Genomic DNA, 57,671 nt, shown 5'->3' on the forward strand with positions numbered 1-57,671 from the left:
TAACAATAACGTCTGCGACACCTCGATTGTTGGCTTGCTGGACAGCAGAAATTATCTCCTGGGCTGCCTCATTTCCTTGTACACGCACTGGGTAAATTTCTATGGGCAGAGAGGCGAACCTGGATCCTGAAATTTTCAAAAAATCATGTACTGCTGCACTTGTGGGGGAGGTTATTAAGGCAATTGCCCGAGGCAAAAATGGAATTTTCTTTTTATGTTCCGAGCTAAAAAGACCCTCGGCATCAAGCTTCTTTTTGAGCTGTTCAAAGGCAAGCTGCAACTCACCTTCGCCGGAAAATTCGATAGAGTCGACAGTGATTTGGTACTCACCTCGGGGTTCGTAGACTGAAATGCGGCCCCGGCAGATAATTTTATCGCCATTGGCAAGCTCTTTCGATAGATAGCGTTGCTGAGTTTTGAACAGGACAGCCTGAAGCTGGGAGGATTCGTCTTTGAGGGTAAAATAAAGGTGCCCGGAATAGGGTTTACGAATGTTGGAAACCTCGCCGCGCACTGAGATAAACGAAAAGCCGTTTTCTAAAATTAGTTTTATTGAACGGTTGATTTCCGTAACTGATTGAATGCTGTTGGCAGACCGCGGGCCGGAAAATGAACCAAAGAGTGTCGTCATGTTGTAATAAGGTGACCACAAAACAAATTTTTTTGTTGTTCAAAACGCAGATGAGTGGTTAATAGTAACCGTTGTTTTTAATGATACGCTAGCTTAGCATACAAATCAATATTCACTTTTAATTTGAAAGTTTTATGGTGCTGTTATTTACAGCGCAAAGGATACTTATGGCTAAATCAGATGTTTTTAATAAGAAACACGAAGATACCCTGGCGCATGATAAACGAGCGATTCTTGAAGAGATGAATCTGCCGCCTGCTTTAATTACTTTTATTCGAAGTAACTCTAAAAACATTAAGATTGTGATTGCTGTTTTGTTTGTTGGTCTTCTGGCCTGGGAGGGTTTTGCCAAGTACAGTTCTGTGCAGCGCGAAAAATCTTCGACAATGCTTTACGATGCTATTTCGGCTGATGATACTGCGGTTCAGGCCGAGCAGCTTAAAGAGCTTGCCGACAAGTATGCAAGCTCCGGAAGCGCCGTTTGGGCACAGGTTGAATTGGGGCACTTAGCCCTTAAAGATGGAAAGTATCAAGAGGCCGCCGGCTTTTATGCATCAGCTTTAGACAACCTTTCCTCGAAAAATCCGTTGTATCCTCTTGTGCAATTCAGTTTAGCGCAAGCCTATGAGAACCTTGCCGATACTGTGAAGGCAAAACAAATCTATAAGGAACTTATTGAGATACCTGGATTCGCTTCCGAGGGCCATTTAGGTCTCGGTCGGATAGCTGAGGAGGCGGGGGACTTTAAGCAGGCCTTAACACAGTATCAGGGGTATGTTAATCTGCCGGATGTGGGCCCTGGTCCAACAAAAGATTGGGTAGAAGGTCGTATATCTCAACTCAAAGGGGTTCAGTGACCTTAATTCTTCACTGCTCGGATTAACTAATTACAAGAAAGATTTGCCATATAAAAGGCGGCTCGCCCCCGAGTTGCCGGGCCAAATTCTTTTTTAATTTTTAGTCTGTTCTCGGAAATCACCAAAATCAAAATATGGAAGTTATTACTACCCCTAAGGAGATGACTGCCTGGTCAAACAGGCAGATTTCCGCCAACAAGACTATTGCTCTTGTACCTACTATGGGTTGTTTTCATGAGGGTCACTTGGCCCTTATGCGAGAGGCAGCCAGTCGTGCCGATCGGGTCGTAACAAGTTTGTTTGTGAATCCGCTTCAGTTTGGTCCAAACGAAGATTTTGACGCATACCCGCGAACCTTTAATGAGGACAGGGAAGGGGCTCAGGCGAGTGGTGTCCATGTTCTTTTTGCCCCCGAAAGATCGACGCTTTACCCGGAAGGTTTTAGCTGTAACCTTGTGGTTGGGGACCTGACCAAGAATCTTTGTGGCGGTTCTCGCCCCGGTCATTTCGATGGGGTGACAACTGTCGTGGGTAAGCTGTTTAATATTGTTAAGCCCCAGGTGGCTGTATTTGGCCAAAAAGATTTTCAGCAGCTGGCGGTGATCAGAAAGATGGTAACGGAGATGAATTGGGATGTTACTCTTATTGGTCACCCGATTGTTCGTGAGCCAGACGGTTTGGCGATGAGTTCCCGTAATAAATATCTGAATCCTGGTGAACGGATGTCGGCCTTGTGCCTTTCTGCGGCCCTAGAGGCTGCACGGAGTTCAGTTGCACAAGGGGAAAGGGATGCTGAAGTTATTATTGAAAAGGCAGTTGAATGTATTAATGCAGTAAAGTTTACTGAAATTGATTATATATCGGTAGTTAATGATTTAACCCTTATCGAGCAGAAACAAGTCTGTTCCAGCTCGGTAATGGCTCTGGCGGTGAGAGTTGGAAAGACCCGATTGATTGACAACGGGTATCTGGTGGCTATACCTGTGAGGAGTATTTATGAAACGTGATATGCTAAAATCAAAAATTCATCGTGCCACGGTAACGCAGTCCCATCTCAGTTATGAGGGAAGTCTGTCGGTTGACCGGAATTTGATGGATGCTGTTGGTTTGGTGGCTTTTGAGAAAATTGGTGTATATAACATTAATAACGGTGAACGCTTCGAAACGTACGTTATTGAGGGTGAGCGCGGAAGTGGAATTATCGGGCTAAACGGTGCCGCATCTCGTAAGGGCCTGGTTGGCGATTTGGTAATTATCGTGAGTTACGCAGCCTTTACCGATGATGAGCTGGTGAACTATAAACCGCAGATTGTTGTGCTCAATCAAGATAACAGCATCAAAGCTATCTGTGAAAAATAGACTATGCTATTGCTCGCAGCAGCAACAGAGCTTGAACTAAAACCACTCACTGATTTGCTCGGTCAGCACAATACGTATTGCCACCTTATTACAGGGGTAGGGTTACTCGAGACAGCCATTACCCTGACCAGCTTTATAGGCTCAACTCGCGGTAGAACTGTCAGCGGCGTAGTTAATTTTGGGGTTGCCGGGGGGTTTCACCAAACAGGAGTCAAGCTGCTGGATATCTGCCTTGCCGAAAATGAGCGCCTGGCTGACCTGGGAATATGTTATGGCGACCGCATTGAGGCCTTTGATTCTCTTGATCTCCCTACTTTCTGGGAGGCCGATCGGGCCATGCTGTCTGCTGCATCTTCAGCCGTTTATGGCTCGGGACTGACTTCCCGGAAAGGTTCGTTTATCTCTGTTAATGGGGTGAGTGGCAGCGACAGTCGAGCGGAATTTTTTTGGAAACGCTTTCAGCCGCTGTGTGAAAACATGGAAGGTGCGGCGGTTATGAGGGTTTGCCAACAGTTTGATCTGCCATGCCTGGAAGTAAGGGCGATAAGTAATTTTGTTGAAAACAGGAACCCGGCCTCCTGGAAACTTGAGGAGGCTGCCGTTCAATGTGCTAAAGCTGTTGCCTGCATCGTTGAATCGTTGTAAGAGTTCCCTGAACTGTTACCGTAATGATCTAACCCCGATGAACGGGATAAGTGCCTTTCGCAGAGTATTTTCTTGTAAAAAAAAACAAGAAAATACTCTGTAAGGCACTAATAATCTCAAGCATCAGGATATTGACCGCCGAATGTATCCATCGCTCTCTCTTGCATTTTCTCCCTGTCCCAACGATACCTTTATCTTTAACGCCCTGGTGAACGGCATGACGCGCCCAGACGGGTTTTCCTTGTCTGAAGTGCACTATGAAGATGTAGAGACCCTGAATCTCTGGGCAATGAGCGCTGAAATGGACATTACCAAACTGTCCTTTCATGCCTTGGGGCACGTGTTGGACTCCTATGAGTTGTTATGTTCCGGGAGTGCTTTAGGGCGAGGATGCGGCCCATTACTTGTCTGCAAAAAAGGGGCTCGGTTTTCCAGCCCCAAAGCAGTTGCGATTCCCGGCAGATTTACTACGGCGTCACTACTTTTAAAGATGTGTTTTCCTGAGTTTACACAGCTCAAAGAGATGCGCTTTGATCAGATTATGCCGGCAATTGTTTCTGGATCAGTTGAGGCCGGTGTTATTATACATGAAAGTCGATTTACCTATCGGCAACACGGATTGGAGTTGGTTCAGGACCTGGGTTTGTGGTGGGAGGAGACAACCGGTTTCCCAATCCCTCTGGGGGGTATTGCTGTTCGCAAGGATTTAGGGCCTGAACTTATTGCAAAAATTGATGGGAGTGTTCGACAGAGCTTGCAGTGGGCGCGTCAGAATCCTGAAAAATGCCACGATTATATTAAACGATATGCTCAAGAGCTTGATGATACCGTTATTGCCAATCATATTAATCTATATGTAAATGATTTTTCCGTTAATCTTGGTCATGAAGGCCTTGCTGCCATCCATGAATTCCTGGACAGGGGTTATGGTTGCGGTGCTTTCCCCGGCAGGGCTTCTCAGGTTTGCCTTAAGTGCTGAGCGGGGTAACTGTCGAAACACAAAAATAGCTTGTTGACATCTCCGGCAATGCGGATATATTTGATGGTTCGTTTAAGGAGTTTAGTGAATAGCGCTTATAGTATGGTTTATTAATCTAAATATTAGGATAATACGTTTATGCAAATCACTGGTGCACAGGCCCTATTGAAATGCCTGAAAGAACAAAATGTCAGTTGTATCTTTGGATTCCCAGGTGGAGCAGTCATAGATATCTATGACGAGTTACTTAAGGATAAAGAGATAACCCATGTCTTAGTCCGTCATGAGCAGGCAGCTGTACACGCTGCAGATGCCTATGCCAGAACAAAAGGTGATGTCGGGGTTGCGCTTGCCACATCTGGTCCTGGTGCCACCAACACTGTAACTGGAATAGCTTCGGCATATCTTGACTCAATTCCAATGGTTGTCTTTACTGGTCAGGTTCCAACAGCTTTAATTGGTAATGATGCATTCCAGGAAGTAGATATTGTTGGAATCACCAGACCCTGCACGAAGCATAATTATCTGGTCAAAGACGTTAACGATCTCATCCCAACAATTCGGGAGGCATTTCATATCGCTCGCACTGGTCGCCCCGGACCAGTACTTATAGATTTGCCCAAGGATGTGATGGTTGCTAAGGTTACTTTCACGGAGAATGCTCCGGTTAAGATGCGAACGTATCGTCCAAACTATGAGCCACATTCAGGACAGATCGAAAAAGCCTGTAAGGCCATTTTTAAAGCTAAAAAACCCGTCCTTTATGCCGGTGGTGGAGTTATTGCTTCAAAGGCAAGTAAGGAGCTTACCGAGCTAGCCAAGAAGCTTAATATTCCTGTCACCATGACTCTTATGGGGCTTGGAGGTTTTCCGGGAACGGACCCTCTTTCTATGGGTATGCTTGGTATGCATGGTACATATTACGCCAATATGGCGGTGGCAAACTGCGATATGCTTATTGCCGTCGGTGCACGTTTTGATGATCGTGTAACTGGAAAAATTTCTGCCTTTGCACCACACGCAAAAATTATTCATATTGATATTGATCCTTCATCAATAAGTAAAAATGTCAAGGTTGATATCCCGATTGTTGCCGACTGTAAGAACGCACTGGCGGGGATAAATGCCTGGCTGGACAAGACCAAAGAGTTTAATGTCAAGGAGCAGGCTGCCATTCATGAGCCATGGCTTGCTCAGATTAAAGAGTGGAAGACTGAACATCCACTTGGATACATTGAAGAGACTGATGTTATAAAACCACAGTTTGTTGTTCAAAAGCTCCATGAGTTGACTGGTGGTGATGCCATTATTACCACGGAAGTTGGGCAGAACCAGATGTGGGCCGCGCAGTTCTATCACTTCAATAAACCGAATCATTTTATGACTTCCGGTGGTCTTGGTGTTATGGGCTATGGATTCCCTGCTGCAATTGGCGCCCAGATGGCAGCGCCTGATAAGGTTGTTATCGATATCGCCGGCGATGGCAGTATTCAGATGAATATTCAGGAACTTGCCACTGCACGGCAGTATAAATGTCCTGTCAAAATTGCCATCTTGAATAATAGTTATTTGGGAATGGTTCGGCAGTGGCAGGAACTTTTTTATAACAAACAGTATTCGGCCACCGTCCTTGATGTCGCACCTGATTTTGTTAAACTTGCAGAGGCCTATGGTGCAGTCGGACTGCGCGCAACTAAGCCAAGTGAAGTTGAACCGGTAATCAAGGAAGCTTTGGCTACCAACAATACCGTTATCATGGATTTTGTTATCAGCAGAGAAGAGGGAGTCTATCCGATGGTTCCTGCTGGCAAGGCCACTACCGAAATGCTGCTGGTGTGATTCTCCCTTGTTGCGATGACAGGCAGTTGCTAAAAGTATAAAGGCTTTTGTAAGCGTTTAATGATCTAATGAATAGGAAAAACAAATGAGACATACCTTATCTGTATTACTGCAAAATAAACCTGGAGTACTCTCCAGGGTAACTGGATTGTTTAGTGGACGTGGGTTCAATATAGAGAGTCTTTCTGTGGCTACTACTCTTGAAAAAGAGGTTTCGTGCCTGACGCTGGTGACAAGCGGCGATAACGCAATTATTGAACAAATCACCAAGCAACTTCACAAACTTATTGATGTAATTAAGGTTACTGATATGAGTGAACATGAATATGTTGAACGTGAGATGGCCATTATCAGGGTCAAGGCTGAGGCGGGTACAAGGGCTGAGGTGCTACGCGTTATCGACATTTTCCGGGGTAAAGTTGTTGATGTAAGTCCTAAAACATACGCTGTTGAGATAACCGGTAATGCCAACAAGATACAGGCGGTAATTGATATTTTACGCCCTATAGGCATTCAGGAGATAGTCAGGACTGGTACCGCAGCCATGACCAGGGCGATAAAGTAATTAATTCACACAGCACGCACAACCTGTTTTATTTTTTGAGGGTGTGATTTTAACCCGAAGCACTACTTCTTTAAGTGGTGCTTTGTTGTTTTATTGGTAACTACTATGAAAAATCCACGAGTTCCAGTTGCCCGAGAGGGTTATCCTTTTATCCTGTTTGCGGCCTTTGTGACAATTGTCACCGCCTTACTTGGCTATGGCCTTACCGCAATTGGCGGGATAGTCCTTACTGGTTTTACGCTCTACTTCTTCAGGGATCCGGAGCGTTGGGTAACAGATGATCCGGAGGCTCTTGTTTCACCTGCCGATGGAAAGGTAATTGTCGTTAAGAAGGTTTTTGATGATAAATTTGTCAAGGCCGAGGTCTATAAGATCAGTGTTTTTATGGATGTTTTTAATGTGCATGTAAATCGGGCCCCTTTTTCTGGGACGGTTGATGAAATTATCTACACTCCAGGGCAGTTTTATTCTGCCAATACTAACCGAGGGGCTTTGGAAAATGAGACCTGCGCCGTCATTCTTAAGACCGATACTGATCGCAAACTGGCCTTTGTCCAGATGGCTGGCCTGATCGCACGTCGAATTGTCTGCTGGGCGGAAAAAGGTGATACTTTAGTGAAAGGCGAAAGGTTTGGTCTTATTCGTTTTGGTTCTCGGGTTGATCTATACCTTCCGGTTGATACAAAAATTGCTGTGAAACTTGGAGACAAGATTAAGGCTGGTGAGACCATACTAGGGTATTTGTCATAGGTGATTATCTCTCTTCTGAACAGCTAAAAGTACTAGTGCTGAGGATTTACAATGAGTAAAAACAGCGATCAATCAATGAATCGAGAAAAAATATTTATATTTGACACAACCTTGCGTGATGGTGAACAGTCTCCCGGCGCCAGCATGAATATGCAGGAAAAATTTCGATTGGCCCAGCAGTTTGTAAAACTTAAAGCTGATGTCATTGAGGCAGGATTTCCCGTTGCCTCAAAGGGTGATTTTAGTTGTGTAAAGAATATTGCTGACAATATAAAGGGCATTCAGGTGGCAGGCCTGGCCCGTTGTAATGAGAAAGATATTGATACGGCTTGGCAGGCCCTTAAAAACGGTGAAAATTCAAGAATTCATACATTTCTGGCTACTTCAGATATTCATTTGAAGCATAAGCTGAAGATGAGTCGTGATCAGGTCCTCGACTTAGCGGTTGCCTCTGTCAAGCATGCCGCAAAATACACCTCCAATGTTGAATTCTCTGCGGAAGACGCCTCGCGAAGTGATCTTGATTTTGTCTGTAAAGTTTTTGAGGCTGTTATCAAGGCTGGTGCCACGACCCTTAACTTCCCTGATACTACCGGCTATGCCATGCCGGATGAGTTTGGCGCTCAGATTCGATATCTGATTGAAAATATCCCAAGTATTCATAAGGCCGTTTTAAGTGTCCATTGCCACAATGATCTGGGCTTAGCTGTTGCTAACTCCTTGTCTGCGATCAGGGCTGGCGCCCGCCAGGTAGAGTGTACCATGAATGGCATTGGCGAGAGGGCTGGTAACACAGCCATGGAAGAAGTGGTTATGGCACTTCGCACCAGAGCTGATCAGGCAAATGTCTACACGGACATTGTCACCGAGTATATTCACCCGACCAGTCGTATGGTGAGTACAATTACTGGTATGGTCGTACAGCCGAACAAGGCGATAGTTGGTGCTAACGCCTTTGCTCACGAGTCCGGTATTCATCAGGATGGAATGCTCAAGGAACGCAGTACCTATGAAATAATGAACCCGATCGATATTGGCCTTACCCAGGGCTCACTGGTTTTGGGTAAGCATTCCGGCCGCCATGCTCTAAAGGACAGGGTCGAAACACTGGGTTATAGTTTGGGATCAGACGAAATTGACAGGGTGTTTAACCGCTTTAAAGAGGTGGCGGATGTCAAAAAAGATATGTTTGACGAGGATCTTGAAGCCATTATTATGGATGAAGTTCTTCGAGTTCCCGAATCGTATGAGTTGTTGTCACTTGGAGCTATGAGTGGCAGCAAAACCCTGCCGACATCTGCGGTTATGCTCAAAGTTAATGGCGAGCAGGTTACGGGTGCATCATTGGGAGTTGGGCCTATTGATGCCACCTTTAAAGCTATCGCCAACTTGACGGGCACCAAGAGTAAACTTCTCTACTTTGCTGTCAGTTCGATTACCGGCGGTACTGATGCTCAAGGGGAAGTGATGGTGCGTATAGAAGACGAGAGTGGCAAAGTTGTTCTGGGACAGGGAGCAGACCCTGATATAATTACAGCTGCCGCCAAAGCCTATCTTAATGGTCTTAATCGCCTTGAGTTTTTAAAACAGACTCGCGACAAATAACTTACTATCAAGAATTGGGGCATGGGGTGTTGCAAATGTGTTGCCTGTCTGTGGAAGTGAGTCCTTTAAACCTATAATAATACAAAAGTTGTGGAGCAGAAAATGAGTAGAGAAAATGGATATAATATTGCCATAGCTGGTGCAACAGGCGCAGTCGGTGGTGCCATGCTGGAAACGCTTGAACGAAGAAACTTTCCGATTAACGAGTTGCGGCTGTTGGCTTCTGAGAGGTCGGTAGGCAAAAAGCTCAAATTCAGGGGGAAAGAGATAGCGGTTGGGCTGTTGAGCACGGATGCCTTTGCTGGTATTGACGTGGCCTTGTTTTCGGCTGGTGCTACACGGTCATTTGATTTTGCGCCGGCAGCTGCCGCGGCAGGGGCAATTGTTGTTGATAATTCAAGTGCCTTTCGCATGGATCCAGAGATTCCACTTGTTGTGCCAGAGGTCAATAAACATGCGATTGCTCAGTACAAAAAACGAGGGATTATTGCAAACCCTAACTGTTCTACCATTCAGATGCTGGTTGCCTTAAAACCTATTTATGATAAGGTTGGCATCAAGCGAATAGTTGTTTCTACGTATCAGGCTGTTTCCGGAACCGGGGCTGCCGCGATTGAGGAACTGCACCAACAGATGCGTGACTGGGCAGCGGGAAAACCCTTGGTAAATAAAGTATATCCTCATCAGATTGCCTTTAACTGTATCCCCCATATCGATTCATTTCTTGATAACGGCTACACGAAAGAAGAGATGAAGATGGTCAATGAGACCATCAAAATTTTTGAAGATTCTACCATCGGTGTGACGGCGACAACGGTCAGAGTGCCTGTTGTTTACGGACACTCCGAGGCCGTCAACATCGAGACCAAAGAGAAAATCAGTGCGGCGCAGGTAAAAGAGCTGCTTTCTGATGCGCCAGGCGTGAGACTAGTCGATGATGTTGCAAATAGCCGATATCCCATGGCGCTTGATTGCGCTGGTAAGTTTGAAACACTGGTCGGCCGTATACGTGAGGATGAGTCAATTGCGAATGGCATCAATCTTTGGGTTGTTTCAGATAACATCCTCAAGGGTGCTGCCTTGAATGCGGTGCAGATCGCCGAAGTTCTTATAGAGGAATATGTGTAATCAGTTTTCTGCGGTCTTCTGCGATGTTGAGGTTTAACTTTGCGTGTTATTGCCGGTAGCGCCAGGGGGCGCAGACTGTTTTCTCCCGAAGGCAACTCCAAGAAGCACGCAATTCGGCCAACCTCTGATCGTTGCCGTGAATCCGTATTTAATATTCTGGGCAATGAACGGGTAAAAGGATGTCGGGTTCTCGATCTGTTTGCCGGAACCGGTGCCTTGGGCATCGAAGCCTTAAGTAGAGGTGCAGGTGAAACCGTTTTTGTCGACAGTGGCACTGAATCGCTGACCCTGATTAAAAGAAATCTGCAAGCTATAGGCTTTTTGTCATATCAGCTCTTTAAGCGCGATATTACAAAGGGCCTTTTTTTTTTAGGTAAGAGAACTGCAGAGCCTGTAAATGGCGAGCAGGTTGGGTTTGATCTGGTTTTTCTTGACCCACCGTATCAGAAAAATTATTGTAATCAGGTGTTGACTGAACTATGTGATAATGGTTTGGTTAATTTGGGCGGTGTGGTTGTTTGTGAGGAGTATCGGGCGTGCGAGCTTCCAGAACAAAGTGGCATACTGACAGTTTACGACAAAAGGGTTTACGGTGACACCGGCTTTTGGTTTTATACCCGTAAGGCATAAAATTGCTCGGCTCTGTCGCCTTTCTAGAAAAAACATAACGCCCGTCTGCAAACGCTAATTTAACAAATCAACCAGATTCATGTCCGAATACGAACCTTTTTTATCTGAAAAAACAAGTGAGAGGATTGCTGTTTATCCCGGCAGCTTTGATCCGATTACGATGGGCCACCTTGATATCATCGAAAGAGCCTTGTATGTTTTCGATCGAGTTATCATTGCTGTGGCTAGAAATCCCTCCAAAAAGGCGCTGTTTTCCCTTGAGGAGCGCCTTGAAATGATCAATAACTGTTTTCCTGAATCCAAGAACAATATCCAGGTTGATTGGGTGGATGGACTTATTGTCGATTACGCCTATCGAAAAGGGGCCAGGGCGATTGTTCGTGGTATGCGTGCTGTTTCCGACTTTGAATTTGAATTTCAGATGGCGCTCATGAACAGAAGGCTTGAACGAGACGTTGAGACAGTTTTTTTAATGACCGGCTTTCGGTGGATATATATCAGTTCCAGTATTATTAAAGACGCAGCTCGGCATGGTGGCGATATCAGTGGTCTGGTTCCAGACCACGTCTGTGAAAAGCTGCGTGAAAAATTTATGAAGTAACGGAACATTTTATGGGCTTGACCAGAAGAGAGTTTTTAAAACATAGCGGACTAACTGCCAGCATGCTTCCTTTGGCCCGTTACGCAAATGCCGCTCAGCAAAATGATGGTTTGGCACCAGCAGGTGACCTGCTGGCCGAAGATGGGCAGCGCCTTCATTCTGTATGTGGTCTGTGCAAGGCAAAGTGCCTGATTACGGGCGTGGTTCAGGGTGGACGACTTATACGTATTGAGGGCAATCCTGAGTCACCATCGACAAACGGCAAGATATGTGCGCGGGGACTGGCTGCCACCAAAATGCTCTATGATTCCGATCGGTTGAAATACCCCTTAAAACGTGTTGGGGCCAGAGGTGAAGGGAAGTGGGCACGTATCGGCTGGGGAGAAGCTATTGATACAATTTTTCTGCACCTGGAGAAAACGCTTGCCCAGAAAGGGCCAGACGGCTTGGCCTTGTTCCATAATGGCTCATCCTCCCGGTACATCGATGAGCTTTTTGCAGACCTTGGTTGTCGGCACCGTAATGCCTCTTCTCAGGAGTTATGTCACAAAAATCAGGAGACTGCCTACGCCTTAACCGGACAAAAAATAGTTGATGGTGCTGGGGCCTTTGATGGAGCCCGCTGCATTGTTCTTTTAGGGTCACATTTTGGTGAAAATGTTCAGGTTCCCCTGTTGCGGAGTTTTTCCAAGGCCATAGCTCAGGGGGCTAAACTTGTTGTCGTTGATCCGCGGGTTTCTACTGTGGCTTCAAAGGCCGATTATCATCTGCTGATTCGACCCGGCACCGATACTGCGCTGTTATTGGGATGGTTGAAATATATTATTGAAGGTGGCCTCTATAATCGGGATCAGGTCAATAGACGGATATCGGATCTGGACCGTTTTCAGGATCAGCTTCGTGACTATAGTTTGACCGATATTGCCAGTATTTGTGATATTGAAGTCGCAGACATTAAGCGGACGGCTGAACTCATCGCCAGCTCGGCACCGGAAAGCGTTATTTATCCAGGTCAGTTTTCAGGCTGGTACGGTAATGATGTACAGCGCTTACGGGCTCAAGCTATATTGACCGCCATGGTTGGCTCGCCCAATGAGATTGCCCGAACTGTTGAGCCGATGTTGAGAACCCAAATTGCTGATCAGCAGGAAAAACTTTCGGCAACAATTTTTAGAAAAATTCTATCAGAGGATATAACCTTTATTACCTGTTGGGGGCAAAATCCTTTTCAGTCGGCAGTCAACCCATATCGCGTTCAGTCGGCCTTTGCAAAGGCTCAGTTTATAGTTACCTGCGATATCTATCCATCGGAAACTTCGTTATATGCGGATATAATCCTGCCGGAAGCAACCTTTCTTGAGCGCTCTGACGGTGCCGAAATTATCGAAACGGCAGATTTCCAGATTGTGGCGACCAAACAGCCTTTAGTTGAACCGCGTTTTGCTGTCAAAGATCCGTATTGGATAGTTAAGCAGCTCAGCTCCCGGCTTGGGAAAGGCGAAAATTTTCATTTTGATTCGGTAGATGAACGAACTCAATTTGAAATGGCCGGTCTGGGTGTTTCATTGGTTGATATCAAGAAAAATGGTTTCGCGAGAATTCGGCCAACCAACGGAGTTGCTGATGAGAGTGCTGACGCCTCGCCGGTTGTGCCAATCGCCCTGTTCTCTGTAGAGCTTCAGGAGAGAGGAGTGGCGCCGCTACCACTGTTTGAGCCTGTACAGCTCCCTCCTCCCGGGTATAGCCGTCTCGTCTCAGGTCGATCGCCTGTTCACTCGAATTCGACTACTGCGAATATCAGTTGGCTCTCTGAGGAAAACCCTGAGCCTGAACTTTGGCTTAATGATCGAGTGGCGAAGAAGTTAGGTGTTCACGATAATCAGTATCTCTTTCTGGAAAATCAGGATGGTATTCGCTCTTTAAAGCCCGTGCGCGTCAAGGTTACACCTGGTATTCGGGTTGATACGGTATTTTTACCCCATGGGTTCGGCTGCAAGTCTCCATTTATGACCAAGGCCTTTAACCATGGAGTTTCCGACGCCTCTCTGGTGACCAGATCCGTGCCTGACCCTGTTTCTGGAGTGCGAGGCATACGGTCTAACTTTGTGAGGTTTGTTAAAAACGGAGAGCCTCTTTCTATTCCAGACCTTGATAATCCTCCTGAAATTCTTAAACAGTACCAAAAGTGGTGGCTTGATTCGTTTGGTAGTTTTGAAAAAGGCGACCAGCGCAAGCTCTATGTCTGACCATACGACACCTGCACAAACAACAAGACGCAGCACCCTCGTCAGTGGCGGTCGATGGCTGACGGCACTGGTCGTGGGCGCAACCCTTTACCCCTTTATACGTTTTATAAATTTTAAGCTCCCCAAGAAACCAGTTCACATACAGGTCAATAAAGATCTTGCTGTCGGTGCATTTCATCTTGATAAGGATTTTATTCTTTTTGTCGACGCACAAGGGCCCTGGGCAGTTTCTCGAAAATGTACGCACCTTGGCTGTAGCGTTTTCTATAATGAGACCAGCCAGCAACTCGTCTGCCCATGCCACCAGAGTAAATTTTCAGTTAAAGGCCTGAGGCTAGACGGACCTGCTGTGAAAAACTTACAACGTTATGAAGTCAAGAAAATGACTGGCGACCAGAAGGGCTTCATTGTTACTGTTTAAAAGCAGAACATAACGATCTCCGCGCCTTTCTACTAGTGTCATTGTGGCCCATATCGTAGTCAACCAATTGTACCTATTATGAATTTCTTTAAGAGTATCCTGTCAATTCAGTGGGGGGCAAAAAGTCTAGTAGCTCTCTATCTCTCGGTCTTTTCGGGTATTGCCGTCTCTTTGCACTATGACCCCGCTGCACCCTATTATTCTGCAAGCAGTTTGGATATCCTGGTCCCCTTTGGTGATTTTTGGCGATCACTTCACTTTTATGCAAGTCAACTCTTTGTTCTCTTTCTTGTTGTTCATCTGCTGGTTGTAATTGTTGAGGGCGAATTCAAGTCACTCACGCCGCGTCGGTGGACGCTGCTCATCTTAGCGTCTGCGGTAAGTATACTGCTTTTATTTACGGGCTATGTCTTGCGGGATGACGCAACCGGCAAAGCCGCAGGCGCTATTGCCGAAAATATCATGTTGTCTATACCTATTTTGGGCACTGCCGTTAACTCCCTTATTTTCTCAATGTCAGAGGTGGGGATGGGGCGTGTGTATGCAAACCATATGGTTGGCTTGTGCGTCTTGTGGATTTTTCTTTCCTGGGAGCACCTTAGACGATACACGGTGAATTGGCGAAACCATCCTTGGCTGGTTATACTGGTGATCCTGTTTTGCGCATTTGTAAAGGCGCCAATGGAACCGGATCAAGTAGGGGTGTTTCATATCAGTGGCCCCTGGTTCTTTATGGGCTTGCAGGAGATTCTCCGCTATATTCCACCTTTTTGGGCAGGCATAATCTGGCCGGGTCTGTTGATTATCGCTCTTATTTTTTTATATCCTCAATACAATCTAAAGAAGCCCCTTCTGATCTTTATCGGTTTCTGGTTTTTGCTCTATCTGGTTTTTTCGTTGATTGCCTTGAAAAATATCCTATCATTGACTTAGGTCAATACAGTTTTTGCCGCTCGTTGGTAGATTGAAGTTGATGGCACGATGTCATTTGGCAAGACAACTGAAAATAGTTAACCAAAGGGGATGATTATGAAGAAAATTGAACTAGATACGACTCGAGAGTTTAATCCCATCGCAATTAAGAATTTTGTGCTCCACGATTCGCCCTATTTTAAAATTATAAATTTTAATATCCGGGCAGGTCAACTTTTTCCGGTGCACTCTCATCAACTTGACGGGCAGCTGAGTATTGTTGTTATTGAGGGGGAAGGGGAGTTCTTGAACGATACTGAGGCCATACCCGCCAAAACAGGGGATATGCTGATATCAGATATAAGTGAACCACACGGTGTAAAAGCGAAAACCGATATGAGAATCCTGGTAACGATTGCACCGCCTATATGAAAACGTATACCGACGGTGATGGTGTTTACTTGTTGAGTACGGTTTCGATAGCTTTAAGAAGATCATTTAAGCCGATTGGTTTGGTCAGGAAACAGTCGGCTGCTTTCAAGGCCTCTTCAAAATTTTGTTCCATGTAGCCGGAAAAAACAATAACTTTTATATCCGGGTATAACTCTCTGGCCTTGGTCATAAGTTCAATGCCATTGATTCCTTCCATTAAATAATCGGTAACGATTATGTCATAGGGCTTTTTCTGCAGGTAAGAGACTGCTTCAGCGCCGCTGACCGCAGAAGTCACGTCGTAATTTGATTTCTGCAAATTACGGCTTAAAGCCTGTCGTATAACATCTTCATCGTCTACTAATAAGAGTGTTTTCATTGCCGTTTATGTTTGGTTTGTCTATGGTACTGATTTTATTAAGGATACTCTTTGTGGCACTCTTAATCAATTGGTAAATTTATGGTAAAGGTTGAGCCAGCGCCTAATTCTGAATCCACAGTGATGGTACCAGCGTGATTTTTTATAATTCCATAGGATACTGACAGGCCCAGGCCGGTGCCTTTTACCTCCGATTTGGTGGTAAAAAACGGCTCGAAAATATGTTTGATATGCTCAGGGCTGATGCCGCTGCCGGTGTCTTTGAATCTAATGCTGATACTGGCTTTTAAGAGCTCTGTGCTGATGGTTATTAACCCGCCCTTTTTGTCAAAAGAGTCGGCGGCATTGTTTAGAACGTTAAGAAAAACCTGTTTCATCTGATCCGGAATGATAGAAATCCTGGGAATGGCTGTCGCAAAATCTTTTCGAACTACAACGTTGCCTTCTTTTAAGCTTTTCTTAGTGATGAGCAGGATATCGTTTATGAGCCCATTGATCTCTGTAGGTGCCTTCATTCCTGGTGACGGGCGGTTGAAAGATTGAAGGTCTCGGATGAGATTCTTTACCCTGTTGCATTCAGATAAGGCCAGATCTGCCAGTTCAACATCCTCTTTCTCCAGATGCCTGTTGAGTTTAAGCCCCTCGATGATGCTTTGAATGCCATAGAGTGGATTGTTTATCTCATGGGCTATTGAAGCTGAAAGTTTGCCAATAGCAGAGAGTTTTTCGGCATGGAGCAGCATATCCTGAGTGTCTTGAAGCTCCTGAGTCCTTTGTTTAACCTTGTTTTCCAGAGTATGATTGAACGCCTCTATTTGTTCCCGGTACGATTGAAGTTGTTCCCTGAATGAGGAGAAAGAGAGTTGAAGTTGTTCGACTTCATTTGCGTGAGCCGATTTTGAGCCGAGAGAGACTGCGGTGTCTGATTTATACTGTTCTTTTAACCTGCTTAAGCTTTCCGTTACCTTGGTTAATGGGCGGATTATCTTTTTAATTAAAAGGAAACTGCTGATATAAAAGAGGAACAGTCCTGCCAGGAGAAAAATCTTCGTGTTAAAATCCAAGCGATTGGCAAGGTAATAAATCTGGTCGTCTGGCTGGTAATAGACCAGGACAAAATTTAAATCTTTTATTGTAAATTTTCGGAAGACAAATGTTGCCTCGAAGCCGGTTTGCGTACTTTTAGAAACACCGATAAGCTCCTTGTTGTTGATAATGTCTTTAATCATAAGCTGTTCTACGGAGAGAAACTCTTTTTCGGTAGCGTCTGCCTTCACCAAGGTGTTGCCACTGGCGCCGTCGAGCAATAGGATTTTACCTTGGTCTGGGATAAACTGTTCCAGAAAACCTTGAACCACTTGAAACGATACTTTCGCCCAGAGCACCCCTGAGAGTTCACCGGTTCTAAGTACCTTAATGGGTAAGGAAATATCGATAAAGGGAATGGGGAAGTTGGTGCTGAAACTAATTTTATCGATGTAGAAAGAAAGATTCAGCATCGGTTGCAGGTAAATTGGCGAGGTGAACAGGTTGAGCAGTTTGTTGCCGGTTTCAGATGGAAACTGTTCGACGCGAAGCCATTCTCTGCCATTGGTGTTAATGGCCGAAACTTGAAAAATAGACTCAGAACCCTGGAGAAGGTGTGTAAAACTAATTCTTGTACGGGAGGCCTGACTTTCGTCAGGTGGCTGGATAGCTGCAAAAAACTTAAGATGAGCCTCCATATCAGAGATAAACGAACGAAAGTTTTTTTCTATCTGGATCAGTTCTGTTTCGGTTCGGGACAGATATAAATTGTTGATATGTTCTCTGAATGTATGGCCGGTCAGATAGTAATAGGAGCTCGTTATGAAAATAAAGGGCAGGAGGGAGGCTGTAAGGATTTGAGTGGAAAGTTTCATCGGCCTCTATCGAATGATTTCAGCCTGAGATATAAGCTCTTCTGGCAGGTCAAGGCCGAGAGTGGTCACTGCTCTTAGATTAACAATGATATTTTCAGAAATATGGTAAATCGGCAGCGAACTTGGCTTTCTGCCGTGCAGCAATTTGTCAACATAACTGGCCAGCTTTGGCGATGCTTTGTCGTAGTCTACAGTCGGGCCACCCACCAAGCCCGCCTGAATCTGCTCTCTGGTTTGTGCAAGGACTGGAAATTTCAGCTTATTCTGCCACACAACTATTTCAGTAATATCCTCATCTGTTACCGAAGGAGGGTAGAGCAGAATGAAGTCGGTTACTGCCTGAAGTTCCTGCATTTTAATGCCAATCTCAGAGGTATTTGCAAAGGTGCGGTGCTCTATTTCAGGCATTTGTAAAAGGCTGGGCAGGGCATTGCCTGTGGTGAAAAACAGATTACACTCATCGGAAATTTTATCTGCCAGTTCTTGTTTGTCGAGAGTTGGGTTTACTAAATCATACGATACGATAGTGAGGTTACCGTCTTTTTTGTAGCCCAAATGCTGAAGGGAGTTGAGGAGGTTTTGCAAGGCAATTTGGCCTATAGTATCAGGGACTCCAATGGTGAAATGCCCTGGTACTAAAGGAACGTTTGTTTGTTCGTCTCTTTCCTGAATGTTTCCGGTGCCAAGAATCTTTGACTGGTCAATGACATCCTGAGCAATTTCGGCCCCAATTTTACTGACGGTACTCAGGTTAAGCATGAACGGGCGGGAAAGGTAGATGGGGGGCAGTTGCCCGGGCGTGCGCCCATTAAAAATTTTAATCGCATAATCTGTAAGTCTGGGGTTGATCAGGTCGGAGTCCACGGCAGGGCCGCCCAAAAGTCCCTTTCTGATATGCTCTTCGCTCTGGCCGATAATCGGCAGCTTCAGATTGATCTGCCATTTGACTAATTCTGCAAGGTCACTGTTTCGAATTGCAGGGGGAAATAGAAAAATCCCATCAATCCCTTGGGCCTTAAGCTCTGTCATCACTCGGGCTATATCATTTTCGTCTGCATAGCTTTTAATGGTCAATGAAATGTCTAAATCATTGGCGATTTTCTCGTACGTCTGGGTTCTGGTGCTGAGTTTTGAGCCACGAAAATAAATAATCGCAATTTGTTTAGAATTTTGGGGTAGGAACCGTAATGATTTTTTGAAAATGGTGGCGGTTGGTCCCCAGTAGAAACCCGTGGTAGTCTCTTTCATGCTGGCAGGTATCTCTGTGCTGGGACTTATTGTACTGATAAAAAGAAGCGGTGTCTTAATCTGAAGATTAAACAGTGTTGTTACGCTGTCCCCAGTCGAAAAGAAAAGATCACATTGTTGGGCAATCGATTGACGGAGTTGCTCCTTTTCGTTTTCCTGTAGATTGGCAGGCAGGGCAATGGGGACGATCTCCAGGGTGTGTCCTCTGGTCAGGCCTTTGTCGCGAATGGAGTTAAAGAGCTTCTGGTAGGTAGGTGAATTATGCTCTTCAGGTACTCCTAAACGATATACTGTAGCCTGAGCAAAGCCAGGGCTAAGAGTTGCCAGGGTGATTAGAGTCACTGTAATTGTGAAGAGATATCGTTGGAAAGTTGCCATCAGTCATCATTACCTGAAATCAGTAAAGAAATCAAACGGAGCCAGTTATATTCTGCGCAACAACTCCGAGTGTCAAATTGAAATAAACCGCCCGCTTCGCTCAAGACGCAGAGAGCGCAGAGATTTTTTTGTTGTTCTTTGCGTCCTTTGCGTCCTTTAAGTCTTTGCGGTGAAACCAAGGTCCGCAGAGTGTGGCTAACTCAATCGGAAAGTTAAACGTTCCAGTTGTCCCAATCAATTTCGTTTTCAACAACCTGAAATAAGGCAGCCAGTACCTTACGGTCGTATATCGTATCGGCACTGGCCATCAGTAGCTCGATGCTCTTTTGTGGGGAAAGCCTGTCACGATAGGCACGAGGGCTGATCATCGCAACAAAGGCGTTTACCGCACCCAGGATTCGTGCGGTGGGGATAATTGCAGCACCCTTAAGGCCATGTGGGTAGCCGGAACCATCTAAATGTTCATATTTTTGAGCGATTGTCTCGGTAACAGGACCTTCAAAATCGATATCTGTCAGCAGGTCGCAGGCGTATTGCGTTTCGATCCGGATTGCCCGCAGTTCATCATCGGTGAGTTTGGTCGCCTTAGTTAACAGCCCCTTTTCAATTGATAGTTTGCCTAGGTTACATAAACTGGCAGCTGATTGCAGTGTCTCGATCTCCGGGGATGAGATATTCATGGCTTTGCCAACCAATAAGCTGATAGCAGCAGTCTTAGCAGAGTGATTGGCTGAATAGGGGTCGTGCTTGTCGATAGCCGACATTAAGGTTTTGATAAGTTGTCGTTGTAGATTGTTTTCTCGGTCCTCAGCTGCTTTTAAAGCCGTTAAGTCATGAAAAGTTATCAGCGTTGCGTCATATTCGCCCACTGCTTTTTCAAAATGCAGAGGGGTGAAGGTGGCGTGCAGGTAGGACACCGCACCGGAAATTTTCATTAAAAGCGGGGTGGTAATGGTATTTTTTTGAGAAAAAGCGGAGGCAATATACTCCTCTAGGATAATCGCCTGATCTATTCCCAGGACGGACTCAACTGTGCGTCCTTCTATATCTTTGGGCGAACAGGAGAGCTTGTGGGCAAATTGAGTGCTCATGAAAATACAGTGCCGGTGGCTGTCAACCAGAAGTATGAAGTCACGAATAGTATCATTTATAGAGTCGAGCAGGTGGTTTTTAACAGCCAGCAGGGTATTTTGTCTGTGAAGGTCTTTGGCCAAGGCCTGTTTTTTGATACTGTTGACATACCACCAGGAGGCTGCCAGCAGCGAGCTGATCAGAAAGGTTGCCAGGCCCAGTGAGATGATTAAAAAGCGTTGATGGTCTTTTGACTCGGTAAGGGCCTGGCTGGTGTCAATTTTATGGATAAGAATCCAGTCTGTCTCCTTGATTGCGGTGCTTACGAAAAAAACATCGTTGCCCTGGTAGTCGGTAAGCCGGTTAAAAGTTCCAGGGCTCTTGAGTGCGTAAGCGGAGGCCGTCGGGGCGTTTGCTGGGCGTTTCATCATCAGAGGCTGTGTTCCATCGGCTAACGGAGTAATGTTAACGATTGCTTTTTGTTCCTCAAAAAGCAGCAAGGTCTCTTCACTGCTGTATTTTGTCGAGGTGGCGCTCAACTGTGCGAGGAGGGGAGCGAGGCTTTTGTAGCCGTAGATCACCCCACTCACTTTGCCGCTGTCAGTCTGTGTTGTTTTCTGGTTGATAAGCGGGGCGATAAAACCAACGACGGGGAGTCCGTCGCTTCCTTTACTCACCTTAGTAATACGAGGTTTTGATACTGAAGAAGGGTGGTTCATAGATTGCCTGAGCAGTTCAGGGCTATAATCAAAACCGGTTGTGCCAATGATATATTCAAGGTCTGAGCTGAGGATAGCGAGGCCATTGGGCGACTTTCTTTGAATATTGGCCTTTGGTTTATATGAGGCATTGGAGTCTGAAAATGAATTTTTATCAGCAGTTGTGTGTATAAGGCTGCGCAGAAATGTAAGCTGCGACTCCTTTATTCCGGGAGAAACACCGGGTCGGCGTGCTTCTCTTGTGTAGTGCTGTAAGGAGGCATTTTGCGACAGTTCTGATACAACAAAAAGCTGAGCGCTGAGCCAGTTGTCAACGAGTCGCTGCTTTGAGTTTGTAGTGGCCTCTAGAAAGATCTGCCAGTCTTTCTGGTCACGTTTGTTTTCATGCCTGACTAGAAAGAGAACACCTAGTGAACTTAGAACGGTAAAAAGTATGATAAATAAACACGCTGTTTTAAGGGGTCTGCTCTGGGGGGAACTGTTCATGATTTACCTGTGTTTTTCTTGTTTTTATGTGAAAAAATACTGTTGCCGGATTTTGTCTGGCTCAGGTATTTGGTATATGTAGCCACCATCGGTTTTCATTAATAGAGTATAATGGCGTGTAATGAAGTATGTCCTTGTGTGACAAAACTGCATTTACCTGATTGTCCAGTATGAAAATATCACCATCTAAAGCAACTGCAACAACGGCATGGGCAACATTCAAATTGGTATCCTGCAAGACGACAATTCGAAGAGAATCATTGGTGAACCCGAGAAGGCGCAGTGAGAAGTACTTAGTAATCGCATAATCCTCGCAGTCACCGTTATTTTTTAGAAACTCGCGGACAATGGCCCAGTAGTCTTCGACTCCGTAATTGTCGATATCAAGAACATAGTCGTGTTGGTTGGCAAAACGATTAACCTTTTTAATCTGTTGCGACGGGGTGTCAGCCCGTGTGTTGTCAATGAATATGTGCCATGGTTCTAAAATCTGCCCGCCTGAGAAATCTTCGAATGAGTGTCGGCGAAGTATCCGATCCCACTCCGGAAGGTCGTTGCGGAACTCATAGCTCACAGATCCATATCCAAACAGGCTTTCGAAATAGTTTTGAGGGCGGGACGCAGGGCTGGACGCAGGGCTGTAAGCAGCTGGAAGAGAAAACCAGCCGGCAAGGCAAAGCAGGAAAGCAGAACGGTGGAGATGCATCGGCTACGAAGCCTCTGGTAAGGGGAGCTTGACGGTAAAGGTGGTGCCTTGTTCAGTTGATCTGCAGCTGATAGAACCATTATGCCCGTCTATAATCTGTTTAACAATCGCCAGCCCCAAGCCGGTACCGTTTTCTTTGGTTGTATAGAAGGGTTCATATATTTTGGATAGTTTTTCTTGAGCAATTCCGCAACCTGTATCAGATACCTCAAGGACAAAAACAGTTGACGAGTCGGCTTGTTTCTCTTCGTTGGCCCGCAAAGACACAGAGCCGCTGGTCTTGGCGCAGGCCATGGCGGCATTGTGAAGCAGATTTATCAGGATCTGTTTTAACTGATGCGGGTCTGCCCAGCAGTCAAGATTATTGGGAATGTCAGTACTAAGTTCAGGGGTGGTTTGGGCCCCTTGTTGAATAATGCCCCAGCTTTCCTGCACCTGTTTGCCGATTGACAACCAGGTCTGTTCGGGGTGAGCCGGTTTGGAAAATTGCAGAAAATCACTAATATTATTTTCCAGGCGTGCGCACTCTCTGGTAATTATTTTTAGCAGGCTGGTGTTGGTCTGGGTTTTATTAAGAGTGCTGTCTAGCACCTGCGCAGCCCCGGAGATGGCGGCAAGCGGGTTTCTGAATTCATGGGCAATTCCAGCTGCAATCTGGCCGATGGCGGCCATTTTTTCGTTTTGTTTAAGCTGGGCCTCCATCTGCTTTATTTTGCTTAAATCCTGGAGGGTGTAGACGCGATAATTTTTTTGGCTGCCGGGCATATGCAGTTTTGCCCAGGAATAGCCAATAGGCACCTTCTTTTGGTCTTTACGCTGCAAGGTTATTACCGGGCGTTGATGCTGATCTGTGGGAGATGTCAGACCAGAAAAGATGGTGTCTGCCAAACGGCCGATCACTTCGCCTGCTGCGTAACCGGTAATCTCTTCTGCGGCACGATTAAAGGAGGTGATTACGCCTTTAGAGTCTATCGTTATAATGCCTGAAGAGATGTCGTCAAAGATCTGTTTGTATAAAACGCTGAGCGCATCAAGATTGCGAGCGGTTTCGTCAAGGGCTAGTTCTGTGGTAAGCAGGCGTCTCGCCAGGATGGCACTGAGAATAGAAACAAGAAAAAAACTGATGCCGTAGACAGAAAAACTCTGCAGCAGGATGTTGAGATTTGTAGGTGGGTTCTGGTAGAAAAAGAACTTGAAATACGAGGCTAACGGCTCATGTTCAGTTGACAGGATCAAGGCATAGCAGATAACGCTAAAGGCAGATATTGTCAGGGCGCCACGCATGAATAACAGCAAGCCACCGCTGATTAACGGGAAGAAAAAAACAAAAACAAATATTGATCGGCTGCCGCCGGAATAATAGACAATGATAGCTGTGAAAGTGGCGTCAGCAAGTATCTGAAAGAAGGTGAAGGTCGCGAATTTTTTCAGTTTGTTGGTTAGAACTGCTGAAATGATACTGAAAAAATAGATAAAAATAATGAAGGCGAAAATGATGTAGGTGGAAGGGATGTTTATCCCCGGTTTTGTAGTTCTAAGGACGGAACTTATGCCAAGAATAAAGGAGAGCAGGAGAACACGGAAAAGCAGCAGCCATTTGACCTGTCGATGCAGGCGTTGATCCTGGGGATTCGATTGGTTGGGAACGGTTTGGTTGCTTAAGTCTAACAACTAGGTGATTCCGTATTTTTTTACTTTATAGCGAAAAGAGCGAAAGCTGACTTTTAAAAGTTCGGCAGCCTTCATCTTCGAGTTGTTTGCTTGGCTGAGCGCTGTGCGGATCATCTCTTGCTCAAGTCGGGCAACTGCCTCCTCCATGCCTAACTCAAACAGGTCACCCGAAGGGGCGGGGGAACTGCTTGCCGGTGGTAGAGGTGGCGGGGCAGGGGTGTTTTTGGCATGCAGGGCCGATTTTTTATGGGCGGAGATCGTCAGGCTTTCCGGTAGAATAATATTTGAGTTCTCAAGCGCCACACCCCGCTCAATGATGTTTTCCAACTCGCGCACATTGCCGGGAAAATCATATTTCATCAAGACTTCCATGGCGTAGGATGATAGTTCCGTTATGTTCTTACTGAACATGCGGGAGTATTTTTTCAGGAAATGGTCAACAAGCAGCGGCACATCACTGATTCGTTCACGTAACGGTGGTAAGCGTATCGGAACGACAGTAAGCCGATAGAAAAGATCTTCCCTGAAATGTTGACTTATGACTTCTTGCTCAAGGTCACGGTTTGTAGCCGAAATGATCCGTACATTGACTTTGATGCTTTTTGTGCCGCCGACCGGCTTGAACTCTCTTTCTTGCAGAATACGCAGAAGTTTTGTCTGAATCAGCGGGGTCAGTTCACCGACTTCATCGAGGAAGACACTGCCGTTATCGGCCTCTTCAAAGAGGCCGATTTTGTCGTGGGTTGCACCGGTGAATGAACCTTTGACATGTCCAAACACTTCACTTTCGAAGAGGCTTTCCGGAATTGCATTGCAGATGATCGGCACAAAATTGTGGCTGGCAGCTTTGCTGTGGATATGGATCGCTCGGGCAACGAGCTCTTTTCCGGTGCCGGATTCTCCCTGGATAAGAATGTTGGCATGGGTTGGGCCGATCTGCTTGATTAAGTCAAAAACCTTCAGCATTTCAGGGCTTTGACCAATAATTCCCTCAAAGCTCGATTGATTGTTTGGAGTTGCAGCTGCGGGCTGCGAAATTGCCAGGGCGTTGCTGACGATCTCTTTTATTTCCGAGACATTAAAGGGTTTTGTGATGTAATCGTAAGCCCCTCCCTTCATCGCCTGTACGGCATCCTCAGGAGAGGCATATGCCGTGATAAGTATGACCGGGGTTTTAATGCCTTTAGCACGAAGTAGATCCAGGAATTCAAGGCCGGAGAGACCATACATCTTGATGTCAGAGATGATAAGGTCAAAACTTTCAATATGTTCAAGTTGTAAGGCGCTTGAGGCGTCACTGGCAGTCTCAGCGGAATAGCCCTCATTCTCAAGGAGAATTTTGAGGAATTCACGCATGCTGAGTTCGTCATCAACAATAAGTATTTTTTTCATCGAACCCTTGTATATTTGATGAGAGCTAAACGTTCCTTGTACGGATTACCATAAAACCGATGCAGACGGAAGCAGTGTCATGTGCAAGTCCTTCCATGTAAACTAATCAACGTCCATATCAACGATCTCCATATCAAAGCCACGACTCACGTTAATTTTTGTTGACTGACAGTTCTGGCAGTTGAAGATGAACTCCTCTACTGCAAAGTCGTGCCCGCAGGCCTTGCAGGTTCCCCCGATGGGAACGCTTTCTATTATCAGCTCGGCGCCATGGGCCAGGGTGTTAATCTTGGCGGCATCAAAGGCAAAGTAAAGAGAGTCCGGCAGGATGCTTGAGGCTTTACCAATGCGCAGACGGATGGAGTTGATCTTTGTGTAGCCCTCCTGCTGACATTGTCGGGTAACAGTTTCAAGGACTCCCATAATTATTGAGGCTTCGTGCATGGTCTAGCTGTCGGATTCTTTAAGTTTTGCTGCCATCTCTTCGAAGAGTTTCAAGGTTTCAAGGCCGGCTTTGGCGTCAAGTTTTTGAATGGCAAAGCCGGCGTGAACTAATACATAGTCGCCTACCTGGGCCTCTTCAGGTAAAAGCATTAAGCTGACATCTCTCCTGGCACCGCCAACGTCAATGATGGCCGACATGTCATTAATGGAGATAATTTTAGAAGGGACAGCGACGCACATAAGTTCTATTCCCGGAGATTGTGATTGTTTTACCCGAAATTTTATCGGTTCGGGGTAATCAGCCTTTCAGGCTGTGGAAAATTAGTGTGGGACTCTAAGTTTTATCGCAGATATTTTTTACCACGAAACATATTGCTATTCAATGAAAACTGTAATGATCACAAAGGATTGCCCGTTAGCACTGTATAATCTTTATTTACAAAAAACAGCAAACTTGCTTTAGTCAGATCTAACTTTTAGATTGTACCTTTAGATAACACCGGAGAATCCGGAACAGGAATATGCTCTATGATGGTTGAGAAACAGGTAGTACAGGAGTTGAAAAGCGGCTTGAGCCGTAAAAAGGTCTTTGAGAAAATGAAGGGGGTCGACGATGATGAGGAGATAATTTATCATCTGAATAACTACGGCACCCTCGCTAATCAAAAAAAATATTTGGTTTTAACTCTGGTTCTGGTGGGCCTGGTTCTTCTGGTCACGGCTAAAAGTGTCTTTGAGATTGTCACCTATGGTGTCTTAGATATGAGAACTGTCGCTGCCTTGGTGGTCCCGCTTGTCAATGTCTACATTCTTCGCAAATTGTTATGTTTTCATAAAAATGGCTTCCGGTTTCTATTTGTGCTCACAGTGTTGTCTCTTGTTCATAAACACAATCAGTACGGGATCGGTCTGATGGTTTCCTTGGCGATGATTATTTTGTCGGGTTTTTTGTATCGGAAACTCTTTGCTAAAGAGGAACTGTTGTCGGAGGTTGATGCCTAGCTATGCCAGTAGAAAATGAACAAAATTTTGTGCCGATTGAAAATGTAGTCGGTTTTCTGGCCGACTCGCTGCCTTTTTCTCTTCTTGATCCCAAAGAACTCAACAGGCTTGCTAAAAAATGCCTGGTTGATTTTTTTCCAAAAGGGACCCGCATATTTCAGCAGAATGTTACGAAGGTTGATTATTTGCACATAATAGAAAAGGGTGGGGTGAAAAGCTATCTGAGCCTTGATGGAGCAGATGAGGGCAGTGCCACTCTGGTGGATTTTCGTGGTGAGGGTGAATGCTTTGGGGCGCTGCCGATCATCCAGGGAACAACGGCTAATCTGAATGTTGAAACCATTGAGGATACATTTTGTTTTCTTATCGGTAAGGATGATTTTCAAAAGGTTCTTGACGAGCATAAGGGGATTGCCCAGTATTTTCTGAGAACCATGTCCGAAAAACTGGTGAAAGGTGTTTACGCTGAGCTTCGACAGAAGAAGGCGGCTCCCCAGGCCGAAGGTGCTCTTCACCTGTTCAGTGCGCCAGTTGAGGACATTGCCAAAGGTAAACTTTTTAGCGCGCCATCAACAGCAACAGTGCAGGAAGTTGCGCGTCTGATGAGTGACAACTATATCGGTTCTCTCTTGCTTACAGATCAAAGCGGTAAAATTGTCGGTATCATAACCGATAAGGATATCCGTTCAAAGGTTGTGGCCCAGGGATTAGCCTACACCTCCAAGGCAGAAACAATAATGTCTTCTCCTGTGCAGACGATTTCCAACCTCTCAGTAGGTTTTGATGCCCTGCTGAAAATGATGAAAGAGCGGGTCCATCACCTGGCGATTGAAAAGGGCGGTGAAATTATCCGGATGATAACCACCCATGATATTATGGTGCATCAGGGAACTTCACCCTTATACCTCTTTCGGGAAATTGTGTCGCAACGGCATATCGAGGGACTCTATGCCTTGTCGAAAAAGGTACCTTTTGTTATCCGCTCATTGATTGAAGAGGGGGCAAAGGCCAACAATATCACCCGCATGATTACAGTTTTAAATGATCATATTTTAACAAAACTGCTTACCCTTCTTCAGGAAGATTTAGGCCCGGCACCGGTTCCTTTCTCCTGGCTGCTTGTCGGTAGTGAAGGTCGCCGTGAGCAGACCTTTAAAACCGACCAGGACAATGGAATTATTTACGAGCAGTCCAGTGACCCTGCGATTGCCCAAAAAGCTGAGCTCTATTTTAAAGAGTTTGCCGAACGGGCGATCAATCATCTGGTGCAGTGTGGGTATCCGCTCTGTCCCGGAGATATAATGGCTTCGAACCCGAAGTGGCGGCAGCCTTTTCCGGTCTGGGAAAACTATTTTTTTAAGTGGTGTGGAACTCCAAACCCTCAGGAGGTGCTTAACTCAACAATCTTCTTTGACTTTCGATCCGGTTACGGAGAGGCCTCTCTGGCCGAGAAGCTGCGAGAAAGTTTAAACAGGATAATAAAACGGGAAGGAATCTTCTTGTTATACCTGGCCCGAAACTGCCTTGCCTCAAGGCCGCCCCTAACGTTTTTTAAGAATTTCATTGTTGAAAAAAATGGGGATCACAAGAACACCTTTGATTTAAAAAGCAAAGCCATTGTCTTTATTGTTGATTTTGCACGATTAATGGCCTTGAAGCACGGGGTTAATGAAGTCAATACCCTGGACAGGCTTATGGCGCTTAACGGCGAGTATCTATCTCCCGGCTTGTGTGGCGAGTGTATCGAGGCCTATGAGTTTTTGATGCATTTGCGCCTTGTTCATCAGTTAAATGTTCTGGAAAAGGGGGCTGAACCAAATAATTATATTAACCCTGAAGATCTTTCCGATCTGGAGCGCCAAACATTAAAAGAGGTTTTTAGCGTGATAACCAGAATACAAGATGTTGTGCGGCTCGAATTTCAGATTACTGATCTGTAAGCCATAGTTCATATTTACCATTAATTCTAGGTTGTTGGAATGTCCTTACTTGAATCGCTACAGTCGCTGTTTCTAAATAAAACAGTCCCAGCGCATCCACTGATCGATCATAATAATAATTTTTTTAAGAATCAGCGACATTTGCAGCCAATTGGTAAATGTGATTTTGTGGTTATTGATACCGAACTGACAGGGCTTAACGAGAAAAAAGATGAGATAATAGCCATTGGGGCGATACGAATACGTGATTTTCGCCTGCAATGTGGTGAAAACTTTTATGCACTTATAAAACCCGAGGAAAAACTGCACAGTCAATCGACGCTGGTTCATAGAATTACACCAGGTCAGTTGACTCAGGCGAAGTCGCTTGAAGATATTTTGCCGCAATTTCTTGAATTTTGTGGTGACTCCTATCTGGTCGGGCATTATGTCAGGCTCGATTTGGCATTTTTGAACCGGGCCAGCAAAAAGCTGCTCGGTGGCGTGATTAAAACCCCCTATCTTGACACGATGCGACTGGCTATGGCCTATAAAGAGTTTGAGCATGGCCACTACTTTGATCATTACAATATCCGGACTGCCTACAGCCTTACTTCTTTGGGGAAGGAGTACGGGCTGCCGACTTTCGAGCAGCATAATGCCCTGCAGGATTCATTGCAGACGGCCTATCTGTTTTTGTATCTGGTAAAAAAGATCAAGCAATATGGCCCGAGAACAATGCATGATTTTTTGCACACCGGGCGGCAATGGAAGATTATCCTTTGAAAAGCCCATCAATCCGGCCAGTAGGTAGAACTACTGGTTTGCTGGAAAGGTTATCTAAATAGGCTTGACATAGGTAGAACCACTTGCTATATAATCTGAAATCATAAAAAAAGCAGTGCCACAGCGTAGCACATTGGGAGTGTTACGCTGTGGCATAAATATTAATTAAAAAGGGGAGAATATTATGAGTAATGGTGAGGAGTACTGGCGACGAAACCTCCGGCTAATCATCGGATGTTTAATAGTCTGGTTTGTCGTTTCATTTGGCTTTGGTATCTTATTAGCCGATGCTTTGAATGGTATTCGGTTAGGAGGCTATAAGTTAGGGTTTTGGTTCGCCCAGCAGGGATCCATCTATATCTTTGTAGCTCTGATATTCTTTTATGCAAATAAGATGAATTCTCTTGATAAAGAATTCGACGTCGAAGAAGACTAGGAGGAGTTATAAGTATGGATCTTAGAACATTGACATTTCTTGTAGTTGGTTCGACGTTTGCGCTTTATATTTACATCGCAATCAAAGCCCGTGCCTCAAGTACTGCTGAGTTTTATGTTGCTGGTAAGGGTGTTCATCCTATCTTGAATGGTATGGCAACTGGCGCTGACTGGATGAGCGCGGCCTCCTTTATTTCCATGGCCGGTCTTATTGCCTTCAGAGGGTATGATGCCTCTGTTTACCTGATGGGTTGGACTGGCGGTTATGTACTCCTGGCCATGCTTCTTGCGCCCTATCTTCGTAAATACGGTAAATTCACAGTGCCAGAGTTTATTGGTGATCGTTTTTACTCAAATGGAGCCCGTCTAGTGGCTATTATTTGTTTGATTACTGCTTCCATTACTTACGTTATTGGCCAGATGAAGGGAATTGGCGTTGCATTTTCCCGTTTTCTCGAGGTTGATTTCGCCCACGGTCTTATTGCCGGTATGGTGATTGTTTTTATCTATGCCGTACTTGGCGGTATGAAAGGTATTACCTATACTCAGATCGCTCAGTACTGCGTTCTGATTTTTGCCTACACCGTACCAGCTGTTTTCATCTCCTTGCAGTTGACCGGCAACCCGATTCCACAGCTTGGCCTTGGCAGCACAATGACTGATGGTGTCTATCTCCTCGACAAGCTCGATCAAATATGTCTTGATCTCGGGTTCTCGGCGTATACGACGCAGAAAGGCTCGACCCTCGACATGTTCCTGCTTACCATGTCTCTGATGATAGGTACTGCTGGTCTGCCACATGTTATTACTCGATTCTTTACAGTTCCCAAGGTTAAGGATGCCCGATTCTCGGCTGGTTGGGCACTTGTTTTTATTGCCATTCTTTATACAACCGCTCCAGCTGTTGGTGCCATGGCTCGATTGAATCTTATGAATACAATTCAGACTGGCGAAATTGGATCTCCGAATGGTAATCTCACGTATGATGAGCGACCAACCTGGTTCAAGAACTGGGAGACGACCGGTCTCTTGAAGTTTGAAGATAAAAACAACGATGGCAAGATCCAGTACTATGGCCCTGGTTTGGCTGATAAAGAGAAAGCTTTTGGCTGGGCTGGCAACGAAATGGTTAAGGTCGATAATGATATCATGGTTCTTGCTAACCCTGAAATCGCCGGCCTGCCGAACTGGGTAATCGCCCTTGTTGCGGCTGGAGGTATTGCAGCGGCCCTTTCTACAGCTGCTGGTCTGCTTCTGGCTATTTCTTCGGCGGTCTCTCATGACCTCTTGAAAGGTATCATGATGCCGGATATCAGCGAAAAGCAGGAGTTGCTCTATAGCCGATTCGCTATGGCCGGGGCCATCATGGTTGCAGGCTATCTTGGTCTCAATCCTCCGGGCTTTGCGGCACAGGTTGTAGCCTTGGCCTTTGGTCTGGCAGCCTCTTCAATCTTCCCAGCCTTGATGCTCGGTATCTTTTCGCGCCGAGTTAACAATACTGGTGCAATTTGTGGTATGCTTGCGGGCTTAGGCTCAACGCTTCTTTATATCTTCTGGTATAAGGGGTTCCTGTTCATCCAGAGCACCGCAATGCTTCCTGATAATGCTGCTAACTGGGTTTTTGGAATTTCACCTGGATCCTTTGGCGCAGTAGGTGCGTTGTTAAACTTTGCTGTTGCCTTGACGGTTTCTCAGTTTACTGCTGATCCACCAGAGCACATTAAGGCGATGGTTGAAGATGTTCGTGTTCCTCGTGGGGCTGGTTCCGCAACAGGACATTGATCTAACATCATCATTGTAGTTTCTAGTCTAAAAGGCGTGCTGCCCATGCAGCACGCCTTTTCCTTTTTCAGGTTTTGGCCATTCTCTAGTTGATTACATATTTATCAATTGACAATTAATTGCTGATAATTTCTAATTCCTCAGTACCAGTATGCTGCTTTTGGCATTTAGTAGGTTTCGCACCAATTATTAACGATTTGTATATTTGAGGGAATTATGGATATTATGCTCAATGATATTGAGGCTCGGGTTCTCGGCTGTCTTATTGAAAAAAGTATGACAACTCCTGATTATTATCCATTATCTCTAGTTTCATTAACAACAGCCTGTAATCAAAAGTCCAGCCGCAACCCGGTAATGAGTCTCGAGGAGACTACTGTGGTGCGGGCTTTGGACTCTTTGAAGTCGAAACGGCTTGTTGTTCAGGGCGAATCCGGCCGGGTGCCTAAATATTCAGAAATTTTTGTTCACGCTAATAATTTTGTCGCTCGTGAATCCTCGCTTCTGATGGTTATGCTACTGCGTGGCCCTCAGACAGTTGGTGAACTTCGTACACGGACAGAACGTGCCTATAGCTTCGAGTCTGTTGAAGAGGTCGAGCAGACCCTGGCCGACCTTATCGAAGGGGATTGGGTAGTTAAGCTGCCCAGGTTGCCTGGTAGAAAAGAGCCTCGCTATATGCATCTGCTTATGGGGGAGCCTGAGGCAGAAGCGTATAGTCCATCTCCAGAACCTGCCCGTCTGGAGGTCAAAGTTGAAAATGAAAAAGTTGAGGCGCTGGTTGGCGAGATTGAACGGTTGCGTGAAGAGATATCGCAGCTGAAAAGTGATTTTGAACAGTTTAAGAGCCAGTTCGAGTAGCAAAGAGTACTGTGGCTTATCAGTTGGATGTTTCTGGCTCGTGGTTCAATAATCATGTCGACAGTTTTGTGATTTTCTAGTATATTTCTTGATCTTTTTGCAGAGTATGTTTAATAAACCTAATCTTATCGCGATAATAGCTCTTTATATATCAAATGGATGAATTTTCTCCTAGCCAGCGAATTGTTATAACTGGTGTCGGCTTAGCAGCTCCAAATGCCTCTAACCTTACGCAGTTTCGTGAGAATCTTCTCGCCGGGCATGCTGAAATAGCGCAGATTGACCTTCGTTACGTCGGTAAAGTTCTTGCGGGTGTTTGTACGTTTCCTGAGACTAAATATCGTAAGAAAAAAGATAATAAACGCGGCACCCGGGCTGGATGTCTTGGGGTCTATGCAGCTCACGAGGCCCTGGCCTGTGCAGGCATAGATTTTAGCGAATACGCTAAAGATCGAACAGGGGTCTATGTAGGCCTTACTGAGCATGGCACTGTTGAGACTGAAAATGAAGTCTATAATATCAGCCAATTTGACTATAACGTAGACTATTGGACGCATCATCATAACCCCAGAACGGTTTTGAACAATCCGGCGGGGGAGATCACCATGAGCCTGGGAATTACCGGGCCGCATTATTCAGTTGGCGCTGCCTGTGCTGCTGGGAACGCCGCTCTCATTCAAGGCGCTCAGATGTTGCGTCTTGGTGAAGTTGATCTGGCCTTATGTGGTGGTATTTCCGAATGTGTCGGTTCATTCGGGATTTTTGCCAGCTTTAAGGCTCAAGGCGCTTTGGCCTATCATGACGATCCAGTGCGGGCAAGTCGACCATTTGATCGCGATCGTAATGGTATTGTTATTTCAGAGGGCGCTGCTCTATATTGCCTTGAAACACTTGACCGCGCCCAAAAACGCGGTGCCAAGATTTATGGTGAGATCATCGGCTGGGCGATGAATTCTGATGCCCGAGACTTTGTCCTGCCTTATGGGCCCCGTCAGGCTGAGTGTATTAATCTGGCCTTAAAACGTGCTGGTATCGTTGCCTCGAGTGTCGACATTGTCAATACGCATGCAACAGGGACAAAACAGGGTGACATTGAAGAGTGCAAGGCCCTTCGCGAAGTGTTTAAAGGATGTGACTCAACCTTTTTTAATAATACTAAGAGTGTGATTGGTCATGCCATGGGGGCGGCTGGTGGGTTGGAACTTGCCGGTAATCTGTTGGCCTTCGAAGATAATATGGTGCATCCAACCATAAATGTTGATGAAATTGATCCCGAATGTTATTTGCCGAATCTTGTTATAAATGAACCTGTTAGGCTCGATACTGTAAACATCATTTTGAATAACTCTTTCGGAATGGTAGGAATTAATTCTGTGTTAATTGTCAGGAAACACTCCTGATCCCTAATCATTAAGGTACTAAAACTGCGAACTTAAAACTTAGATCATAATTTTCTAAGTGAGGAAATTGAATGACACGTGATGATATTAGTGATGTAATCATTGAAATAATTCAGGATATTGATGAGGATGCTGACATTAAGGGGTTAAACCCGGATGAACCCTTAAGGGATCAGCTTGATCTTGATTCAATGGATTTTCTCGACATAGTTATGGAGCTTAGAAAGCGTTATAAACTCCAAATTCCAGAAGAAGAGTACCCTGAACTGGCAACCTTAACTTCCTGCGTTAATTATCTGGAGCCTAAGCTTACCACAGTGAGATAGTCCGTGTCTCATCCCCTTGTTATCATTGGCGGCGGCATGTCGGGTATTGCTGCTGCCATTCGTCACGCCCGTTTTGGGCAACCTACCCTTATTCTCGAACGGCATTCGCGCCCCGGTGGGTTAAATTCATATTATTACCGTCATGGCAGGCTCTTTGAAACAGGTCTGCACGCTATGACCAATTTTGCACGCCCAGACCAGAAGCGTGCGCCTTTAAATATCCTGCTCCGTCAATTAAAGCTTTCCAGAAAAAATTTTACCGCTTATCCGCAGTTCGGCTCTGAAATTAATTTTCCGCAGAGAGTTTTGCGGTTTTCAAATGATTTTAGCGAGTTACTTGATGATGTGCAGCGGGTTTTCCCGAAGGCTGTGGATGGTTTTAATAAACTTGCCGAACTGGTTAAGGGCTATGACCCTTTTCAAAACGGACCTTGGCTTTCGGCTCGAAAATGTTTGAACGAGTTGATTGATGATCAAGATCTTATTGAAATGATATTTTGCCCATTAATGTTCTACGGCAATAGCGAAGAGTCCGACATGGATTTTTCCCAGTTTGTTATTATGTTTCAAGCGATTTTTTTTGAGGGTTTCTTCCGTCCCTTCGGAACAATTAAAGATTTTCTTGCTGTTCTTTTAGACCAGTACAAATCTTTCGGTGGTGAGATCCGTTATCAGACCAGTGTCGATCGGCTTTGCCTGGAAGGCAATACGATTGTCGCTGTTCAAACCACTAACGGTGAGAAGATTTCATGCAGTAATGTCATCTCTACCATCGGTTTGCCTGGAACCAATAAGCTTTTGAGTCCTGAGCAAAATGAAAATGAAGAGTATGTCGGTAGGTTAAGTTTTGTCGAGTCGATTTACCTTGTGCCTAAAGCGCGTATGAAGACGATTAAAAATGATTCGACCTCTATCTTCTTTTCAACCGGATCAAAGTTTACCTACAGAAGACCACAGACCGCAGTTGATACGACCTCAGGAGTGATTAATTTTCCAGATAATTTTCATGGTGTGGCCTCAGAGGAGATGAGTCAGATTCGGGTGACCAATATGGCTAACTTCGATCTGTGGCTCCAGGCTGATGGTGGTGCCGTAAGGGGCGGGAATCGGTCACCGGCCTATGATAGCCTTAAGAAGAGATTTCAAGTGCAGTCTCTTGGAGCGGTTCAGAAAATTATCGGGGTCTTTGATGATAGTATAGCGTTTGAAGACACCTTTACACCACTGACGATAGAGCGCTACACCTCAAAAGCAGCTGGGGCAGTTTACGGCAGTCCTGTTAGGGTTAAAGATGGCTTGACACCTTGTGATAATCTCTTCATTGCCGGCACTGACCAGGGTTTTCTAGGAATTGTCGGGGCAATGCTCAGCGGCGTAACAATGGTAAATAATCATATCTTGCTTTAACCCTTCACCCTTCCACCCTTCCCCCTTCCCCCTTCACCCTTTACCCTTTACCCTTTACCCTTACCCCTTACCCTCCCTTAGCTAACCCACCAGTTCTTCAGGCCACCTTGCTCTTTTGGCAGTCGAGTTCTGCATTATAGCCCTTTAAATCATGATCTATTTATGGTACAGAGCTGTATCAAATTTTGACTTAAAATACAGGGATTCCATGGTTTACAACTCTATTGATGCTATAAATGATTCGTATGATGTAATTGTTATTGGTTCCGGCCTTGGTGGTCTTACTTCTGCAAATCGTCTTGCCAAAGCCGGGCACACAGTGTTGTTACTTGAACATCATCACCATATTGGTGGTTTGGCAACCTGGTTTAAGCGTAAAGGCCACATCTTCGATATATCTCTGCATGGATTTCCTTACGGTATGGTGAAAACATGCCGCAAATATTGGAATCGTGCCATTATGGATTCCATTGTTCAGCTTAAGAACATTCGTTTTGTGAACCCGCAATTCTCCATAGAAACGACCTTTGATCGTCAGCACTTCTCAACCCTTCTCGAAAACGAGTTTAGGATTGATCGTGCGGTTATTGAGCGCTTTTTTACAACTGTAGCCGGTATGAATTTTTTCGATGACAGAACCATGACCACCAGGGAACTGTTTGAGGAGTTTTTCCCCGGGCGCAGTGATGTTCATCGTTTGCTCATGGAACCGATAACCTATGCCAATGGCTCAACCCTTGATGATCCTGCCATAACCTATGGCATCGTTTTTTCTAATTTCATGAACAAGGGGGTTTTTACCTTTGAAGGCGGAACCGACAAACTTATTGGTATGATGGTCGATGAGGCTGAAAAAAATGGTGTGACATTCTGTACGCGAGCTCGAGCCGACAAGGTTGTCATCGAAAAGGGAAAAGTTCGCGGCGTTGAAGTTGCCGGAAAAGTGATAGCAGCAAAGGCGGTTGTCTCAAACAGCGGTATTATTAATACAGTCTATGATCTGGCAGGCAAAGACGCTTTTCCAGCTGATTTTATAAAAGATTCTGATGCGGTACAGATCAACAACTCCAGCTGTCAGGTCTATATGGGGGTTAAAAAAGGTGAACGGATCGACGATATAGGCGATTTGATTTTCACCTCTGGATCTGAAGAGTTTGACTCCAATGAAATGCTGGACATGAACACTAAAAGCAGAACATTTTCATTGTATTATCCTAAAACACGACCGGGGCATGATCGATATACTATTGTTGCTTCGATGAATGCCCGCTACGATGATTGGGCATCTCTTGGAGACGTTGAATACGCCCAAGCCAAGAAACGAATGGAGCAAAAGGCGCTTGACGCCTTAGATAAATTTCTGCCGGGTATCAGAGATAAATGTGATTGGGTTGAAGGCGCGACACCGAAGACCTTTAAGCGATACACTCTGCATAAGGGCGGATCGTCCTTTGGAACTAAGTTTGAGGGGCTCGATATCTCCAGGTCGATTTTCAAGTTTGTGCCGGGCTTATTTCATGTGGGTTCGGTTGGTATAATAATGTCTGGTTGGTTAGGTGCCATCAATTATGGCGTGATTGTTTCCAATGATGTTGATGCCTATGTGCGCAGTTAGATTCAGGGATTTTATGAGTTGCTGTTTAAAAAAAGAACTAAAACTCCGCACATAGTGCGCTAATTCAAAAACTAAATTTCTTGGTTGATATGCAGATAAATATGGATTTTTCTGGACAGATTGCAGTTGTAACCGGGGCAACCAAGGGTATTGGTTTGGCCGTTACCCAGGCGCTTCTTGAGGCGGGGGCGACTGTTGTCGGTGTCTATGGCAGCGATACTGTTGCCGCCGGCATGGTCGCTAAAGATCTGGACGTTGGCGATCGATTACAGCTGTTCCAGTGCGATGTTTCCGATTATGCGCAGGTGACACAGCTCTATCAAAAAATTGAAGATCAGTATGAGAGCATCGATATTTTAATCAGCAATGCCGGAATTAGACGGGATTCTGTGCTTGCCATGATGCCCTATGAAGATTGGCAGCGGGTGATTGATGTCAACCTTACCGGCTCGTATTCCATGGCAAAACATGCTGTGATGCTGATGATGAAAAAAAAGTACGGTCGAATAATTTTTGTGACATCACCAATGTCCTATCTAGGATTTGCCGGACAGGCAAATTACTCAGCCTCAAAGGCAGGGCAGATAGGCATGATGCGTTCACTGTCAAAGGAAACCGCTAAGAGAAAAATCACGGTCAACTGTATTTCACCCGGGTTTATCGAGACGGATCTGATTGCCAATCTTAATGATGAGCAGATTAAGCAGTATCAAAAAATGGTTCCCCTGAAAAGATTTGGCAGACCAAGAGAAGTTGCTGACGCGGTCTTGTTTTTAGCAGGTAAAAACTCCGCTTATATTACCGGTTCTGTTCTGGAGATCAACGGTGGAATCTGAGATTTATGAGAGAATACCCCATAGACCACCATTTTTATGGGTTGACAGAATTATCTCAATTGATAGTCAAACAATAGTCGCTGAAAAATATTTTGCACCGGATCTTGATATGTATGCTGGCCATTATCCGCATCATCCAATTACCCCTGGTGTAATTTTATGTGAGGCAATTATTCAGGCAGGGGCAGTGTTGATTGCCGATATCTTGCAGAGAGAAGGTACGTCCGTTGAAGGTGTCCCGGTCTTGACTCGGATTTACGGTGCTCGATTTAAACGATCGATTAAACCCGGCGATACCGTTCGTCTTGTTGCGCATCTCAAAGAGGTTATCGGTGCAGCCTGGTTGCTCAAGGGTAAGGTGCTGGTTGAAGATAAAGTCGCGGTGTCACTTGATTTTGGTTGTACCATTACGTAGCTTTTGAGTTTCCTAGCATAGGAATTTCCATTTTAGGCTAATTGAAATAAACCGCTCGCTTCGCTCAAGACACAGATAGCGCAGACTTCGGAGTACGCAGAGATTCTTTAGTTGATCTTTGCTATCGGGAGTTGCAATGACGTTTAAAAACATTTTTTGCCACAGAATCACACGGAAACACACTGACAACAGCTTTTTTTAGTTGTTCTCTGCGACCTCCGAAGTCGGAGTTTATGCCCTGTCGTTGAGGGTGCTATCTGCGTCTTTGCGGTGAAACAAAAGCTCGCACGCAGTGTGCTAAGCCATTGTCAGAAAATAACCTGGCCGTTTCAGTGAGACAGATGGCATAAGGAGCCGTAAGGTATACATCCAAAGTAGCCATGTTGTTTTTTGACGGCTCCTAAGTTCAAAATTTGTGGGCAAATCAGTAGATAACTGGTTTTGCTCTTTTTGGTAAATAGTTAAACATTTGTGGATAGATTTGACAGTATGAGTTTCCTTGGTATTGCAGAGAAGCGATTCGTTGTTTTTGGACTTGCCAATAAAAAGTCGGTGGCCTGCGCCATTGCCAGGATTCTAATTGATGAAGGCGCTGAGGTCATCCATGTGGTCCGCAGTGCCGAACGTCAGGAGACAGCACGTAAATTATTCCCGCAATCTCCTGTCTTTGTGTGTGATGTTGAGGAAGAAAAAAATATAATTCGTGTTCGTGACGAGATTGCAGCCTCTATCTCCGGCGATATTCATGGCATTGTTCACTCTATTGCCTTTGCCAATTACTCTGAGGGGATAAAGCCCTTCCACGAGACCCTGAAGGCCGACTTCCTGCAGGCCGTTACTATATCCTGTTTTTCTCTACTCTCCATATGCAATCATTTTAAGACGCTGCTGGCCGATGATGCCTCGGTGGTGACTATCTCTATCTCTTCCACCAGGATGGCGGCCGAGAATTATGGCTATATGGCGCCAATTAAAGCCGCCCTGGATTCATCCTTATGTTTTCTGGCTAAAAGTTTTTCAGACTTTTCTAACGTGAGGTTTAATGCAGTCTGTCCGGGACTCTTAAAAACATCAGCTTCAGCCGGTATCCCTGGCTATGTTGATAGTTACCTCTATGCCGAGCAGGTTATTCCCCGCAAGAAAGGGGTTACAACAATGGAAGCTGCTAACCTGGCCGCTTTTCTCCTTTCGACTCGTTCGTCAGGGATCACCGCTCAAACTATTGTTGTCGATGCCGGAATGTCACTTAACTTTTTCGATGCTGCAATTGTCTCCAGCGTGAACAGATCCTGAAATCATGCACTATTCTAAAGTATTCCTACAAAGTTTCGGCTATGAACTGCCGCCCAATATTGTTACCTCTGAAGCACTTGAAGAGGAGCTTTCGCCGGTTTATAAACGCTTAAAACTGCCCAAAGGGCGTCTTGAGTTGATGAGTGGAATTAAAGAGCGCAGGTTTTGGGACAAGGGGATGCTGCCCAGTCAGGGCGCCGCACTTGCCGGCAAGAAGGCCATTGATAGTTCTGGTTTATCCCCTGAAGATATAGACTGTTTGATTTTTACTTCTGTGTGTCGAGATATGATGGAACCGGCTACCGCGGCCTTTGTTCACCACTCGTTGGGCCTTACAGATAAATGCCAGATTTTTGACCTGTCAAATGCCTGTCTGGGCTTTCTAAACGGTATGATAGTTCTGGCAAATATGATTGAACTTGGTCAGGTCAGACATGGCCTTATTGTGGCCGGGGAAACCGCTGAAGAGCTGGTTTATTCAACCATCAAGGCACTGCTTCAGGATGAGTCGCTGACCCGGAAATCTATTAAACCCTCCTTCGCATCATTCACCATAGGTTCAGGAGCTGTTGCCTTAGTGCTTACAGGTGATCCTTCAGATTCAAGACATCGGTTACTTGGTGGCGCATGTCGGGCCAATACCAGTCATAATGATTTGTGCAGAGGTGGTGATAACACCAGTGCTACCTTGATGGCAACTGATTCAGAAGAGCTTCTTAAGCGTGGTGTTGAAACTGCAGCCCTGGTCTGGCAGGATTTTCTTGCTGAGCTGAACTGGTCGTCCGGGCAGATCAGCCGTTTTTTTTGTCATCAGGTTGGCAGTGCCCACGCAAGACTGTTGTTGGAAACACTGAGCATTGATCCCGTTAAAAATTTCGAGACTCTGCAGTTTCTTGGGAATGTTGGGTCGGTTTCGGCCCCAATAACGCTGGCTATGGGTGCGGAAAGTGGTGAGTTGCAGCCGGGAGATAAAGCTGCCGTTTTGGGAATTGGCAGTGGTATAAATTGTCTTATGCTGGGAATTGAATGGTAAACATGACGACCTTGCCCTATGGGTTCACACCTGAAACGCTCAGAGTCAATGGACAGACCATGTCTTATCTTGATGAGGGTAAGGGACCAGCACTCGTCATGGTGCATGGTAACCCCACCTGGTCTTATTACTACCGGAACCTGGTAACCAGACTTAAAGACAGATTTCGGGTGATTGTGCCGGATCATATTGGTTGTGGTTTGTCAGATAAACCGCAGGACTACGCCTACACCCTTGAAAATCATATAAACGCTCTGACAGAGCTTATTGAGCATCTTGGCTTAGATGAGGTTTCTCTGGTTGTTCATGATTGGGGTGGTGCCATCGGTTTTGGCTATGCTTCAAGGCATCCGTCGGCAATTAAATCCTTGGTTGTGTTAAATACGGCGGCCTTTCCTCTGTCCCGTATGCCAATGCGTATTGGTGTTTGCCGACTGCCTGTCGTCGGTGAGTTGCTGGTGCGTGGTCTGAACCTGTTTGCTGGTTTAGCTGTGGAGATGGCTGTTAAAAAACCCTTGTCGGATGAGGTTGCCAGTGGCTATCTGTATCCTTACGACTCCTGGCACAACCGTGTCGCTGTTCATCGTTTTGTCATGGATATCCCGATGGGCCCAGAACATCAATCCTGGCCAACACTCACTGATATTGAGAAAAAGCTGCCACTTTTTAAAGAGACCCCGATGCTGCTCATCTGGGGCGGTAAGGATTTTTGTTTTAACGATCTGTTCTACGACCAGTGGCGTAAGCGGTTTCCTAAAGCCGAATACCATTATTTCCCTGAGGCCGGGCATTATGTGCTTGAAGATGCACTGGAGGAAGCCTGTTCGTTAATTGATGCTTTTTTCTCCAGCAACTGTATTAACGAATGATCCCATTCGCATAACGCTAAATAGTTACCAAAAAGTAAATTAATTCTTAACACGAAGGACACTGAGGTCTCGAAGATGAACAGAAACAAGCTTTTCCTTCGTGCTCTTCGTGACCTTCGTGGTGCAATTAGTGTTTTTATATATTTAGTTATCGGGGATTTTGTGAAGTCTTAAAATTGTTAGATTTGTCATTTCTGTAGTAAGAATCTAAAGCCCGCCAGCAAGGCGTTAAGTCCAAACGACTGCGGGAATAATACCTTATTGAGGCAAATATACCTTGGCAACTATTGTGGGTGAAAATAGATCGGAAAACAAAGCTCTTGCCCAGAAAGGTTCTAATATCTCTTTCTCTCTCCTGTCCATATCCTCTCTACAACCTGATGCTGTTGCTCTGATTCACAAAAACAGCCAATGGACATTCTCGGAGATTGCGCACAACACAAAATTCTACAGCCGATTTTTGTCAACTCAAGGCATAAAAAAGGGTGACCGAGTCGTCTTGATGGTTACGCCCTCCATGGAGTTTATCTGTCTGGCCTTTGCTCTGTTTGCCATTGGTGCTGTGGTAATTCTGATTGACCCTGGCATGGGCTATAAAAATCTCATTAACTGTGTCGGGGCTGTCAAACCTCGGGCCTTTGTGGGCATCCCTAAGGCACATATTTTCAAGCGCCTGTTTCCAAAACCATTTAAGACAGTTGCAATAAATATCTGCGTCGGCACTGCCTGGGGGATTTTAGGAAAGGAACTTCCTGGCATATCAAAAGCTCCGATACCAGAGCTCTGTCAGGCAGAAACCGCCGCCGACGATCTGGCGGCAATTATTTTTACAACGGGCAGCACCGGACCTCCAAAGGGTGTTCAGTATCAACACCGAATATTTCTGGCTCAGCTTGACCAGATTCACAACTTTTATGGGATTCGGGCGGGAGAGATCGATCAGCCGGCCTTTCCTCTCTTTGCCCTTTTTTCAATTGCCCTTGGCGCCCAAGTTGTCATTCCAAACATGGATCCAACTCGACCAGCTCAGGTGAACCCTGCCCGTTTTATCAGTACGATTAGTAACCATCAGGTTACCTATTCGTTTGGATCGCCCGCTATCTGGAACGTTATCAGTCGGTACTGTTTGAAAAATCAGATCCGTTTGCATTCGCTAAAAAAAGTATTAATGGCCGGTGCCCCGGTTTCCGGAGAGTTAATAGAACGTGTTCTGTCAATACTGCCGGAGGGCGCTGAGGTACATATTCCCTATGGTGCCACCGAATCGCTTCCCATAGTTTCTATCTCGGGCAGTGAGGTTGTTGGTAAAACCTGGCCTTTGAGCCGTGAGGGTAAGGGAACCTGTGTCGGTAAACAGCTGCCTGGCGTTTCCGTTAAAGTGATTGCAGCAGTCGAGGGGCCGGTTGAGTGCGTGAAAGGTCTGGAGTTGCGGCCTTATGAAGTAGGAGAGATTGTTGTTCAGGGTGAGGTGGTTACCCGGGCCTACGACAATAATGACGAGGAAAACAGGCATTCTAAAATCATCGAAACGGACGGGTTCTGGCATCGGATTGGAGATGTTGGCTATTTTGATGAATCCGGGTATCTTTGGTTTTGTGGACGCAAGGCCCACCGAGTGATAAGTGAACACGGTATTTTGTATACGATCTGCTGTGAGGCGATTTTTAACCAACACCCGGCTGTGTTACGATCTGCTCTTGTTGGTGTTGGATCAGCTGGAAAAGAGCTGCCTGTTATTATTGTTGAGTTGGCTGAAAAAATTAATCAGCAGAAACTTTTTGAAGAGCTTGCCGTTATGGCGGCTAGATATGAACACACGGCCAGGATAAAGCATTTTCTCTGTCATGACTCGTTTCCGGTCGATATACGACATAATGCCAAAATATTTCGTGAGAAGCTGGCTGTCTGGGCTGCTGGGCAAGTTTTTGCCAACGTACAAGAAAAAAAATCCCCCTGAATCCCCCTTTGACAGGGGGACTCAGGGGGATTTTGTAAAGGTTGTTAAATGCTCACATGTCTCGATGCTTAAAAAAAGATCTAAAGTGTAGCGCTAATCAGGCGAGGAGTCGATGAGTATTGAGATAGTAAATTGGATATCGGGAGTGACGCGGTTATGGGTAAAAACGCAATAATTCTGGCTGGTGATATAGGGGCTTCTAAAACAATACTTGCCTTGTATCCAGGTAAAGGAGAATTTTCTTCCCCTCTAAAGGAGAGCACCTATCCAAGTGGCGAGTATGACGGTTTGAGTCCGATGCTTGACGACTTTCTGCTCGGAGTTGACCGATCTATTGCCTCAGCCGCTTTTGGTGTGGCTGGTCCTGTGGTAGACCAGAAGGCACAAATCACTAAATTGCCATGGTCAATTGAAGCTGACGCAATCAAAAATCATTTGAACATTTCTGCTGTGTTTTTGCTAAATGACTTGGTTGCTAATGCCTACGGTCTTGACTGCATCGAACCTGCTGGTCTGGTTTCGCTAAACGACTCGTGTGTCAACCTGAATTCGCCCAAGGCCATGCTCTCTCCCGGTACAGGCCTGGGGGAGGTTTTTTTTATTGATAGTGTGCAGGGCAAGCAGGTCTTTGACTCGGAGGGTGGCCATTGTCTTTTTGCGCCAGCCAACCAGGAACAGATCGGTTTATTGCAATTTTACCAAAAAGATCAGCAAACTATTACGTATGATACACTCTGCTGTGGTGATGGGTTTGTGAAGATTTATAACTTCCTTCGGGAGCAGTCCACCTATTCAGCTAATCCGGAGATTGAGACTGCCTTGTCAATGGCCAGGCATCCGGCAGCTGTTATTACCGAGAATTCTGTCCGGGAAGAAGTGCAGCAGCGCTGCCCGCTTTGTGTTCGTACGGTGGAAATCTTTGTTGAAATGCTGGCAGCTGAAGCGGCAAATATGGTACTTAAAATGCTGGCACGAGGTGGGGTCTATATAGGTGGCGGCATCCCGCCTAAAATACTGCCTTATTTGCAGAAGAGTTTTATGCCGGTTTTCAGTCGCCATCAAACAATGGGGCGGATACTTTCAACTGTGCCGGTTCACGTGGTTTGCAACACAAAAACTGCACTTTATGGCGCTGCATCCTTTGCAATGGGGAAAGTGAATATAAAAGGTGTGTGAACGGTGAAGGTTCAGGTCTTGCTGATATGGGCGTGTCTTTTGCTCTTTCCGGTTGTTGCCAAGGCAGTTCCTGAAGAGATCCTGGCGCGTGAATTTGCTGAAACGGTTTATCCGTATTTTGCCGGCACCTTCGATTTTGGCTGGTTTGAGGGAACTGGCCAAAAAAAATTACGATATGCCGCCCAAACTGCTGAGCAGGAAAAGGCTGTTATTGTTCTGGTCTCCGGGCGCACAGAACATCTCACCAAGTACGCAGAATTTTTCTACGACTTAAAAGACGCCGGATTTTCCTTTTATATCTATGATCATCGGGGTCAAGGCAGTTCCGAAAGACTCCTGGCTGACCCTCAGAAGGGATACGTTGACAGGTTTCATAACTATGTCGATGATCTGAGCATTTTTCTTGAGACAAAGGTGTTTTCACAAACTGAGTCCCCTGTTTTTATTGTCTCGCACTCCATGGGCGGCACGGTCTCTTATCTCTATGCCCGCGAAAAACCAAACCGACTCAAAGGACTGGTGTTGTGTGCACCAATGTTTTCAATCAATACCGCACCTGTCCCGCACATAGTTGCACGCATTCTTGTTAAAAGCATGGGGGTAATCGGTTCAACGGAAAGCTACGTTTTCGGGGGTGGTCCGTATGATGCTGATAAAAAATTTGCTGAAAACGATGTCACACATAGTAGCAAAAGGTTTGCCTTGAACAAAAAACTTGTCGCCAGTTTCCCGGAGGTTGCCTTAGGCAGCGTAACCTTTGGCTGGCTTGAGCAATCTTTTTTGGCGATGGATTCGATCCGCAACTCAAACCCTGGAACCTTGGAATCTCCACCGATCCTTATTTTAAGCGGTACTGAAGATAAAGTGGTAGGATTTGATTCTCAAAAAGAGGTCTGTGACCGACTTGCCGGATATTGCCGTCTGCAGAGTATTGATGGCGCCAAGCATGAACTTTTGATGGAGACGGATGCTATCCGGGATCAGGTACAAGCTCTTATTGTTGAGTTTGTTCATGGGTTGATGTAATTTTTTTGCTTGCCTCCAGTGGGTGCTGAAGTGCTATGCTATAAGTAGCTGTAAATTGTTTGACATTTCCCTTACATTTTTAAGATTATTCATTAGTGGGCCAATAAATCCCGTGCAACTATGCTTGTTCAACCTGACGCTCTAAGCCTCACGGTGGGCTCTCAGTGCATACTGAAAAACGCCCCTGAGCATTTAAAGAAGGAACTCCGCAGTGTTTTAACCATCGCGAACCCTAAATTTCAAGCGGCCAAAAAGTATGGCCGCTGGGTAGGGAAAAAATTCCCGCAAAAACTCTACTTTTTTAAAGAACGCAAGGCTGGATTTATTATGCCTCGGGGCTTTGCCAAAGAGGCGGTTATTAAATGCATTGAAATTTTAGGCGTTAAACCGGAGATTGTTGATGAGAGGCGCCTGCTTTCGAGCTGTGACTTTCAGTTCAGCGGTGTCTTGCGCGAGTATCAGGAGCAGGCGGTCAGGGATATTGTAACCCGCGATTTTGGTGTTCTTGAGGCAGGAACAGGCTCCGGCAAAACTGTTGTGGCCTTAAAGGTGATAGCCTTAAGAGCACAGCCGGCAATAGTGCTGGTCCACACTAAAGAGCTGTTGTACCAGTGGGCCGAGCGGGTTAGTGAGTTTTTAGGTGTTGAAGCTGGTTTGATCGGTGATGGCAAGGCTGAGATTAGGCCAGTTACCGTCGCTATTGTCAATTCGGCTAAAAAACATATCGACGATCTTCCCCGGCAGTTCGGGCATCTATTAGTTGATGAGTGCCACCGGGTTCCGGCTTCGCTGTTTACTGATGTGGTGACATCCTTTGACGCTAAATACTCTTTGGGGTTGTCGGCTACGGCCTATCGGCGAGAGGATATACTGACCAGGTTGATCTATTTCTATATGGGGGCTCGGGTGCATAAAGTTGATGCGGCATTTTTGCATGAGAGCGGTGCCGTCTTAAAGCCTGAAATACGGTTGCGCCCCACAGAATTTGCCTATCAGTACCGTGATGATTACTCGGCAATGCTGAAGGCCTTGGCTGCCGATGAACAGCGCAACCGGCTGATCGCCCAAGATGTTGTTTTAAGCGCCCGAAAAACTGATGGCGTTTTACTTGTGGTGTCTGACAGAGTGGCACACTGCCAACGATTAGCTGAGTTGATATCGGCTCAGGGTGTGTCTGTAAGTGTGCTTACCGGTAAAGATCCGGTGGAGAGAAGGGCAAAAGTCGTGGAGGAGATTAAAAAGAGTTCGGTAAAAGTACTTATCTCAACCCTGCAACTGATTGGTGAGGGTTTTGACGCACCGCAACTCTCCACGCTTTTTTTAGCAACACCAATTAAGTTTTCAGGGAGATTAAAGCAGGTTGTCGGCCGAATACTGCGCCCTGCTACAGACAAGAAAGCCCTGGTCTATGATTATGTCGATGAAAACGTCAGTATCTTACGCAATTCGGCCAACGAACGTAGTAAAACCTATTTTTTGTATGACTGTTAATAGGTGTCTTCGTGACAGTCTTTACAGGAACTTTGAGTGTGGCAAATTCGGCACCTGAACTCTGGTGCTACCTGGGCGTGACCTTTACTGAGCCAGTCATTATCATGATTTTCGGGTTTTGTCTTCTGGGTCCGGTTGTCATTATGACAGGCTTTACAGTCATCAACGAAATGAAATCGATGGGCTTTACGACGAACAATGTCACGCATCTCCTGGGAGAGTAAAAGTTGCCCCAGGGGGACTGCATCATTGAGCATGGGGCCATGGCAGATGTTGCACAGGGAGTGTGTCTGGTCGGAGTGATAAAACGATCGTTTCGAACGATTGACCTTGCTCAGTAGTTTGCTGCTGTTCGAGGTGTCTTTAGGATGGCATTTGCCGCAGTTAGCACCTTGACCGGTATCGTAATCATTTTTTTTGCCGCGTGGATGGCAGCCTTCACAGGTTTTATGATTCGGTTGAGAGTAGACACCGTTGTCAGGTCCAAGATGACAGGCTTCGCAGGCAATGCCTTGACTGTCATAATGACGCCAGTGTTCAAAAAATAGATGGTCAGTCCCAAATTCAGCGGCCAGGAGTTGGGAGTGGAAACTACAGGCACCGAAGACGATGAGAATAAACAATACGTTCTTCATTATGACTCCTTGGTAGGGATTATGATTGTTATTCTCATCATATCGTAATCAATATAAAAAAAACCACAAAAAAAGAGGTGCTAACCGCTTTAACTCGACATCTCCTGCAACCTTTTTGTGTTTTCGTCAATTTTAGCGATTGTAGCCTTGAATCCTTCCGCCTTTTCGCGCTCTTTAGCCACAACATCATCAGGTGCGTTGCTTATGAATTTTTCATTGGTTAGCTTCCCTTCACAACGAGTAAGTTGAACTACAATCTTCTCTTTTTCTTTGGCCAGCTTTTCCAGCTCTTTTTCCGTGTCAATCAGCCCTTCCATCGGCACAAAAATTTCTATATCTTCAAAAATAAATGATGCGGCTCCTTTCGGGCAGGCCCCGGATGCTCGAACAGTCAGACTGTCAATCTTGGCCATGGCTGTGATGTGTGACTCAAATTTTGAAATGGTAGAACTCTGCTCAGAATTAGGACAGTTAATTATGGCGGTAACCTGAGCTGAGGGATGGATCTGCATGTCGCTGCGGATATTCCGAACACCACCAATTATGACCATCAGCAGGGCGATGTCAGCTTCAACTTTTTCATCGTGCCATTCGGCCGTAACGGTTGGAAAAGACTCAAGCATTACTGTTGAGCGCTTATTGGGCAGTGCGTGCCAAATCTCTTCGGTAACAAAAGGGGTGATTGGATGAAGCAGTTTGATGATTGTTTCAAGAACGGTCATCAGAACGGTGCGCGTATTCTCTTTTAAGGTAGTGTCGTTGCTGAAAAGGTCAGGTTTAATCCATTCAAGATACCAATCGCAGAACTCATGCCAGATAAACTGGTAGATATGTGAGGCGGTATCATTAAACTGAAATTTTGCCAAAGAGTCATGGACTTTGGCAATCGTTAGATTGGCACGGCTCAAAATCCATTTGTTGGGCAATGATAGTTGGGAGATATTGATTTTAGAGATTGGGACAGTACTATCGTCAATATGCATTAAGGTAAAACGTGAGGCATTCCAGATTTTATTAATGAAGTGACGATAGCCTTCAATCCGGTCTTCTGAGATTCGTATGTCGCGTCCTTGGGCAGCGAAGGCGGTCATGGTAAAACGTAAGGCGTCAGTGCCGAATTTGTCCATAACCAGTAACGGATCCATAACGTTGCCTTTGGACTTACTCATTTTCTGACCGTGTTCGTCACGAACCAGGGCATGGAGGTAGACATCCTTAAAAGGAATTTCGGCCATGAAATGGGTGCCCATCATGATCATTCTGGCGACCCAGAAAAACAAAATATCAAAACTGGTGATGAGAACAGATGTTGGATAAAAACAGTCCAGCTCCTTGGTTTTTTCCGGCCAGCCCATGGTGGAAAATGGCCAAAGGGCAGAGCTGAACCAGGTGTCAAGGACGTCACTTTCTCGCTCCAAATCGTTACTGCCGCATGCACATTGATCTGGGTCGGTATTGCTGACGATCAGTTCTCCGCAGGCGGCACACGTCCAGGCCGGGATTTGATGGCCCCACCATATCTGCCGGGAAATACACCAGTCACGGATATTGTACATCCAGTCAAAATAGGTGTTTTCCCATGATTTTGGATGAATGCGGATATGGCCATCTTTAACAGCGGCGATGGCCTTTTCGGCAAGGGGTTTTATTGAGACAAACCACTGTTTCGAAAGCTGGGGTTCGACAATAGTATGGCAGCGATAGCAGTCTCCAACACCATGCTCATACTCATCAATACCATCCAGGAGGCCCAGCTTATCGAGGTCAACGACGATTTTTTTGCGGCACTCGAAGCGATCAAGGCCTTGATATTGACCAGCTGCTTCATTCATAACGCCGCTTTTGTCCATAATGGAAACTATTGGCAGGTCGTGCCTGCGGCCAATTTCAAAGTCATTTAAATCGTGTCCCGGGGTTACTTTTAAGGCACCTGTGCCAAATTCACGTTCGACATGGGTGTCAAAAACAACAGGTATTTTTTTGTCGACAAGAGGAAGAATAACGGCTTGTTCTGGTAAAGAGTTGTATCGCTCGTCATCAGGATGGACTGCAACGGCCGTGTCACCAAGCATGGTTTCAGGACGAGTCGTTGCCACAACTAAATAGCCGTCTCCGGAGGCGTATGGGTAGCGAATCCTGTAGAGTTTTCCTGCTGTGGGCTGGTGTTCAACTTCCAGGTCGGATAAGGCTGTGTGGCAACGTGGACACCAGTTTATGATGTAATCCCCTTTATAGATCAGGCCCTCATTGTAAAGGGTTGTAAAAACTTTACGGACCGCAACCGACAGGCCTTCGTCCATTGTAAACCGTTCGCGGGTCCAATCGCAGGAACATCCAAGGCGCTTGAGCTGATTAATGATCTGACCACCAGACTCTTCTTTCCATTTCCAGACTCGTTCAATAAAGGCATCCCGGCCCAGCTCATGACGGTCAATACCTTCGGTGGTTAACTGCCGTTCCACTACATTCTGGGTGGCGATACCGGCATGATCTGTACCAGGAACCCAGAGCACGTTTTTACCCATCATGCGGTGATAGCGAACCAGGATATCTTGCAGGGTATTGTTTAAGGCGTGGCCGACATGAAGAACGCCTGTAACGTTTGGCGGTGGAATAACAATTGAAAATGACTCAGCCCCATCATCCATTTTTGCTTGAAAGGTCTTCTGTTCGAGCCATTCGCTGTACCAACGTTTTTCTATATCTTCAAAGGCGTAGGATTTATCGAGTTGCGGTTCTTTGAGTGTCATTGGCTATTCTATATATTTAAGGGTTAATTGAAGTTATTAAAAGATACTATTGAGCTGCTGAAAATGACGCCTTTTACCGGAGATGTCAAGCTTCCTGAAAGGCATTTTGCGTATTGCTGCTTAATTACGGCTGACGAGGAAGGCTGTGTGAGGCACGAAGTTGTCTGAAAAGGCGGGGACTATGTAACTTTAACCAGCTGAAAGGCACCGATTTGGGGGATTCCACCCTGGGTCTGACGATCAGCCTCAATAACAGCTAAAGTGTCATTGGCGACGAGGATGCCGCGATCCTTAGCCTCTTGAATCGCCCAGAAGACAATCTGATCACGACTGAGCTTTTCCTTGGTGATAATTGGAATAATATTTTTGAAAAGACAGGAGTGGCGAGCTGCATGAAGTGAGTCAGTTGCTAGGAGGGTAGGCGTCTTTCTGTTCCATTTTGACATGTGACGATAAAAGTTGCGGCCAAAATCAATAATCAGGGTAGCGGCTGAGTTGCCGAGACTGGCTGCGGCAACGAGTGCCGGGTTGATCTCTGTTATTAAAGAAAGTGTCTCGAAGCGGTCATGGTCAAACGATGAGTGCCGTTCCGTCTCACAGATAATTGACGCCATTGTGCGCACGACATTCACCGGATTGATACCAGCGGCAGTTTCACCGGACAGCATAACGGCATCGGTTCCCTCCCGTATGGCAACGCTGACATCGGTAACTTCGGCACGGGTCGGCCGTGAGTTGGTCGTCATGGTGTCAAGCATCTGGGTTGCTGTGATAACGGGTGTGTTCTTAGCCCAGCATTTATTGATAATCGACTGCTGGATCCACGGGACGTGCGAGGCCGGAATTTCAACGCCAAGATCGCCGCGGGCTATCATAATTACATCTGAGGCGTCAATTATAGCATCAATGTCCTGAACGGCCTCTGGTTTTTCTATCTTTGCAACAACATGTATGTCACGTTTGCCCGATTGGCGGATGATGTCTTTTAAGTCAATAATATCCTGAGCTGAGCGAACAAAGGAGAGCGCAACGTAGTCGATACTGTGACTCAGACCCCATTCGAGATCCTGCTTATCTTTTTCGGTTAATGATGGCAGAGACAATGGGGTGGCGGGCAGGTTTATTCCTTTACTTGATTTTAAGGTGCCGCCAACGATAACATGGCAACTCACCAGCTCATCGGTAACGCTATCTACTTTGAGTTCAAGAAGGCCATCGTCTAAGAGAATTGGGTCACCTGGGCGTAGATCGGAGAGTATCTCAGGGGAAATAGTTGAGATGCGCTCCGGAGTTCCTTCGATTGGTTCCTTCTGGATTTCGATAATGCCACCGGCAGCTAACTGTATGGCGCCATTCTTCATCTGTCCTGTTCGAATCTTGGGGCCGCATAAATCCATGATCACAGCCACAGGCCGAAACCACTCATCTTCCGCCCTGCGGATTGCATTTAAAACGGCCTCGTGAGATTCGTAGGAGCCGTGAGAGAAATTCAGGCGGGCTACGTCCATGCCTGCCAGAATCATTTTGCGGATGGTCGATTCACTGCTTGATGCAGGGCCAATGGTACAGACAATACGGGCCATTTTCCGGACAGATTCACTTGATTGTCTGGAGATACTGCCAAGTATGTCAATGAGATCATGGGGGTCAATGGGTTTGGTCATAACCGCCAGGATCGTATTGTAATTACCGAGTTTCTCTTTTAGGCCTTGAACCTCTTCAAGGTTGGAGGTGATAACTATAAAAGGAACATTGGGACAGACTACCGCCATGGCTTCAATAAATTTGAAGCCATCCCAGTGGGGCATGAAGATGTCAGATATAAATATATCGTAAGAGTTTGAAGTTGCTCTCCGGAAGCCCTGCTGACCATTGGCAACGGTGTCCACTTCGTGTCCAAAAGAGAGTATCTGTTCCCGGATGTGGTCACGAACAAGCTGGTCGTCCTCTAATAGAAGTACTCGCATCGATTAAAGGCTTTTCTCGCTCATGATCTGCCAGCCGGAATCACTCTTCCGGACAACCAGTTCTTTGTTACCCTTATCAGAGAAATTTGATGAGCTGTACTCCTGTTTAAAGGTGACGCGATAGGTACCATCAGTATTGGCGGTTACGCGAATGTCGGAAAGCCAGACCTCAATCCAGGATTTCCCCTGATTCCGAATTTTTTTTGACTCTTTCCATTTGTCCGTACTGAGTTTGCCCGAGGTGAAATTGTCAGCATATAAGGCAAAGTACGCATCGGGGTTGCCAGTTGAGCTGGCTGAATTTTGCCAGGCTGATTTCCAATCTACAAGGAACTGGTTTATCTCTTTGATGTCTTGTTCGGGGTTGACCATATCTGCCGTTGCGCTCCCAGCTATGGCTCCTTGATCTGTGGTCTCAGCTGCATCAGAATCTCCTTGGTCTGAAACGGCTTCAGTAACGTCTTCCTGGGCCGCTTCATTTTCAGTTGCTTCGGTAGTAACAGGGGCAGTAGTTACCTCTGTGTCAACAGGTGAGACTGCTAACTTGTATACAACGAAGGCTAGGATAAAGATTACAACGAGTATGACGAACAACTTAAACTTAGTAAATGATGAGTTTGGCGTCGTGTCGTCTAAAGGTGTTTGGCTCATGAATGATATCTCCTGTGTAGGGTGGCTTGATATGTATGAAAATCATAGTATCTGGTTAGTAGTCTAGCATCTTGTTAACTTATATAAAAGTTCAATTTTTAATGGTATCTGAAAAAGTTGTTGCGATCTGAAAATGGGCAGATGTTTTTAACTGATCAATCAGTTAAGGTTAAATAATATAGCCATATTGTTTTATGATGGCTCCTAAATGCGCTTTGCAAAGATACTTTGTACCGTTCCCACGGTATGGACTGTTATGTTAGGTGCCGCCACAGCAACGGAGGAACTTGGTAATGATTCGGATTCATAAAATGTTATGTTGTGCAGATGATTATGACGCCGCCCAGAAACATGTGCGGCTTTTTTTTGAAAAGAGCATGCTCGTCACCTACGATTCCGTTGAAGTTATCAGGGAACGGTCACTTGTTGCAGTTGCCGATACCTTCTGGTCGGAACTGAACTCTGCGATTGAACAGAACAGGTTGGTGCTGAACAGTTATATCCAGGAGTTAAAAGAGGCCGGGTGTTCATCGATTGATGATTGTGCAGCCCTAAGCAACGGCTATCCCAGTAAACTCTTTCATTTGATCGCGCATCTGCTTGATGGCTTTATTGGTATTGATTCTGTTTTTTATTGTTTGCCGGAAGATTCCCACTGGCTCTCTGCAAGTTTGAAGAGTGCGATTGAATCGAGCCCGGAGAAGTATTGGCTTATTCATGCAGAGGGCTATTTTGTCTCTGCGAGTAAGGCTTCTCTCGTTCACACCTGATTGTCTCAACTTTAAAAAGGTTATTCGAGATTTTCGTAAAGTACGCGACGCCTGAGATGATGCATTATTTGCAAGCCTGAACCGCTCCCGGTAACTCATCTGCTAGGCAGGTAACGATTTCTGCGGATTCGTTTTTAGTCAGTATCGTTCCTCGTTTAACCATTCGTTTTACGGTCCGCTCCCAACGACTTTCGCTCTTTTTGCCAAGTTTTTGGCAGACTCTGTTTAGATTATGGCACTCAATACACTTATTAACCAGTAGTTCTGCGCAGTTGTCAGCAGCGTTTGAGGTGTTGGTGTTGGCAGCAAAGAGCCCGAGGGCAAAGGCTACTGCAATAAATCTTTTCACCTGAATAGTTTTCATGTTGGTCTCCATTATATTGGGTTTGTCGTTTTTCGCCGTTCATTGTCAAGCCAGTCAACTTTGCTCCACAGGCCGTGCAGTATTCGAACTTCACGGTCATCAAGTTTTGCTCGTCCGAAAATCTGCCTGAATGAACGGAGAATATGGTCGGGGTTCTGAGGGTCAAGATAGTCGATATCTAGCAGGGTTTTACGCATATGTTGGAGCATTGATTCCAGAGATTCGTTAGGAGCGAGTTTTTTTTCCTTTCGCAAATCACATTTTTGCTCAAGCTGCGCTTTGTATATTTCATACAGGCAGACTGTTGTTGCCTGGGCTAAATTCATGGAAGGAAAACCATCATGGGTAGGAATTGTCAACAGACGTTGACACAACTCAAGTTCATTGGTGAAAAGGCCGTGATCCTCCCGTCCGAAGACAATGGCAGTTTTGTCAACTGCGCAAAGGGGTAAAATCTCTTGCGCTACCTGATCTGGATTTGCCTGATTGGATCGATAGCCGCCAAGACGCCTGGTTACTGCAACCGAATAATGACAATCTGCTATGGCGTCCTGAATTGAGCTGAAAAGTTGCGCCTGTTCCAGTAGTGGGGTCGCTTTAACAGCCATCTGCCGTGCTTCATGACTGTGATGATCGGCTTTTGGGTTGACCAGGCGTAGTTCGGTAAAACCGAAGTTGGCCATTGACCTGCATACGGACCCGATGTTTAAAGGGCCCTGAGGTTCGACAAGTACGATAGATATATTAAGGGCATCTTTTGTCACTGGCGGGATGGGTTCTGACGGTCTCTGCGAAAGTTATGGTGCTTAATAGCCGGTTAGGTTACGGCTTCATAGTTTCTAAGGCTTTTTTAAGTAAAGGGTTTGATGGCATGTGTTTGAAGGGGAGAATTATGCCTTCTTCTGTTTTGCCTTTAACTCCTTTTTGAGCTGAATGTTTTCTTCGGTTGTAACACGAAGTCTTTCTGCGAGAATTTCACAGAATAGCCTGTAAATAGTGTAGCCCAAGGCAAGTTCTTTTGCCTCTGGATTGTTACCGATGATTGAGCTGTCCAGTCGCAGAACAAGGGTTTTTTGTATTGCGGTTACGGCAGCAGAAAGAGGCGAGCTATTCATCATGCCCATCTCGCCAAACAGCTCACCAGTGCGGCGCAGTGTTTTGATGGTGACGCCGTCTTTTTCAATAGTTACACCGCCTGAAAGGAGGAAATAGACATAAAACTCTGTCTCGCCTTCCTGGATAATCTCTTCACCTTTTTTATACTCAATAAGTTTGCCTACATCTAAAAAAGACATGATATCTTCATTGGAGAACGGAGTGAATTGGTCGATATCACGCAATATTCGCAGAACTTTTTCGTTACTTTTTAAATAATCAGTTTCTTTCATGTGGTTGCTCCAAGATTATGACACAATGAGTTACAATTAAATTTTATTACCCAAGTCTATCAAAAAAAATAGATAGAATGCAAAAAAAATATGACTGGGTGGATATGAAACCCTGACAAAAGTGAAATTTGTTTATTAATCTGGTCGGTTAGCCGGTAAATATTTTTGAGCTGATGCCTTTTGCGAACGTTGTCTAATTCAATTTTTGGTTTTTTAAAAGTACAAATACGCAAAGGGATACAGCTTTCTCCGGCGTTTGATGAAAACTGCCCTGTTGACAATAGAGTAGCCTCGTTATAAATAGTCCGTAAACGAAGAGAATAATCGTCTTGTAGAAATTACTGTGAGACACCTATCGGCAGGAAAATAGAATGCAAAATAAAATATTTGAGGGGCTTAGGGGGTCTGTTGCGGCCAAAACTGATTTTGCACAGCAGAATGCCCAGGCAATTATCACTGTCGTGCAGCTTGTTGTCGAGGCCTTTAATAATGGCAATAAACTGCTGATTTTCGGCAATGGCGGAAGCGCTGCCGATGCTCAGCATATGGCGGCGGAGTTTGTCAACCGTTTCCTGATTGACCGACGGCCACTACCGGCAATTGCCTTGACTACCGATAGTTCAATCTTGACGAGCGTCGGCAATGATTTTAGTTTTGAGGATATATTCCTGAAGCAACTTCAGGCCCTTGGCAAAGAAGGTGATGTTGTTTTGGGTATATCGACAAGCGGAAACTCTGCAAACGTAATTAAGGCAGTTGAGTATGCGAAGTTTCGAGGTATGGCCACTGTGGTCTTAACTGGTGGAAACGGCGGCACCCTTCTTGGTCTTGCCGATGTGGGCTTAAATGTCGGGACTAGTTTCACCCCGCATATACAAGAAACTCATGTCTGGGTTGAACATATGATTTGCCAACTGGTTGATGAACTGCTCTTTGGAGGGGTGAATCAGTGAAGAGTTATCGGCCAATTGATTTGACGGCCCTGAAAACCTATTCGCTTCACGACAGGCCTAGCAAGGTCTCGGTGCACGATTTTGCCGGTATTCCAACTGCGGGTGCCTCGGTTAAAGAGTTGCTGGCCATGCTGCCCAAACAGCTTCTTGGCAATGATTTTCCTCTGCTGATTAAACGGGTTATAGATTCACACATGAATGATCGCCCTGTTATAGTCGGTATGGGTGCCCATGTTATTAAGGTTGGTCTCAATCCGGTGCTTATCACTCTTATGGAGAAGAAGATTATTACCGGCCTTGCTTTTAATGGCGCCTGCATCGTTCATGATACCGAGACCGCTATGGCCGGGATGACCTCGGAGGATGTCGATGTGGTATTGGGCGCCGGTGAGTTTGGCGCAGCACAAGAGACCGGTGAGTTTATCAATAAGGCGATCATTGACGGAGCTAAACAGGATAAGGGGATTGGTGAGTCACTTGGTGACGCTCTTCTGACCTCTGGTTTTAAATATACCGATCTGAGTTTGCCGGCGGCAGCCAGAATAATGGCATCATACTGACCTTCATCA

55 protein-coding genes and 1 pseudogene (1 of these 56 running past the window's edge) are annotated in these 57,671 nt (G+C 45.7%); 38 read left to right on the forward strand and 18 right to left on the reverse strand.

Annotated elements, in window-relative coordinates:
* A partial coding sequence (gene xseA, locus HQK80_02805; protein MBF0221151.1) for an exodeoxyribonuclease VII large subunit occupies positions 1-631 on the reverse strand: 631 nt, incomplete at its 3' end.
* Between the two features lie 167 nt (positions 632-798).
* Between xseA and HQK80_02810 the strand changes: the two genes are divergently transcribed.
* From HQK80_02810 to HQK80_02885, 16 genes are all read left to right on the forward strand, one after another.
* Positions 799-1,488 carry a tetratricopeptide repeat protein gene (locus HQK80_02810; protein ID MBF0221152.1) on the forward strand — a complete coding sequence of 230 codons (690 nt, stop codon included), beginning with the start codon at positions 799-801 and terminating at the stop codon, positions 1,486-1,488.
* Between the two features lie 134 nt (positions 1,489-1,622).
* Entirely contained in the window at positions 1,623-2,495 is an 873-nt protein-coding gene (locus HQK80_02815) for a pantoate--beta-alanine ligase (protein ID MBF0221153.1), read from the forward strand.
* Positions 2,485-2,847, forward strand: coding sequence for an aspartate 1-decarboxylase (locus tag HQK80_02820; GenBank protein ID MBF0221154.1), 363 nt, complete (start codon positions 2,485-2,487; stop codon positions 2,845-2,847). Before HQK80_02815 ends, HQK80_02820 begins: the two co-directional genes overlap by 11 nt.
* Before the next feature lie 3 nt (positions 2,848-2,850).
* Complete coding sequence (mqnB, locus tag HQK80_02825) at positions 2,851-3,492, forward strand: futalosine hydrolase (protein ID MBF0221155.1); 642 nt, start codon at positions 2,851-2,853, stop codon at positions 3,490-3,492.
* Positions 3,493-3,634: 142 nt separating this feature from the next.
* Positions 3,635-4,471: a 1,4-dihydroxy-6-naphthoate synthase gene (locus HQK80_02830; GenBank protein ID MBF0221156.1), complete on the forward strand. Its 837-nt coding sequence runs from the start codon at positions 3,635-3,637 to the stop codon at positions 4,469-4,471.
* Between the two features lie 138 nt (positions 4,472-4,609).
* Complete coding sequence (ilvB, locus tag HQK80_02835) at positions 4,610-6,310, forward strand: biosynthetic-type acetolactate synthase large subunit (GenBank protein ID MBF0221157.1); 1,701 nt, start codon at positions 4,610-4,612, stop codon at positions 6,308-6,310.
* An 85-nt stretch (positions 6,311-6,395) separates the two neighbouring features.
* A complete protein-coding gene (gene ilvN, locus HQK80_02840) occupies positions 6,396-6,875 on the forward strand; it encodes an acetolactate synthase small subunit (protein ID MBF0221158.1) in 480 nt (159 codons plus the stop codon).
* 105 nt (positions 6,876-6,980) lie between these two features.
* Positions 6,981-7,625 carry a phosphatidylserine decarboxylase family protein gene (locus HQK80_02845; protein ID MBF0221159.1) on the forward strand — a complete coding sequence of 215 codons (645 nt, stop codon included), beginning with the start codon at positions 6,981-6,983 and terminating at the stop codon, positions 7,623-7,625.
* Between the two features lie 75 nt (positions 7,626-7,700).
* Positions 7,701-9,230 carry a 2-isopropylmalate synthase gene (locus HQK80_02850; protein MBF0221160.1) on the forward strand — a complete coding sequence of 510 codons (1,530 nt, stop codon included), beginning with the start codon at positions 7,701-7,703 and terminating at the stop codon, positions 9,228-9,230.
* 102 nt (positions 9,231-9,332) lie between these two features.
* Positions 9,333-10,358 (forward strand): aspartate-semialdehyde dehydrogenase, encoded by a 1,026-nt coding sequence (locus tag HQK80_02855; GenBank protein MBF0221161.1) that lies wholly within the window; start codon positions 9,333-9,335, stop codon positions 10,356-10,358.
* 39 nt (positions 10,359-10,397) lie between these two features.
* Positions 10,398-10,988, forward strand: a complete 591-nt coding sequence (gene rsmD / locus HQK80_02860) for a 16S rRNA (guanine(966)-N(2))-methyltransferase RsmD (protein MBF0221162.1) — start codon at positions 10,398-10,400, stop codon at positions 10,986-10,988.
* A gap of 79 nt (positions 10,989-11,067) precedes the next feature.
* Positions 11,068-11,589 carry a pantetheine-phosphate adenylyltransferase gene (gene coaD / locus HQK80_02865; GenBank protein MBF0221163.1) on the forward strand — a complete coding sequence of 174 codons (522 nt, stop codon included), beginning with the start codon at positions 11,068-11,070 and terminating at the stop codon, positions 11,587-11,589.
* Between the two features lie 11 nt (positions 11,590-11,600).
* A complete protein-coding gene (locus tag HQK80_02870) occupies positions 11,601-13,835 on the forward strand; it encodes a molybdopterin-dependent oxidoreductase (GenBank protein MBF0221164.1) in 2,235 nt (744 codons plus the stop codon).
* A complete protein-coding gene (locus tag HQK80_02875; GenBank protein ID MBF0221165.1) occupies positions 13,828-14,256 on the forward strand; it encodes a Rieske 2Fe-2S domain-containing protein in 429 nt (142 codons plus the stop codon). The genes HQK80_02870 and HQK80_02875 overlap by 8 nt, the downstream gene beginning before the upstream one ends.
* Positions 14,257-14,334: 78 nt before the next feature.
* A complete protein-coding gene (locus tag HQK80_02880; GenBank protein MBF0221166.1) occupies positions 14,335-15,189 on the forward strand; it encodes a cytochrome b N-terminal domain-containing protein in 855 nt (284 codons plus the stop codon).
* Between the two features lie 96 nt (positions 15,190-15,285).
* Positions 15,286-15,600 (forward strand): cupin domain-containing protein, encoded by a 315-nt coding sequence (locus tag HQK80_02885; GenBank protein MBF0221167.1) that lies wholly within the window; start codon positions 15,286-15,288, stop codon positions 15,598-15,600.
* Positions 15,601-15,625: 25 nt separating this feature from the next.
* Here the strand turns inward: HQK80_02885 and HQK80_02890 are convergent, their stop codons facing one another.
* From HQK80_02890 to HQK80_02930, 9 genes are all read right to left on the reverse strand, one after another.
* Positions 15,626-15,979, reverse strand: coding sequence for a response regulator (locus HQK80_02890; GenBank protein ID MBF0221168.1), 354 nt, complete (start codon positions 15,977-15,979; stop codon positions 15,626-15,628).
* Between the two features lie 62 nt (positions 15,980-16,041).
* Positions 16,042-17,880 (reverse strand): hypothetical protein, encoded by a 1,839-nt coding sequence (locus HQK80_02895; protein ID MBF0221169.1) that lies wholly within the window; start codon positions 17,878-17,880, stop codon positions 16,042-16,044.
* Between the two features lie 6 nt (positions 17,881-17,886).
* A complete protein-coding gene (locus HQK80_02900) occupies positions 17,887-19,506 on the reverse strand; it encodes a hypothetical protein (protein ID MBF0221170.1) in 1,620 nt (539 codons plus the stop codon).
* A 212-nt stretch (positions 19,507-19,718) separates the two neighbouring features.
* Positions 19,719-21,782, reverse strand: coding sequence for a PAS domain-containing protein (locus HQK80_02905; GenBank protein MBF0221171.1), 2,064 nt, complete (start codon positions 21,780-21,782; stop codon positions 19,719-19,721).
* 61 nt (positions 21,783-21,843) lie between these two features.
* Positions 21,844-22,488: a transglutaminase-like cysteine peptidase gene (locus tag HQK80_02910; protein ID MBF0221172.1), complete on the reverse strand. Its 645-nt coding sequence runs from the start codon at positions 22,486-22,488 to the stop codon at positions 21,844-21,846.
* A 3-nt stretch (positions 22,489-22,491) separates the two neighbouring features.
* A complete protein-coding gene (locus HQK80_02915) occupies positions 22,492-24,159 on the reverse strand; it encodes a PAS domain S-box protein (protein ID MBF0221173.1) in 1,668 nt (555 codons plus the stop codon).
* Complete coding sequence (locus HQK80_02920) at positions 24,160-25,551, reverse strand: sigma-54-dependent Fis family transcriptional regulator (GenBank protein ID MBF0221174.1); 1,392 nt, start codon at positions 25,549-25,551, stop codon at positions 24,160-24,162.
* A gap of 102 nt (positions 25,552-25,653) precedes the next feature.
* A complete protein-coding gene (locus tag HQK80_02925; GenBank protein MBF0221175.1) occupies positions 25,654-25,995 on the reverse strand; it encodes a hydrogenase maturation nickel metallochaperone HypA in 342 nt (113 codons plus the stop codon).
* Positions 25,996-25,998: 3 nt separating this feature from the next.
* On the reverse strand, positions 25,999-26,235 hold the full coding sequence (locus HQK80_02930) for a HypC/HybG/HupF family hydrogenase formation chaperone (GenBank protein MBF0221176.1): 237 nt from the start codon (positions 26,233-26,235) through the stop codon (positions 25,999-26,001).
* Positions 26,236-26,523: 288 nt separating this feature from the next.
* On the opposite strand from HQK80_02930, the gene HQK80_02935 reads away from it, so the two are divergent.
* From HQK80_02935 to HQK80_03025, 19 genes are all read left to right on the forward strand, one after another.
* On the forward strand, positions 26,524-26,997 hold the full coding sequence (locus tag HQK80_02935) for a hypothetical protein (GenBank protein MBF0221177.1): 474 nt from the start codon (positions 26,524-26,526) through the stop codon (positions 26,995-26,997).
* A 2-nt stretch (positions 26,998-26,999) separates the two neighbouring features.
* Complete coding sequence (locus HQK80_02940; GenBank protein ID MBF0221178.1) at positions 27,000-28,937, forward strand: cyclic nucleotide-binding/CBS domain-containing protein; 1,938 nt, start codon at positions 27,000-27,002, stop codon at positions 28,935-28,937.
* Positions 28,938-28,976: 39 nt separating this feature from the next.
* Positions 28,977-29,702, forward strand: coding sequence for a 3'-5' exonuclease (locus HQK80_02945; GenBank protein ID MBF0221179.1), 726 nt, complete (start codon positions 28,977-28,979; stop codon positions 29,700-29,702).
* 184 nt (positions 29,703-29,886) lie between these two features.
* On the forward strand, positions 29,887-30,138 hold the full coding sequence (locus HQK80_02950) for a DUF4212 domain-containing protein (protein MBF0221180.1): 252 nt from the start codon (positions 29,887-29,889) through the stop codon (positions 30,136-30,138).
* Between the two features lie 14 nt (positions 30,139-30,152).
* Positions 30,153-31,919: a cation acetate symporter gene (locus HQK80_02955; protein MBF0221181.1), complete on the forward strand. Its 1,767-nt coding sequence runs from the start codon at positions 30,153-30,155 to the stop codon at positions 31,917-31,919.
* Positions 31,920-32,135: 216 nt separating this feature from the next.
* Positions 32,136-32,780, forward strand: coding sequence for a YceH family protein (locus HQK80_02960; GenBank protein ID MBF0221182.1), 645 nt, complete (start codon positions 32,136-32,138; stop codon positions 32,778-32,780).
* A gap of 155 nt (positions 32,781-32,935) precedes the next feature.
* A complete protein-coding gene (locus HQK80_02965; GenBank protein ID MBF0221183.1) occupies positions 32,936-34,180 on the forward strand; it encodes a beta-ketoacyl-[acyl-carrier-protein] synthase family protein in 1,245 nt (414 codons plus the stop codon).
* A gap of 71 nt (positions 34,181-34,251) precedes the next feature.
* On the forward strand, positions 34,252-34,506 hold the full coding sequence (locus HQK80_02970) for an acyl carrier protein (GenBank protein ID MBF0221184.1): 255 nt from the start codon (positions 34,252-34,254) through the stop codon (positions 34,504-34,506).
* Positions 34,507-34,509: 3 nt separating this feature from the next.
* The gene (locus HQK80_02975) at positions 34,510-35,913 is read left to right on the forward strand and encodes an NAD(P)/FAD-dependent oxidoreductase (protein ID MBF0221185.1); all 1,404 of its coding nucleotides are present in this window, start codon (positions 34,510-34,512) and stop codon (positions 35,911-35,913) included.
* 208 nt (positions 35,914-36,121) lie between these two features.
* Positions 36,122-37,528, forward strand: a complete 1,407-nt coding sequence (locus HQK80_02980) for an NAD(P)/FAD-dependent oxidoreductase (protein MBF0221186.1) — start codon at positions 36,122-36,124, stop codon at positions 37,526-37,528.
* Positions 37,529-37,617: 89 nt separating this feature from the next.
* The gene (gene fabG, locus HQK80_02985; GenBank protein ID MBF0221187.1) at positions 37,618-38,364 is read left to right on the forward strand and encodes a 3-oxoacyl-ACP reductase FabG; all 747 of its coding nucleotides are present in this window, start codon (positions 37,618-37,620) and stop codon (positions 38,362-38,364) included.
* Entirely contained in the window at positions 38,354-38,779 is a 426-nt protein-coding gene (locus tag HQK80_02990) for a beta-hydroxyacyl-ACP dehydratase (GenBank protein MBF0221188.1), read from the forward strand. The genes fabG and HQK80_02990 overlap by 11 nt, the downstream gene beginning before the upstream one ends.
* 489 nt (positions 38,780-39,268) lie before the next feature.
* Positions 39,269-40,072, forward strand: coding sequence for an SDR family oxidoreductase (locus tag HQK80_02995; protein ID MBF0221189.1), 804 nt, complete (start codon positions 39,269-39,271; stop codon positions 40,070-40,072).
* A 4-nt stretch (positions 40,073-40,076) separates the two neighbouring features.
* Positions 40,077-41,105, forward strand: a complete 1,029-nt coding sequence (locus HQK80_03000) for a 3-oxoacyl-ACP synthase III (GenBank protein ID MBF0221190.1) — start codon at positions 40,077-40,079, stop codon at positions 41,103-41,105.
* Positions 41,099-41,974 carry an alpha/beta fold hydrolase gene (locus tag HQK80_03005; protein ID MBF0221191.1) on the forward strand — a complete coding sequence of 292 codons (876 nt, stop codon included), beginning with the start codon at positions 41,099-41,101 and terminating at the stop codon, positions 41,972-41,974. The genes HQK80_03000 and HQK80_03005 overlap by 7 nt, the downstream gene beginning before the upstream one ends.
* 277 nt (positions 41,975-42,251) lie before the next feature.
* A complete protein-coding gene (locus HQK80_03010; protein ID MBF0221192.1) occupies positions 42,252-43,931 on the forward strand; it encodes an AMP-binding protein in 1,680 nt (559 codons plus the stop codon).
* A 156-nt stretch (positions 43,932-44,087) separates the two neighbouring features.
* Positions 44,088-45,107 (forward strand): glucokinase, encoded by a 1,020-nt coding sequence (locus tag HQK80_03015; protein ID MBF0221193.1) that lies wholly within the window; start codon positions 44,088-44,090, stop codon positions 45,105-45,107.
* Positions 45,108-45,110: 3 nt separating this feature from the next.
* A complete protein-coding gene (locus tag HQK80_03020) occupies positions 45,111-46,133 on the forward strand; it encodes an alpha/beta fold hydrolase (protein MBF0221194.1) in 1,023 nt (340 codons plus the stop codon).
* Positions 46,134-46,253: 120 nt separating this feature from the next.
* On the forward strand, positions 46,254-47,624 hold the full coding sequence (locus HQK80_03025; GenBank protein ID MBF0221195.1) for a DEAD/DEAH box helicase: 1,371 nt from the start codon (positions 46,254-46,256) through the stop codon (positions 47,622-47,624).
* Here HQK80_03025 and HQK80_03030 read toward each other — a convergent pair.
* The 4 genes from HQK80_03030 to HQK80_03045 form a co-directional block, all read right to left on the reverse strand.
* Positions 47,621-48,259, reverse strand: coding sequence for a hypothetical protein (locus tag HQK80_03030; protein MBF0221196.1), 639 nt, complete (start codon positions 48,257-48,259; stop codon positions 47,621-47,623). The genes HQK80_03025 and HQK80_03030 overlap by 4 nt on opposite strands.
* 89 nt (positions 48,260-48,348) lie before the next feature.
* Positions 48,349-51,009, reverse strand: a complete 2,661-nt coding sequence (locus HQK80_03035) for a valine--tRNA ligase (GenBank protein MBF0221197.1) — start codon at positions 51,007-51,009, stop codon at positions 48,349-48,351.
* Between the two features lie 179 nt (positions 51,010-51,188).
* Positions 51,189-52,976 (reverse strand): pyruvate kinase, encoded by a 1,788-nt coding sequence (gene pyk / locus HQK80_03040; GenBank protein MBF0221198.1) that lies wholly within the window; start codon positions 52,974-52,976, stop codon positions 51,189-51,191.
* 3 nt (positions 52,977-52,979) lie between these two features.
* Positions 52,980-53,627 (reverse strand): nuclear transport factor 2 family protein, encoded by a 648-nt coding sequence (locus HQK80_03045; protein MBF0221199.1) that lies wholly within the window; start codon positions 53,625-53,627, stop codon positions 52,980-52,982.
* A gap of 293 nt (positions 53,628-53,920) precedes the next feature.
* Here HQK80_03045 and HQK80_03050 point away from each other — a divergent pair, with 293 nt between their 5' ends.
* The gene (locus HQK80_03050; GenBank protein ID MBF0221200.1) at positions 53,921-54,397 is read left to right on the forward strand and encodes a hypothetical protein; all 477 of its coding nucleotides are present in this window, start codon (positions 53,921-53,923) and stop codon (positions 54,395-54,397) included.
* A 64-nt stretch (positions 54,398-54,461) separates the two neighbouring features.
* On the opposite strand, the gene HQK80_03055 is transcribed toward HQK80_03050, so the two are convergent.
* From HQK80_03055 to HQK80_03065, 3 genes are all read right to left on the reverse strand, one after another.
* The gene (locus HQK80_03055) at positions 54,462-54,761 is read right to left on the reverse strand and encodes a hypothetical protein (protein MBF0221201.1); all 300 of its coding nucleotides are present in this window, start codon (positions 54,759-54,761) and stop codon (positions 54,462-54,464) included.
* 11 nt (positions 54,762-54,772) lie between these two features.
* Positions 54,773-55,525: an RNA methyltransferase gene (locus HQK80_03060; GenBank protein ID MBF0221202.1), complete on the reverse strand. Its 753-nt coding sequence runs from the start codon at positions 55,523-55,525 to the stop codon at positions 54,773-54,775.
* Positions 55,526-55,651: 126 nt separating this feature from the next.
* Complete coding sequence (locus HQK80_03065) at positions 55,652-56,149, reverse strand: cyclic nucleotide-binding domain-containing protein (protein ID MBF0221203.1); 498 nt, start codon at positions 56,147-56,149, stop codon at positions 55,652-55,654.
* A 371-nt stretch (positions 56,150-56,520) separates the two neighbouring features.
* Between HQK80_03065 and HQK80_03070 the strand changes: the two genes are divergently transcribed.
* Positions 56,521-57,102: an SIS domain-containing protein gene (locus tag HQK80_03070; protein MBF0221204.1), complete on the forward strand. Its 582-nt coding sequence runs from the start codon at positions 56,521-56,523 to the stop codon at positions 57,100-57,102.
* Positions 57,099-57,662 (forward strand): hypothetical protein, encoded by a 564-nt coding sequence (locus tag HQK80_03075; protein ID MBF0221205.1) that lies wholly within the window; start codon positions 57,099-57,101, stop codon positions 57,660-57,662. Before HQK80_03070 ends, HQK80_03075 begins: the two co-directional genes overlap by 4 nt.
* Here HQK80_03075 and HQK80_03080 read toward each other — a convergent pair.
* A pseudogene (locus HQK80_03080) lies at positions 57,608-57,671 on the reverse strand (hydroxymethylbilane synthase) (it continues 84 nt past the right edge of the window). The gene HQK80_03075 and the pseudogene HQK80_03080 sit on opposite strands and share 55 nt — an antisense overlap.

The sequence above is a fragment of the Desulfobulbaceae bacterium genome, assembly GCA_015231515.1.
Classification (GTDB): domain Bacteria; phylum Desulfobacterota; class Desulfobulbia; order Desulfobulbales; family VMSU01; genus JADGBM01.

Bases quoted from the DNA above. Each gene is read 5' to 3' on its own strand.
- HQK80_02810 (MBF0221152.1), top strand. From the start codon at position 799: ATGGCTAAATCAGATGTTTTTAATAAGAAACACGAAGATACCCTGGCG.
- HQK80_02815 (MBF0221153.1), top strand. From the start codon at position 1,623: ATGGAAGTTATTACTACCCCTAAGGAGATGACTGCCTGGTCAAACAGG.
- HQK80_02820 (MBF0221154.1), top strand. From the start codon at position 2,485: ATGAAACGTGATATGCTAAAATCAAAAATTCATCGTGCCACGGTAACG.
- mqnB (MBF0221155.1), top strand. From the start codon at position 2,851: ATGCTATTGCTCGCAGCAGCAACAGAGCTTGAACTAAAACCACTCACT.
- HQK80_02830 (MBF0221156.1), top strand. From the start codon at position 3,635: ATGTATCCATCGCTCTCTCTTGCATTTTCTCCCTGTCCCAACGATACC.
- ilvB (MBF0221157.1), top strand. From the start codon at position 4,610: ATGCAAATCACTGGTGCACAGGCCCTATTGAAATGCCTGAAAGAACAA.
- ilvN (MBF0221158.1), top strand. From the start codon at position 6,396: ATGAGACATACCTTATCTGTATTACTGCAAAATAAACCTGGAGTACTC.
- HQK80_02845 (MBF0221159.1), top strand. From the start codon at position 6,981: ATGAAAAATCCACGAGTTCCAGTTGCCCGAGAGGGTTATCCTTTTATC.
- HQK80_02850 (MBF0221160.1), top strand. From the start codon at position 7,701: ATGAATCGAGAAAAAATATTTATATTTGACACAACCTTGCGTGATGGT.
- HQK80_02855 (MBF0221161.1), top strand. From the start codon at position 9,333: ATGAGTAGAGAAAATGGATATAATATTGCCATAGCTGGTGCAACAGGC.
- coaD (MBF0221163.1), top strand. From the start codon at position 11,068: ATGTCCGAATACGAACCTTTTTTATCTGAAAAAACAAGTGAGAGGATT.
- HQK80_02870 (MBF0221164.1), top strand. From the start codon at position 11,601: ATGGGCTTGACCAGAAGAGAGTTTTTAAAACATAGCGGACTAACTGCC.
- HQK80_02875 (MBF0221165.1), top strand. From the start codon at position 13,828: ATGTCTGACCATACGACACCTGCACAAACAACAAGACGCAGCACCCTC.
- HQK80_02880 (MBF0221166.1), top strand. From the start codon at position 14,335: ATGAATTTCTTTAAGAGTATCCTGTCAATTCAGTGGGGGGCAAAAAGT.
- HQK80_02885 (MBF0221167.1), top strand. From the start codon at position 15,286: ATGAAGAAAATTGAACTAGATACGACTCGAGAGTTTAATCCCATCGCA.
- HQK80_02890 (MBF0221168.1), bottom strand. From the start codon at position 15,979: ATGAAAACACTCTTATTAGTAGACGATGAAGATGTTATACGACAGGCT.
- HQK80_02895 (MBF0221169.1), bottom strand. From the start codon at position 17,880: ATGAAACTTTCCACTCAAATCCTTACAGCCTCCCTCCTGCCCTTTATT.
- HQK80_02900 (MBF0221170.1), bottom strand. From the start codon at position 19,506: ATGGCAACTTTCCAACGATATCTCTTCACAATTACAGTGACTCTAATC.
- HQK80_02905 (MBF0221171.1), bottom strand. From the start codon at position 21,782: ATGAACAGTTCCCCCCAGAGCAGACCCCTTAAAACAGCGTGTTTATTT.
- HQK80_02910 (MBF0221172.1), bottom strand. From the start codon at position 22,488: ATGCATCTCCACCGTTCTGCTTTCCTGCTTTGCCTTGCCGGCTGGTTT.
- HQK80_02920 (MBF0221174.1), bottom strand. From the start codon at position 25,551: ATGAAAAAAATACTTATTGTTGATGACGAACTCAGCATGCGTGAATTC.
- HQK80_02925 (MBF0221175.1), bottom strand. From the start codon at position 25,995: ATGCACGAAGCCTCAATAATTATGGGAGTCCTTGAAACTGTTACCCGA.
- HQK80_02930 (MBF0221176.1), bottom strand. From the start codon at position 26,235: ATGTGCGTCGCTGTCCCTTCTAAAATTATCTCCATTAATGACATGTCG.
- HQK80_02935 (MBF0221177.1), top strand. From the start codon at position 26,524: ATGATGGTTGAGAAACAGGTAGTACAGGAGTTGAAAAGCGGCTTGAGC.
- HQK80_02940 (MBF0221178.1), top strand. From the start codon at position 27,000: ATGCCAGTAGAAAATGAACAAAATTTTGTGCCGATTGAAAATGTAGTC.
- HQK80_02945 (MBF0221179.1), top strand. From the start codon at position 28,977: ATGTCCTTACTTGAATCGCTACAGTCGCTGTTTCTAAATAAAACAGTC.
- HQK80_02950 (MBF0221180.1), top strand. From the start codon at position 29,887: ATGAGTAATGGTGAGGAGTACTGGCGACGAAACCTCCGGCTAATCATC.
- HQK80_02955 (MBF0221181.1), top strand. From the start codon at position 30,153: ATGGATCTTAGAACATTGACATTTCTTGTAGTTGGTTCGACGTTTGCG.
- HQK80_02960 (MBF0221182.1), top strand. From the start codon at position 32,136: ATGGATATTATGCTCAATGATATTGAGGCTCGGGTTCTCGGCTGTCTT.
- HQK80_02965 (MBF0221183.1), top strand. From the start codon at position 32,936: ATGGATGAATTTTCTCCTAGCCAGCGAATTGTTATAACTGGTGTCGGC.
- HQK80_02970 (MBF0221184.1), top strand. From the start codon at position 34,252: ATGACACGTGATGATATTAGTGATGTAATCATTGAAATAATTCAGGAT.
- HQK80_02980 (MBF0221186.1), top strand. From the start codon at position 36,122: ATGGTTTACAACTCTATTGATGCTATAAATGATTCGTATGATGTAATT.
- fabG (MBF0221187.1), top strand. From the start codon at position 37,618: ATGCAGATAAATATGGATTTTTCTGGACAGATTGCAGTTGTAACCGGG.
- HQK80_02995 (MBF0221189.1), top strand. From the start codon at position 39,269: ATGAGTTTCCTTGGTATTGCAGAGAAGCGATTCGTTGTTTTTGGACTT.
- HQK80_03000 (MBF0221190.1), top strand. From the start codon at position 40,077: ATGCACTATTCTAAAGTATTCCTACAAAGTTTCGGCTATGAACTGCCG.
- HQK80_03005 (MBF0221191.1), top strand. From the start codon at position 41,099: ATGGTAAACATGACGACCTTGCCCTATGGGTTCACACCTGAAACGCTC.
- HQK80_03015 (MBF0221193.1), top strand. From the start codon at position 44,088: ATGGGTAAAAACGCAATAATTCTGGCTGGTGATATAGGGGCTTCTAAA.
- HQK80_03025 (MBF0221195.1), top strand. From the start codon at position 46,254: ATGCTTGTTCAACCTGACGCTCTAAGCCTCACGGTGGGCTCTCAGTGC.
- HQK80_03030 (MBF0221196.1), bottom strand. From the start codon at position 48,259: ATGAAGAACGTATTGTTTATTCTCATCGTCTTCGGTGCCTGTAGTTTC.
- HQK80_03035 (MBF0221197.1), bottom strand. From the start codon at position 51,009: ATGACACTCAAAGAACCGCAACTCGATAAATCCTACGCCTTTGAAGAT.
- pyk (MBF0221198.1), bottom strand. From the start codon at position 52,976: ATGCGAGTACTTCTATTAGAGGACGACCAGCTTGTTCGTGACCACATC.
- HQK80_03045 (MBF0221199.1), bottom strand. From the start codon at position 53,627: ATGAGCCAAACACCTTTAGACGACACGACGCCAAACTCATCATTTACT.
- HQK80_03050 (MBF0221200.1), top strand. From the start codon at position 53,921: ATGATTCGGATTCATAAAATGTTATGTTGTGCAGATGATTATGACGCC.
- HQK80_03055 (MBF0221201.1), bottom strand. From the start codon at position 54,761: ATGAAAACTATTCAGGTGAAAAGATTTATTGCAGTAGCCTTTGCCCTC.
- HQK80_03065 (MBF0221203.1), bottom strand. From the start codon at position 56,149: ATGAAAGAAACTGATTATTTAAAAAGTAACGAAAAAGTTCTGCGAATA.
- HQK80_03070 (MBF0221204.1), top strand. From the start codon at position 56,521: ATGCAAAATAAAATATTTGAGGGGCTTAGGGGGTCTGTTGCGGCCAAA.